This is a genomic window from Amycolatopsis ruanii, assembly GCF_003385175.1.
In the GTDB taxonomy this organism is placed as follows: domain Bacteria; phylum Actinomycetota; class Actinomycetes; order Mycobacteriales; family Pseudonocardiaceae; genus Amycolatopsis_E; species Amycolatopsis_E thermalba.
Genome location: NZ_PQHY01000007.1, coordinates 57672 through 115342, shown reverse-complemented (window position 1 = coordinate 115342; position 57671 = coordinate 57672). Strand labels below are relative to the sequence as shown.

The 57671-nt window shown below is 72.9% G+C and carries 44 protein-coding genes (1 of these 44 only partly in view); 24 read left to right on the top strand and 20 right to left on the bottom strand.

Going from position 1 to position 57671, the window contains the following annotated elements:
• Positions 1-71: 71 nt before the first annotated feature.
• Positions 72-1268, bottom strand: a complete 1197-nt coding sequence (locus D0D28_RS05990; RefSeq protein ID WP_116109996.1) for an ROK family transcriptional regulator — start codon at positions 1266-1268, stop codon at positions 72-74.
• Between the two features lie 187 nt (positions 1269-1455).
• Between D0D28_RS05990 and D0D28_RS05985 the strand changes: the two genes are divergently transcribed.
• From D0D28_RS05985 to D0D28_RS05975, 3 genes are all read left to right on the top strand, one after another.
• Positions 1456-2415 carry a sugar phosphate isomerase/epimerase family protein gene (locus D0D28_RS05985; protein WP_116109995.1) on the top strand — a complete coding sequence of 320 codons (960 nt, stop codon included), beginning with the start codon at positions 1456-1458 and terminating at the stop codon, positions 2413-2415.
• A 43-nt stretch (positions 2416-2458) separates the two neighbouring features.
• Positions 2459-5737, top strand: coding sequence for a PQQ-dependent sugar dehydrogenase (locus tag D0D28_RS05980; RefSeq protein ID WP_240323104.1), 3279 nt, complete (start codon positions 2459-2461; stop codon positions 5735-5737).
• A gap of 70 nt (positions 5738-5807) precedes the next feature.
• On the top strand, positions 5808-6920 hold the full coding sequence (locus D0D28_RS05975) for a CapA family protein (RefSeq protein WP_116109994.1): 1113 nt from the start codon (positions 5808-5810) through the stop codon (positions 6918-6920).
• Positions 6921-7024: 104 nt separating this feature from the next.
• Here D0D28_RS05975 and D0D28_RS05970 read toward each other — a convergent pair whose 3' ends face one another.
• Complete coding sequence (locus D0D28_RS05970; protein ID WP_116109993.1) at positions 7025-8089, bottom strand: DUF2235 domain-containing protein; 1065 nt, start codon at positions 8087-8089, stop codon at positions 7025-7027.
• A gap of 157 nt (positions 8090-8246) precedes the next feature.
• Between D0D28_RS05970 and D0D28_RS05965 the strand changes: the two genes are divergently transcribed.
• Entirely contained in the window at positions 8247-9407 is a 1161-nt protein-coding gene (locus tag D0D28_RS05965; protein ID WP_116109992.1) for a PucR family transcriptional regulator, read from the top strand.
• A 211-nt stretch (positions 9408-9618) separates the two neighbouring features.
• Positions 9619-10887 (top strand): PucR family transcriptional regulator, encoded by a 1269-nt coding sequence (locus tag D0D28_RS05960; protein ID WP_240323103.1) that lies wholly within the window; start codon positions 9619-9621, stop codon positions 10885-10887.
• 20 nt (positions 10888-10907) lie between these two features.
• Here D0D28_RS05960 and D0D28_RS05955 read toward each other — a convergent pair whose 3' ends face one another.
• Together D0D28_RS05955 and D0D28_RS05950 are read right to left on the bottom strand one after the other, a co-directional pair.
• Positions 10908-11801: an IS982 family transposase gene (locus D0D28_RS05955; protein ID WP_116109991.1), complete on the bottom strand. Its 894-nt coding sequence runs from the start codon at positions 11799-11801 to the stop codon at positions 10908-10910.
• Between the two features lie 69 nt (positions 11802-11870).
• Entirely contained in the window at positions 11871-13370 is a 1500-nt protein-coding gene (locus D0D28_RS05950) for an AMP-binding protein (protein WP_116109990.1), read from the bottom strand.
• A gap of 247 nt (positions 13371-13617) precedes the next feature.
• Between D0D28_RS05950 and D0D28_RS05945 the strand changes: the two genes are divergently transcribed.
• Positions 13618-14256 carry a DUF6801 domain-containing protein gene (locus tag D0D28_RS05945; protein WP_116109989.1) on the top strand — a complete coding sequence of 213 codons (639 nt, stop codon included), beginning with the start codon at positions 13618-13620 and terminating at the stop codon, positions 14254-14256.
• 79 nt (positions 14257-14335) lie between these two features.
• Positions 14336-14635 (top strand): hypothetical protein, encoded by a 300-nt coding sequence (locus D0D28_RS05940; RefSeq protein ID WP_094007148.1) that lies wholly within the window; start codon positions 14336-14338, stop codon positions 14633-14635.
• Between the two features lie 66 nt (positions 14636-14701).
• Here D0D28_RS05940 and D0D28_RS05935 read toward each other — a convergent pair whose 3' ends face one another.
• A complete protein-coding gene (locus D0D28_RS05935) occupies positions 14702-15958 on the bottom strand; it encodes an alpha-amylase family protein (RefSeq protein ID WP_116109988.1) in 1257 nt (418 codons plus the stop codon).
• A gap of 58 nt (positions 15959-16016) precedes the next feature.
• On the opposite strand from D0D28_RS05935, the gene malQ reads away from it, so the two are divergent.
• The 9 genes from malQ to glgB all read left to right on the top strand — a co-directional run bounded on the left by malQ (position 16017) and on the right by glgB (position 34918).
• Positions 16017-17957, top strand: a complete 1941-nt coding sequence (gene malQ / locus D0D28_RS05930) for a 4-alpha-glucanotransferase (protein ID WP_116109987.1) — start codon at positions 16017-16019, stop codon at positions 17955-17957.
• A gap of 61 nt (positions 17958-18018) precedes the next feature.
• Entirely contained in the window at positions 18019-20136 is a 2118-nt protein-coding gene (gene glgX / locus D0D28_RS05925) for a glycogen debranching protein GlgX (RefSeq protein WP_094006975.1), read from the top strand.
• Positions 20133-22403, top strand: coding sequence for a malto-oligosyltrehalose synthase (gene treY, locus D0D28_RS05920; RefSeq protein WP_116109986.1), 2271 nt, complete (start codon positions 20133-20135; stop codon positions 22401-22403). The genes glgX (D0D28_RS05925) and treY overlap by 4 nt, the downstream gene beginning before the upstream one ends.
• The gene (treZ, locus tag D0D28_RS05915; RefSeq protein ID WP_094006971.1) at positions 22400-24109 is read left to right on the top strand and encodes a malto-oligosyltrehalose trehalohydrolase; all 1710 of its coding nucleotides are present in this window, start codon (positions 22400-22402) and stop codon (positions 24107-24109) included. The genes treY and treZ overlap by 4 nt, the downstream gene beginning before the upstream one ends.
• Before the next feature lie 453 nt (positions 24110-24562).
• Entirely contained in the window at positions 24563-26698 is a 2136-nt protein-coding gene (gene glgX / locus D0D28_RS05910) for a glycogen debranching protein GlgX (RefSeq protein WP_094006963.1), read from the top strand.
• A 745-nt stretch (positions 26699-27443) separates the two neighbouring features.
• A complete protein-coding gene (locus D0D28_RS05905) occupies positions 27444-29429 on the top strand; it encodes a maltotransferase domain-containing protein (protein ID WP_094006962.1) in 1986 nt (661 codons plus the stop codon).
• Positions 29430-29530: 101 nt separating this feature from the next.
• Positions 29531-31342, top strand: coding sequence for a maltose alpha-D-glucosyltransferase (gene treS, locus D0D28_RS05900; RefSeq protein ID WP_094007146.1), 1812 nt, complete (start codon positions 29531-29533; stop codon positions 31340-31342).
• A 1-nt stretch (position 31343) separates the two neighbouring features.
• Entirely contained in the window at positions 31344-32735 is a 1392-nt protein-coding gene (locus D0D28_RS05895) for a maltokinase N-terminal cap-like domain-containing protein (protein ID WP_094006960.1), read from the top strand.
• Positions 32732-34918: a 1,4-alpha-glucan branching protein GlgB gene (gene glgB, locus D0D28_RS05890; RefSeq protein ID WP_094006958.1), complete on the top strand. Its 2187-nt coding sequence runs from the start codon at positions 32732-32734 to the stop codon at positions 34916-34918. The genes D0D28_RS05895 and glgB overlap by 4 nt, the downstream gene beginning before the upstream one ends.
• Before the next feature lie 282 nt (positions 34919-35200).
• Here the strand turns inward: glgB and D0D28_RS05885 are convergent, their stop codons facing one another.
• Complete coding sequence (locus D0D28_RS05885; protein WP_116109985.1) at positions 35201-35941, bottom strand: TetR family transcriptional regulator; 741 nt, start codon at positions 35939-35941, stop codon at positions 35201-35203.
• 123 nt (positions 35942-36064) lie between these two features.
• Between D0D28_RS05885 and D0D28_RS05880 the strand changes: the two genes are divergently transcribed.
• Positions 36065-36517 (top strand): hypothetical protein, encoded by a 453-nt coding sequence (locus tag D0D28_RS05880; protein WP_094006954.1) that lies wholly within the window; start codon positions 36065-36067, stop codon positions 36515-36517.
• Positions 36518-36708: 191 nt separating this feature from the next.
• Here D0D28_RS05880 and D0D28_RS05875 read toward each other — a convergent pair whose 3' ends face one another.
• On the bottom strand, positions 36709-38268 hold the full coding sequence (locus D0D28_RS05875; RefSeq protein WP_116109984.1) for a PucR family transcriptional regulator: 1560 nt from the start codon (positions 38266-38268) through the stop codon (positions 36709-36711).
• A gap of 96 nt (positions 38269-38364) precedes the next feature.
• On the opposite strand from D0D28_RS05875, the gene pruA reads away from it, so the two are divergent.
• On the top strand, positions 38365-39990 hold the full coding sequence (gene pruA / locus D0D28_RS05870; RefSeq protein ID WP_116109983.1) for an L-glutamate gamma-semialdehyde dehydrogenase: 1626 nt from the start codon (positions 38365-38367) through the stop codon (positions 39988-39990).
• Between the two features lie 11 nt (positions 39991-40001).
• Complete coding sequence (locus D0D28_RS05865; protein ID WP_116109982.1) at positions 40002-40910, top strand: proline dehydrogenase family protein; 909 nt, start codon at positions 40002-40004, stop codon at positions 40908-40910.
• Here D0D28_RS05865 and D0D28_RS05860 read toward each other — a convergent pair.
• From D0D28_RS05860 to D0D28_RS05840, 5 genes are read right to left on the bottom strand one after another with little or no spacing between them, the layout of a single operon-like run.
• The gene (locus D0D28_RS05860) at positions 40900-41877 is read right to left on the bottom strand and encodes a serine hydrolase domain-containing protein (protein WP_240323106.1); all 978 of its coding nucleotides are present in this window, start codon (positions 41875-41877) and stop codon (positions 40900-40902) included. The two genes, D0D28_RS05865 and D0D28_RS05860, sit on opposite strands and share 11 nt — an antisense overlap.
• 33 nt (positions 41878-41910) lie before the next feature.
• Positions 41911-43050, bottom strand: a complete 1140-nt coding sequence (locus tag D0D28_RS05855) for an LLM class flavin-dependent oxidoreductase (RefSeq protein ID WP_116109981.1) — start codon at positions 43048-43050, stop codon at positions 41911-41913.
• A gap of 1 nt (position 43051) precedes the next feature.
• Positions 43052-44062 (bottom strand): ABC transporter substrate-binding protein, encoded by a 1011-nt coding sequence (locus D0D28_RS05850; protein ID WP_116109980.1) that lies wholly within the window; start codon positions 44060-44062, stop codon positions 43052-43054.
• Positions 44049-44759 (bottom strand): ABC transporter ATP-binding protein, encoded by a 711-nt coding sequence (locus D0D28_RS05845; RefSeq protein ID WP_116109979.1) that lies wholly within the window; start codon positions 44757-44759, stop codon positions 44049-44051. Before D0D28_RS05845 ends, D0D28_RS05850 begins: the two co-directional genes overlap by 14 nt.
• Positions 44744-45568 (bottom strand): ABC transporter permease, encoded by an 825-nt coding sequence (locus D0D28_RS05840; protein WP_094006943.1) that lies wholly within the window; start codon positions 45566-45568, stop codon positions 44744-44746. Before D0D28_RS05840 ends, D0D28_RS05845 begins: the two co-directional genes overlap by 16 nt.
• Positions 45569-45738: 170 nt before the next feature.
• Between D0D28_RS05840 and D0D28_RS05835 the strand changes: the two genes are divergently transcribed.
• Complete coding sequence (locus D0D28_RS05835) at positions 45739-46077, top strand: cupin domain-containing protein (protein ID WP_094008646.1); 339 nt, start codon at positions 45739-45741, stop codon at positions 46075-46077.
• Positions 46078-46244: 167 nt separating this feature from the next.
• On the opposite strand, the gene D0D28_RS05830 is transcribed toward D0D28_RS05835, so the two are convergent.
• Positions 46245-46649 (bottom strand): winged helix-turn-helix domain-containing protein, encoded by a 405-nt coding sequence (locus D0D28_RS05830; RefSeq protein WP_094008647.1) that lies wholly within the window; start codon positions 46647-46649, stop codon positions 46245-46247.
• Positions 46650-46740: 91 nt separating this feature from the next.
• On the opposite strand from D0D28_RS05830, the gene D0D28_RS05825 reads away from it, so the two are divergent.
• The 3 genes from D0D28_RS05825 (at position 46741) to D0D28_RS05815 (ending at position 49718) form a co-directional block, all read left to right on the top strand.
• Positions 46741-47502, top strand: a complete 762-nt coding sequence (locus D0D28_RS05825) for an IclR family transcriptional regulator (protein WP_162830987.1) — start codon at positions 46741-46743, stop codon at positions 47500-47502.
• An 84-nt stretch (positions 47503-47586) separates the two neighbouring features.
• The gene (locus D0D28_RS05820; protein ID WP_094008649.1) at positions 47587-48516 is read left to right on the top strand and encodes a PDR/VanB family oxidoreductase; all 930 of its coding nucleotides are present in this window, start codon (positions 47587-47589) and stop codon (positions 48514-48516) included.
• A 14-nt stretch (positions 48517-48530) separates the two neighbouring features.
• Positions 48531-49718, top strand: coding sequence for a cytochrome P450 (locus tag D0D28_RS05815; protein WP_116109977.1), 1188 nt, complete (start codon positions 48531-48533; stop codon positions 49716-49718).
• Here D0D28_RS05815 and D0D28_RS05810 read toward each other — a convergent pair.
• From D0D28_RS05810 to D0D28_RS05800, 3 genes are all read right to left on the bottom strand, one after another.
• Positions 49699-51543, bottom strand: a complete 1845-nt coding sequence (locus D0D28_RS05810; protein ID WP_116109976.1) for an FtsX-like permease family protein — start codon at positions 51541-51543, stop codon at positions 49699-49701. The two genes, D0D28_RS05815 and D0D28_RS05810, sit on opposite strands and share 20 nt — an antisense overlap.
• Before the next feature lie 2 nt (positions 51544-51545).
• On the bottom strand, positions 51546-52316 hold the full coding sequence (locus tag D0D28_RS05805; RefSeq protein WP_116109975.1) for an ABC transporter ATP-binding protein: 771 nt from the start codon (positions 52314-52316) through the stop codon (positions 51546-51548).
• An 84-nt stretch (positions 52317-52400) separates the two neighbouring features.
• Positions 52401-53255 (bottom strand): universal stress protein, encoded by an 855-nt coding sequence (locus D0D28_RS05800; protein WP_116109974.1) that lies wholly within the window; start codon positions 53253-53255, stop codon positions 52401-52403.
• A 57-nt stretch (positions 53256-53312) separates the two neighbouring features.
• Here D0D28_RS05800 and D0D28_RS05795 point away from each other — a divergent pair, with 57 nt between their 5' ends.
• Positions 53313-54254: a zinc-binding dehydrogenase gene (locus D0D28_RS05795; protein WP_116109973.1), complete on the top strand. Its 942-nt coding sequence runs from the start codon at positions 53313-53315 to the stop codon at positions 54252-54254.
• Between the two features lie 30 nt (positions 54255-54284).
• On the opposite strand, the gene D0D28_RS05790 is transcribed toward D0D28_RS05795, so the two are convergent.
• The 4 genes in view from D0D28_RS05790 to D0D28_RS05775 are tightly spaced (at most 10 nt apart) and all read right to left on the bottom strand, a layout consistent with a single transcriptional unit that may run on beyond the window.
• Positions 54285-55319, bottom strand: coding sequence for a DNA polymerase IV (locus D0D28_RS05790; protein ID WP_094008655.1), 1035 nt, complete (start codon positions 55317-55319; stop codon positions 54285-54287).
• 10 nt (positions 55320-55329) lie between these two features.
• Entirely contained in the window at positions 55330-55638 is a 309-nt protein-coding gene (locus D0D28_RS05785) for an AtuA-related protein (protein ID WP_233157519.1), read from the bottom strand.
• The gene (locus D0D28_RS05780; protein WP_116109972.1) at positions 55638-56936 is read right to left on the bottom strand and encodes an acyclic terpene utilization AtuA family protein; all 1299 of its coding nucleotides are present in this window, start codon (positions 56934-56936) and stop codon (positions 55638-55640) included. Before D0D28_RS05780 ends, D0D28_RS05785 begins: the two co-directional genes overlap by 1 nt.
• Positions 56933-57671: the 3' portion of a CitMHS family transporter gene (locus D0D28_RS05775; protein ID WP_116109971.1), read on the bottom strand. Its footprint extends 554 nt past the window's final position; 739 of the gene's 1293 nt are visible here — the last part of the coding sequence; the start codon falls outside the window, past its right edge; its stop codon occupies positions 56933-56935. The genes D0D28_RS05780 and D0D28_RS05775 overlap by 4 nt, the downstream gene beginning before the upstream one ends.

Sequence of the window (57671 nt, the reverse complement as noted above, 5' to 3'; positions counted from 1 at the left end):
GTTACTTTTGAACCGGACTGCCGAAAGTGTGCTCAAGTTCGGACAAGCGACGCCCGGCGAGGCCGGATCGGTCAGGCCGGCACGCTGAACGCGTGATCGGTGGCCAGCCACGCGGCGCCGATCACGCCCGCCTGGTCACCCAGCTCCGACAACACGATCGGCAGGTTCCCGGTGGCCAGCGGCAGCGACCGCCGGTACACCGACGACCGCACCTCGGCCAGCAGGGTGTGCCCGAGCCGGGACACCCCGCCGCCGATCACGACCATCCCGGGGTTCAGGAAGCTCACCAGCGACGCGATCACCTGCCCCAGCCGCCGCCCGCCCTCGCGCACCAGCGTCACCGCCGCGAAGTCGCCGGCCTGCGCCGCCTCGGCCACCTCCCGCGCGGTCAGCGCCGGACGGCTTTCCAGCAACGCCGCCAGATACGGGGACCGCCCGCTGCGCGCCAGCGTCAGCGCGTCCCGGGCCAGCGCCGCCCCGCCGAAGTAGGCCTCCAGGCAGCCGACCTCGCCGCAGGCGCACGCCGGCCCGTAGTCGTCGAGCTTGATGTGCCCGATGTCGCCCGCGGTGCCGGCCACGCCGCGGTACACGCGGCCCGCGACGACGATCCCGCCGCCGATACCGGTCCCGACCTTCACGAAGATCAGGTCGTCCAGCGACCGGGCCACCCCGGCGTGCCGCTCCCCCAGCGCCATCACGTTCACGTCGTTGTCGACCGTCACCGCGCAACCCCAGTGCCCGGCCAGCCGGTCGCGCACCGGGAACCGGTCCCAGCCCGGCATGATCGGCGGCGCCACCGGCATCCCGTCCCGGAAGCTCACCGGCCCGGGCAGCCCCATCCCGGCCCCGGCGAGCCGCCCGGGGGCGTCCTGCAGCACCTTCGCCGCCAGCTGCTCCACCCGGTCCAGCACCGGCACCGGGCCCTGCCGCACGTCGCAGTCCTCGACCGCCCGCGCGAGCACCTCGCACCGCCCGTCGGTCACCGCCACGGCCACCGACGTCGCGCCGACGTCCACGCCGAGAAAGCGCACGTCGTCGGCCAGGCGCACCAGCGTCGACCGCCGCCCGCCGCGGCTGGCCGCCGGGCCGCCGGATTCGACGAGCCCGCCTTCGGCCAGCCGGGTGATCTCCGCCGCCAGCCGGGCCCGCGGCACCCCGAGCCGTTCACCCAGTTCGACCCGCGCCATCGGGCCCTCGTCCCGCAGCAGGGCGAGCAGCCCGGCCTGCTCGCGGGTCTCGGCCGACGGGGGAAAACCGCTGGTGGTCATGGGGGCACCAGCCTCCTCGCTGCTCGCGCGTGCCCCGACTGTAGACCCGTTCCCGCCTCTTTTGAGCAGACGCGGCCGAACTTTGTTCCGGAAAGTCCGAAACTCTGGACACTTTCAGCGGAAGTTGCCTACGTTACCGGCGCACGTGACAAGGGGGTCGGTTCACACTCGGCTGAAGGAGAAATCCGTGTCCCACTCGTCGTTCGACCGCCGCGGTTTCCTGCGCACCGCGGCGGGGGCGACCGTCGCGGTCAGCGCCGCGGCGCTCGCCGGATCGCTGCCCGCCGCCGCCAGCCAGGGCGGCGGCCGTCTCGTCCCGCAGAACCAGATCGGCATCCAGCTCTACAGCGTCCGCGACAAGGTCTCCCAGCTCGGCTTCCGCGCCGTGTTCGAGGAGCTGTCCCGCATCGGCTACCGCGAGATCGAGTTCGCCGGCTACACCCAGAGCACCTCGATCCTCGGGCGGCAGATCACCGTGCCCGAGATCGCCCAGCTGCTGAAGGACTTCGGGCTCAAGGCGGTCGGCAGTCACGTCGGCCTCAACAACTTCCGCACCAACCTGCAGGCCGAACTGGACAACGCCGAAATCCTCGGCCTGAAGCACATCGGCACCGCCAACGCCCCGACCAACATCAACACCGTGGCCGGCTACCAGGCCGCCGCCGAGGAGTTCAACCGCATCGGCGCCGCGGCCGCCGCGCGCGGCCTGAAGTTCTACCAGCACAACCACGCCGGCGAGTTCGCCTTCGCCACCGACCGTCCCGGCGTCCGGCTCTACGACGTCTTCTTCGACAACACCGATCCCCGGCTGGTCTACCTCGAGATGGACGTGTACTGGGCCTACGTCGGCAAGTACCGCTACCCCGGGTTCGAGCCCGCCGACTACATCACCCGCGCCCCGCACCGCTACCCGTTGCTGCACCTGAAGGACGGCGACGCGAACCCGGCCAACCCCAACGGCTACGACATCGTCGAGTTCGGCGCCGGCGACCTGCCCTACGACCGGTTCCTCAAGCGGGTCAACGGCCGCGGCCGCTACCACGGCATCTGGGAGCAGGACACCGCGCCCAGCACGCAGCCCAACCCGCCCGGCTCGTTCGGCGCGGCGCTGCGCAGCTACCAGGCGCTGGCCGAACTGCGCGGCTGACCCCCTCCCCTCCCCGTCGAAATCCCACCGGAGTGATCTCGCGATGCACCCTGCCCTGAGACGGCTGATCACCGCCGCCGCGGTGACGGCCCTGCCGGTGCTCGGCCTCGCCGTGCCCGCCGCGGCACAGGCCGCGGACCCGGCCCTGGACTGGCACAACTACGAGAAGATCACGCTCACCAAGAACGTGGGCGAACCCATCGACCTGGCCGTGCTGCCGGACAACCGCGTGCTGCACACCGCGCGCAGCGGTGAGGTGCGGCTGACCGACCCGAAGACCGGCGTCACCAAGGTCGTCAGCACGATCCCCGTCTACCAGAACTCGGAGATGGGCCTGCAGACGGTGACGCTCGACCCGGGCTTCGCCGAGAACAACTGGGTCTACCTCTTCTACTCGCCGAAGCTGAACACCCCGCCCGGCTCGGCCCCGAACACGCTGCCCGCCGGCGCGGACGACTCGTACTGGAAGCAGTGGGAGGGCTACGACGTCCTGTCCCGGTTCAAGTGGACCGGCGAGTCGCTGGACCTGAGCACCGAGCAGGAGATCATCCGCATCCCCACCAACCGCGGCCAGTGCTGCCACGTGGCCGGCGACGTCGACTTCGACGCGCAGGGCAACCTGTACCTGTCGACCGGTGGCAACACCCCCGCCTCCGGCCCGAACGTCAACGGCTACACCCCGATCAACGACGCGCCCGGCTACAACCCCGGCCTCGACGAGCGCCGCGGCGCCGGCAACACCAACGACCTGCGCGGCAAGATCCTGCGCATCCACGTCAACGACGACGGCTCCTACACGATCCCCGAGGGCAACCTGTTCGCCCCCGGCACGCCGCTGACGCGGCCGGAGATCTTCGTGATGGGCCTGCGCAACCCGTTCCGGATGACCGTGGACAAAGCGACCGGCGCGGTGATGTGGGGCGACTACGGCCCCGACGCCGGCACCGCCGACCCGAACCGCGGCCCGATGGGCTACGTCGAATGGCAGATCACGACGAAGCCGATGAACTCGGGCTGGCCGTTCTGCACGGCCGACAACTCCCAGCCCTACCGGGACTTCGACTTCGCCACCCTCACCCCGGGCCCGGCGTTCGACTGCGCCGCGCCGGTGAACGACTCGCGCTGGAACACCGGTCTGCGCACGCTGCCGCCGTCCACCCCGGCCACCCTGTGGTACGGCGACAAGGACAGCGACCAGCCGTGGCCCGAGCTGACCGCGTTCCGCTCCAGCGGCGGCCAGGCCCCGATGGGCGGCCCGGTCTACCACTACGACGCGAACAACCCGTCGCCGACGAAGTTCCCGGCCTACTGGGACGGCAAGGCCTTCTTCGGCGAGTTCTCGCAGGACTACGTCGCCGCGTTCACCCTGGCCGGCCCGGACGGCCCGGTGACGAAGCTGGAGAACTTCCTGCCGAACAAGGATCTGTCCACGCTGGGCCAGCCGATCTGGGACAACCCGATGGACCTGGAGTTCGGCCCGGACGGCTCGCTCTACGTCCTGGACTACGGGGACGGCTTCTTCCGGCAGAACCCGGACGCCGGGCTGTACCGGATCGACTTCGCGCAGGGCAACAAGACCCCGACCGCGCGGATGACGGCGACCCCGTCGTCCGGGCAGGCGCCGCTCACGGTGTCCTTCGACGGCAGCACCTCCAGCGACCCCGAGGGTGCGGCGCTGACCTACGAGTGGGACTTCGACGGCAACGGCACCTTCGACGCCACCGGGCCGCGGGCGACCCACACCTACACCGCGAACGGGCAGGTGGAGGCCCGGTTGCGGGTCACCGACCCGGCGGGCAGGCACGGCCTGACCTCCCGGCAGGTCACCATCGGCAACACCGCGCCCACGGTCGGGCTGACCGCCCCGGCGCACGGCGGGTTCTTCGACTGGGGCGACGCGATCCCCTACGCGGTGACCGTCAACGACCCGGAGGACGGCACGACCCCGGTGTGCAGCCGCGTGTCGTGGGCGTTCGGCCTGGGCCACAACCAGCACGGGCACCCGGTCAACAGCGGCACCGGCTGCACCGGCGCCGTGGCCACGCCGACCGACGCCGGGCACGGTGAGACGGAGAACGTCTTCGGCGTGCTCAACGTGACCTACACCGACAACGGCGCGAACGGTGTGCCGCCGGCGACCGGTGAGGCGCAGGCGATCCTGAACCCGAAGCTCATGCAGGGCGAGCACGCCGACGAGTCGAGCGGCGTGACGATCACCGACGACTCCACCGCGTCCGGGCTGCGCGCGATCACCGGTTTCGACGCCGGTGACTGGCTGGCCTACGACCCGGTGAACTTCAGCGGCATCACCGGCGTGCAGACCAAGGCACGCGGCGCCGGCCAGCTGCAGCTGCGGTGGAACGCCGCCGACGCGGCGCCGTTCGCGACGATCGACGTCCCGGCCGGTGCGGGCTGGCGGACGGTGACCACACCGCTGTCCGGGCTGCCCTCGGGCGCCGGCAAGCTGTTCGTCACCTCCAGCGGCGGGGTCGACGTCGACGCCTTCACGTTCCAGGGCGCCGGGGTCGCGGACAAGACGCCGCCCACGGTGTCGGCCGCGCTGACGCCGTCGGCGCCGACCGGGGCGAACGGCTGGTACACGGGCAACGTCACGCTGACCGTGTCCGCCACCGACAACGGCACGGTGGCCAGCAGGCAGTACTCGGTGAACAACGGCGCCACGTGGGCCAACGCGGCCAACCCGGTGACGCTGTCGGCCGAGGGCACCACGACGGTGCTGTACCGGGCGACGGACAACGGCGGCAACGTGTCCGCGCCGGGCACGCTCACGGTCAAGATCGACAAGACCGCGCCCGCGGTGACGATCGGCGGGGTGACCGAGGGGCAGGCCTTCGGTGACGCCGCGGCCCTGACGCCGGTGGTCACCGCGACCGACGCCGCGTCCGGCGTGGGCACGGTCCAGGCCACGGTGGACGGACGGCCGGTCACGCCGGGCACGCCGCTGGAGCTGTGGCGGCTGCCGCTCGGGGCGCACCAGCTGTCGGTGACCGTGACCGACCGGGCCGGGCTCACCACGACCAAGGCCGTGAACTTCACGACCGGGACGTCGTTCGGTGACGTGCGCGCCCTGATCGACCGGTTCCGCGACGCCGGCGGGGTCACCAGGACGGGGGCGATGCAGTTGCACAACGCCCTCGACACGGCCCAGAAGCACGCCGACGCCGGGCGGATCAACGCCGCCCGGGACGCGCTGCGGAACTTCGCAGCCATCACCCAGGACCGCACCAAGGTCCCGGACCGGCTCGCCGCGGAGACTCTCCGTCGCGACGCCACCGCCCTGTCGGGAGCACTGAAGCCCTGACCGGGTGAACGCCAGGGCCACTCTCGGTGCCGGAAGCACCGAGAGTGGCCCTCTGGCAGGATCGGGAGTCATGCGCATCCGTCTGGTTCTCGCGGGCTTCGCGGCGGGCGCGGTGCTCGCCGCCTGCTTCGCACCGGACGAAGACGCGCCCGTCGAGCCGGCCGCGCCGAGCGTGGCGGCCCCGCCGGCGGAGGCGGGGTTCACCGTCGCGGCGACCGGGGACGTGCTGATCCACCCGGCGCTGACCGAACAGGCCGTCGCCGACGGCGGCGGGAAGCGCGACTACCGGCCGCTGCTGGCCGGGATCCGCGACGACATCAGCTCGGCCGATCTGGCGGTGTGCCACCTGGAAACGCCGCTCGCGCCCGAGGAGGGCCCGTTCCAGGGCTACCCGGAGTTCAGCGCACCGCCGGAGATCGCCGACGCGCTGGCCGACACCGGGTACGACGACTGCTCGACCGCGTCGAACCACACGATCGACACCGGCACCGCGGGCGTGAACCGGACGCTGGACGAGCTGGACGAGGCCGGGATCCGGCACACCGGCTCGGCGCGGACGGAGCAGGAGGCGCGCACGCCGCTGGTGCTGGACGTGCGCGGGGCCAAGGTCGGGCACGTGTCCTACACGTTCGGGTTCAACGGCAAGAAGCTGCCCGGCGGCAAGCAGTGGGTGTCGAACACGCTCGACACCGACGCCGTGCTCGCCGAGGCCCGGGCGGCGCGGGCGGCCGGGGCGCAGATGGTGATCGCGAGCCTGCACTGGGGTACGGAGTACCAGCACGAGCCGACGGCCGCGCAGCGGCAGATCGCGCAGCGGGTGCTGTCGGACCCGGCGGTGGACCTGATCATCGGCCACCACACGCACGTGGTTCAGCCGATGGAGAAGATCGGCGGCAAGTGGGTGGCCTACGGGCTGGGCAACTCGATCGCCCGGCACTCCGAGCCCCGCGGGACGACCGAGGAGGGCCTGATCGGGCGGTTCCACTTCACCCGTTCCGGCGCGGGATGGACGGTGGACCGGGCCGAGTACGTGCCGACGGTGATCGACCTGGGCCCCCCGATCCGGTTGCGCACCGCCGACGACCCCGCGCTGGACCGGTCACGCGCCGCGGAGGCGCTGGCGCGCACCGACCAGGTGGTGCTCAGCCGCGGCGCCGCCGCACACGGCCTGACCCGCGGCTGACCGCACCCGTCACGCGAACGCAGAACTCCTCACGCCCGCGAGTCCCACGCTCAGGCGCGTGAGTTCTGCGTTCGGGCGCGTGAGTTCTGCGTTCGGGGACGCGGTCAGGCGGGCTCCGGTGCGGGGCTGGGCACCGGGAAGCGCTCTCCCTCGTCGCTGCCGACCGGCAGCACCGCGCCGCCCTCCGACAGGTACGTGTCGAGGTTCGGGGCGTACCCGGCGACCATCGCCTGCCGCTGGACCGCGCTGGACGCCGCGTACTCGTGCGCGGTCGTGCCCAGGGTCCGCACGTGCGGGCGCATCAGCTTGTAGAACCCGGCGCGCGACTCGTGCGCCTGCCCCAGCGGGTCCGGCTCCGCGGTCGCGAACGCCCCCGGCTCGAACGCGAGCCCGTGCGCGCGCGCCCGCTCGACCATCCACAACAGACTGATGTCGGCCAGCGCGCGGTCCGGGTAGCCGCCGCCGACGTCGGAGTGCACCCCGGCGAACCAGACCTGCTCGACGCGCGTCCGGCCGCTCGACCGCCACAGCGCGGGCCGGAACGGCGGGCGGCGCTCGTCGATCGCGAGCGCCTGGCAGGCCGCGTCGATGCTCGAACTCAGCTCGGTGTCGTGGAACTGCCGCCGCCGGTTCACCAGGTTGACCAGCCGCAGCCCGGACAGCGGGATGCCGAGCGCCCCGACGGTGTCCCACACGCCGAGGAACCGGATCCGGGTCTCGCGCGAGTACGACCGGCGGAACAGCTCCGCGGCCGCCGAGCGCGGATGCGTTTTCGACCCGCGGGCGCGGTAGAGCGCGTACGCCTCGCCGATCCGGTCGTCGTGCTCGGGGCGCAGGATGCCGCAGTTGCGCACCAGCCCGGCGAGGCTGCGCGCGGTGTAGGCGCCGCGGCTGAACCCGAACAGGAACAGCTCGTCCCCCGGCTCGAAGGTGCGGACCAGGAACCGGTAGGCCTCGCGCACGGTGCGGGACAACCCGAACCCGAACGCCCCGCCCCACAGGCGCTCGCCGGGCCGGGTGCCGACGCCGGAGTGGTAGAACATCCGCTGCTCGCGGCCTGCCCCGTCGGACGGCGCGACCGCCAGCGCGACCCGGCACACGTTGGTCGGCGCCGGCTGGTCCGGCGTGTTCCAGGTCCCGTCGCAGCAGATCACCAGCCGCTTGGTCATGTCCCGCTCCCCTCGACGCCCGGATTGTCGCCGATCGAGTGCCGAGGGTTACTGCCCGGTCTTGCTACCAGGCGGTAGCATCGTTCGTCCCATCGGCTGACCTGCACGAACGCGAGGCAGCTTCAGGTTTGGTCCCGGCGCGTCAAGGGGGTGGGAAGTGCCGGACTACCGCAGCGCGCAGGCCCTGGCGGCCGCGCCCCGACAACTCGCGGCCGCCCTGGAGCCGCACACCCGGCCGCTCGCGGAGACGATCGTGCGCGAGGTGCGGCGGGAGGTGCCGGAGTACGCCGGCCCGCCCGGCGGCCGGTTCGCCCGCGCGCTGACCGAGGGCATCGAGGTCGCGGTGCGGCACTGCTTCCGCTGCATCGGCAACCCGCGCCCGGACCACAGCGAGTGGGTGCGGCAGTTCCGGCAGCGCGGGCGGCGCGAGTTCGCCGAGGGCCGCACGCTCGACGCCCTGCAGGCCGCGGTGCGCATCGGCGGCCGGGTCGCCTGGCAGTACCTGACCCCGGTGCTGCGCGACCTCGGCGCCGGCCCGCAGACCCTCACCACCGCGGCGGAGGCGATCTTCGCCTTCGTCGACGAGCTGTCCGCGACCGCGCTCGAAGGTTTCCAGGCGGCGCAGCACCCGCCCGGCTCCGCCCGCGACGAACTGCGCCGCCGGCTGGCCGCCCTGGTCCTGGCCGAGCCGCAGCCCGATCTCACCGGACCCGCCGCGGACGCGGGGTGGCGGCTGCCCGGGGAGGTTTCCGTCATCGCGCTCGCGCACGCCGAGGGCCTGCCCGCCGGCCGCCTCGGCGACGACGTCCTCGCCGGTCCGGACGGCGACCGCCCGTGCCTGATCACCCCGAGCCCGGAGCGGGCACTCGAGATCCTGTCCGGCAATTGGGAAAAACCCGCGCGCGCCGCGGTGTCGCCCCCGGTTCCGCTCGCCCTGGTCGACGCCGCGCACCGGCTGGCCCGCCGCGGCCTGGCGCTGCCCGGGGACGTCGTGTGGTGCGCCGACCACCTCGGCACGCTCTGGTTGCGTTCCCAGGACTTCCTCGCCGAGCGGCTGTCCGCGAAGTACCTGGCGCCGCTGGACGCGGTCAGCGACCGGCAGCGCGCCCGGCTCGGCGAAACCCTGCTCGCCTGGCTGGAAACCCGTGGTGGCGCACCGGAGATCGCGCGCCGTCTGCACGTGCATCCGCAGACCGTGCGGGCGCGGCTGCACCAGTTGCGCGAGCTGTTCGGCGACCGGCTGGACGACGCGGACACGCGGTTCGGCCTGCACCTGGTGCTGCGCAGGCGACTCGGGACCGGGGAGCGGGCTTTGTGAGGCACGCGCGAACCCGGCCCCGGCCGGGTGTCACCCGCTTCGACACTCGTCACCCGAACGGGTGGCGGAGGAATTCGGAGTGTGTCAACGGTTCTTGCCAACGCGGGCCGGGTGATGCCATGTTGGCTCCGCGAGCGGGTCACGATCAGCGTGCCGCCGGCGAAAAACTCCATCCACCGCCAGCGCTGCGGGTTCCCGAGCAGGGGTTGACATGACGATCGATGCCGACGTCCGGCCCGGACGCACCGCGCCGCCGCGGGCGCCGCACCCGCGCCGCCCGCCCGGCGAGGCCCGGGTGCTCGGCCGGGCCAGCGCGCTGTGGGCGTCGCTGCCGCGCGAGCTGACCAAGGTGTTCCGCCCGCACGCCGACGCGCTCACCCGGGTCATCCTGGCCGAGATCCAGCGCGCGGTGCCCGAGTACGCCCGGCCGCTGGAGGGCCCGTTCGGCGAGGTCATCGTGCGCGGCGTGCGGGAGGCGGTCGGGCAGTGCCTGGACAACCTCGGCAACCCGGCGGTGAACCAGGAGAACTGGATCGGCGTGTTCCGGCACCTGGGCCGCATCGAGTACAGCGAGGGCCGCCCGCTGGACCAGATCCAGACGGCCTACCGGGTCGGCGGGCTGGCGGCGTGGCGCTACATCGCCAAGGTCGGCCAGGCGCGCGGCCTGCCGTCGGACCTGCTCTACGTCGGCGCCGAGGCCGTACTGGCCTATGTGGACGAGATTTCCGCGTTGTCGGTGCAGGGCTACCGCGCCGCGCAGGCCCGCGCGGCCGGCACCCGCGCGCGGCAGCGCAGGCAGCTGCTCGGCCTGGTGCTGTCCGAGCCCGCGCCCGCGCCGCAGGCCGTCGAGGGACTGGCCGGCGCCGCCGGGTGGCATGTGCCGGACAAGGTCGTCGCGATGGCCCTGGAGCCGCGCCACGACCAGCACCGGCTGCCGCCGCCCGCGCTGCCCGCCGAGGTCCTCGCGGACCTGGAGAGCCCGCAGCCGTGCCTGCTCGCGGCCGCGCCACCGGAGGATTTGGAGGGGGCGCTGCGCGGCTGGCGGGTCGCGGTCGGGCCGCGGGTGCCCCTGGCGGAGGCCGCCGTGTCGCTGCGCTGGGCGCGCCGCGCGATGGAGCTGAGCGTGCGCGGCATCCTCCCGCGGACCCCGGTGCTGCACGCCGACGACCACCTGGCGACGCTGTGGCTGCTGGCCGACGAGTTCCTGATCGGACAGTTGCGGGAGAGGTGCCTGGCCCCGCTGCACGGGCTGACCGACAAGCAGCGCACCCGGCTCGGGCAGACGCTGCTGGCGTGGCTGCAGTCCAGCGGGAGCGCGCCGGAGATGGCGGAGCGGCTGGGCGTGCACCCGCAGACCGTGCGCTACCGGATGCGCCGGATCGAGGAGCTGTTCGGGGACCGCCTGAACGATCCCGAGCACCGCCTGCGGCTGGAGATCGCGCTGCGGGCCGCGGAACTGCTGACGCCGGACAGGACCTAGACGAGTAATGCGTAACTTGGTCAGTGGTCGTAGGCGGTCAGGGATCGGGTGATGGGTTGGCTTGTGGCGTGGTTGTGCCAGATGGCGGCGGTGAGGGCGAGTAGTCGTTGTGCGATGCGGACACCGACGCCTTCGATGGTGCGTCCGCCGTGCTGTTCCAGGTTCAGTTGGCCTTTGAGGGTGTCGTTGACTGACTCGATGAGCTGGCGGATGGACTTGAGCAGCGGTTCGCCGGGGTGGGGCTGGCGGTTGCGGTAGGAGGGCCGGATCAGCCGGACCCCCCGTTCGGTGAGGTAGCGGTCGAGTTCGCGGGAGACGTAGCCCTTGTCGGCGATGATCAGCAGGCCGGGGCGTTCGGTAAGCAGGTGAGGTTCGTGGTCGCAGATCGCCATGAGTACCTGCCGCTCGTCGATCTTCGGGTCGGCCAGAGCCCAGACGACCGGGAGTCCGGCCGGGGTGCAAATCAGGTGCAGGCGCAGGCCCCAGAACCAGCGGGAGTGCGAGCGGCAGAAGCCGTACTTGGCCCAACCGGCCAGGTCCGAGCGCTTTACGGTGGGCAAGGAGCGGCCACACTCCACCGGGGTCGAGTCGACGATCCAGGTGGCGTCGGTCCACAGGTCGGTGTCCGCCGCCAACCAGCGCATCACCTGTTTGACCAGTGGCAACGCGGCACGCAGGCGACGGTTGTAGCCGGACTGGCCGGGCAAGTACCGGAACGCGCCGGGCATCCGGGCGGGCAGGAACCGCAACCACCGGGCCTCGGAGGTGAACCCCAGCAGTGCCTGGGCCACGGCCAGGGTGACCAACTCGGCGTCGGTCAGTTTCGGTGGCCGGCCCAGCCGACGCCGGCCCGCCAAGCGGTCGTCAATCTTGACGTAGAGTGCGGTGAGAAGGGTGTTCAGGTCTGTCGTCACAAACGGATCTTGAACACCCTTCGCCCGTCTCCAGACACCACCCAGACTTCCGCATTACTCGTCTAGCGGCTACGGAGCCGCCGGGATGCCCGCCAGGTAGGCGTCCCGGCAGGCGCCGCGCGCGGGCTTGCCCGCCACGGTGCGCGGCAGCCAGCCCGGTGAGCCCACGTGCACGTCACGCACCCGCAGCTCGAAGCCGTCCGCGACGGCCTGTTCGATCGCCACCGCGCCGGCGAACGGGCCGTCCGATTCGGCCAGCACCACGACCTCCCCCTCGGCGACCGGGAAGACGATCACCGAGCCCGGCAGCAGCTCGGGCACGACCCGTTCGACCGTCGCCTCCACGGTTTCCGCCTGGATCTCCGCGTCCCCGGCCCGGAACCGGTTCGCCAGGCGCCCGAGGACGGTCAGCTCGCCGCCGGAGAGGAACCCGGCGTCGCCGGTGCGCAGCCACCAGCCCGGCTCGCCCGCCTCGGCGTCGTCGCGCAGCAGGGCGCAGAACGTCTCCGCCGACGCGGCGGGCCGCCGCCAGTACCCGCGCGCGACCGTCGGCCCGGTCACCCAGATCTCCCCCACCACGCCCGCGGGCAGCGAGCGCCGCGTCCGCAGGTCGGCGATCACCACGGAGCGGCCGGGCCGCCCGCTGGACATCGGGCCGTCTCCGACCGACACCAGGCCGGTGGCCTCCAGCAGCCCGTACGCGGCGCGGTGCGCGTCCGGGCGCAGGCCCGACCCGGGCAGCACCGCGCGATACCGCGCCGGTTCGCCCACGTCGAGCAGCGCACGGACGCCGCTGAGGTCCAGCCCCTCGGGCACCGGGCAGCGCGCGAGGAACGAGTTCGCCGCCGCGGTCACCGCGCCTGGGTGGGCCTCGAGCGCGCGCAGCCAGATCTCCGGGCGCTCCCGAACCTCCTCGGGCGGCAGGTGCACCACCGGGCAGCCGGCGAACACCGGCGCGGCCACGGCGAGCGGAAGTCCCAGCTGGCACAGCGGAAGCCAGTTGACGACCACGGCGGCCCGGTCGCCGAGCCGGAGCGCCTCGGCGGTGCGCGCGGCGCTGTCGACGAGACCGGCGTGGGTGAGCACCACCCCGACCGAGTCGGAGGTGTAGCACAGGCAGGCGTCGCCGGCGGGGTCCGGCTCGGCCAGGCCCGACTCCTCGGCGGGCACGGAGTCGATCGCGACGATCCGCCACACCTCGACCCCGGCGGTGTCCAGGAGCGCGCGGACGTCGAGCAGTTTTTCCCCGGTGGTGAGCACGATTTCCGGAGCGGCGTCAGTGATCGTCGCGGTGAGCCAGGCGTCGTCGCGCCCGGGCGCGAAGGCGGGCACCGCGACCAGGCCGGCGCGCAGGGTGGCGAGGAAGCCCACGACCCAGTCGACGCCCTCGTCGGCCAGGATCGCGGCGCGGACGCCGTCGAAGCTGAAGCGCCGCAGCCACGCGGCCACCGCGGTCACGCGCCGGTCGAGTTCGGCCCAGGTGAGCGAGCGGGTGGCGTCGGACACCGCGACGGCGTCCGGTTCCCGGCGGGCCCAGGTCGCGAGAAACTGCGGCAGGGATTGGGTCACGACGGGACCTTAGTGATCTTGCGAATGGGTGTCAAAACTTGTCAGCGCGGTGCCAGCGGAACGAATCGAGACTTGTCATCCGGGTGAGTGCGAAGCGGAAATCCGCAGCTCCACCGGGAATGCCAACTTCCCCGGGAAAACCCCTGCACCCGGTGACAAGTTTTCCGCCGCGCCTTGCCCGGCCATTTTCCGGTCATTAGATTACTCGCCGGTAATCCTTTCCGGCGAACAATCAACGGAGATTTCGATGAATCGGAAGAGCGTTGCGGGCGGATTTCTCTCCGGGTCGGTTCTGGCGGTTTCGGCCGCGGCCGGGCTGCTCGCCGGGGCCGGCACCGGCGCCGCCGGCCCGGCCTCGCTGACCCTGACCTACACCTGCCCGTTCCCGCTGATCGGCAACCAGCAGATCAGCGTCGTGATCAACGCCGACATCCCCGCCACCGCGACCGTGGGCCAGCCGACGCCCGAGTTCGGCATCGAGGCCGTCGCCACCGTGCCGGCGACCGCGACGGCGGGGCTGAACCTGGTCGGCGCCAAGACGGTCGAGGGCACCGCCCAGGCGTCCGCGACGGTCGCCGCCCCGGAGGCGACGCTGCCGGTCACGGTCCCGACGACGATCGCCCCCACCGCGATCCCCGCCTCCGGCGCCTTCGAGGTGACCGCGACCGGCACGACGCCGTCGCTGACGTTCACCCAGGCCGGCCCGGCGACCGTCTCGGTCGGCGACCTGCTGCTGACGCTGCACCCGAAGAAGGCCGACGGCTCCGACACCGGCCTCGGCACGTTCGACTCGCAGTGCACGCAGAACCCCGGCCAGGACAACGTGCTCGCGACCGTGCAGATCACGGAGGCCACCCCGGCCGCGACCGAGCAGCGGACCCGCTGACGCGCGTGCTGTCGCCGGCCCCGCGCGCCCGCGGGGCCGGCGGGGTGTGAAGGAACCCGTGATCGGGTACGCCCGCGGTGTGACACCGCGCAACGACGAGCCACTGGACCTGGGCGCCACGGAGATGTCGCCCGCCGAGGAGAACCGCGTCCGCGCCGAGCACGACCTCGACCGGCCGCGGGTGTTCGACGAGCGCAACGCGGTGGACGACCGCGCGGAAACGCGGTCGACCCTGTTGCCCGAGGAGGAGCACGCCGGCAGCGCCGACCCGGAGGCCCAGGCACGTGAGGTGCTGCGGGACTCCGACCTGCGCACGGAGGTCCCGGAGTCGGCGCCGGACACGATGATCGAGCGGCGCCGCCCGGAGGACACCGCCTGAAGACTGGTTCAACGCCGGCCCGCAGCAGGTGCGCGGAGGGCGCGGCTCAATCCGGCCGCACCCCGGTCACCGGCCCAGCACCGCCCATCCGTGCGGCGGCACCGTCGGCCACGGGGCCTTCCCGTCCGGCGACGAGGAGTCCAGCACCCGCAACCCATAGATGCCCACCGGGAATCGATACGGGTCGTCACCCGTGTTGAGCAACGTCAGGATCTCCTCGTCACCGTCGCGGGAGCGGAACGCCATCGCCCGGTTGGTGAGGTGCTCGACCTCCGTGCGCGCCCGCACCAGCCACGGGTTCCGCCGCCGCAGGCCGATCAGCCTCTGGTGCAGCCGGTACACCGGCCAGCCGTACGGCGCGAGCTGCCCCGCGCCGGCCGGGAACTCGGGGCGGATCTCGTCGTCCCCGCCCTCCCGTTCCTCCTTGACGCCGCGGAAGGCCTGCTCGTCGCCGTAGTACACGCTCGGCACGCCACCCACCGTGAACAGCACGGCCAGCGCGTGCGCCACGTGCCGCTCGTCGGGCAGCCGGCTCGCCAGCCGCGTCACGTCGTGGTTGCCGGTGAAGGTCTGCGGCACGAACGACTCCATCAGCTCGTCGTGCCGCTTGAGCGCCCACGACAGCTCGAAGAAGTTCCCGTCGTGCAGCGAGCTCCAGATCGCCTTCCACAGCTCGTACTGCGTCACCGAGTCCAGGCCGCTGCGCGCGACGTACCCCGCGTAATCGCCGTGCAGCACCTCGCCCACGAACCACGCGTCCGGGAACCGCTGCCGCACCCCGGGCAGCACCGCGGCCCAGAACTCCGGCCGTACCGCGTACGCCGCGTCCAGCCGCCACCCGGACACGCCGCGCCCGAGCCAGTGGCTCATCACCCGGCCCACGTAGTCCGCGACCGCCGGCTGCGTGTGGTCCAGCGCCACCAGGTGCTGGTGCCCCTCGAACACCGCGTGGCCGGAACCCTCGCGCCGGAACCACTCGGGATGCCCGAACTCGCGCGAAACGTGGTTGAAGACACCGTCCAGCACGATCCGCAGGCCGACGCCGTGCGCGGCGGCGACGAACCGGTCGAAATCGGCGTCGTCGCCCAGCCGCGGATCGATCCGGAAGTGGTCGACCGTGTCGTAGCCGTGGGTCCGCGACGCGAACACCGGCCCCAGCAGCAGGCCGGAACAGCCCAGCTCGACGGCGTAGTCGAGCCACGGCTCCAGCCGCGCCAGCCGGTGCTCGGGCCCGCTGCCCTCGGGCAGCGCCGACGGTGGGGCGCCGGTGAAGCCGAGCGGGTACACGTGCCACCAGATCGCGTGATCGGCCCAGCGCGCCATGCGTTCTCCTCGTCTCGTTCGTGTGGCGGCACCCGCCCCGGACCGGGATCCTGAACGGGTGGAACCCGACCTGATCGCCCTCGCGCACGCCCACGGAGTGGCCACCCGGTACGAGAACGCCGAGCAACGCGAGGTCGAGGTCGAGCCGGACGTCGTCGTCGCCGTCCTCGCCCAGTTCGGGGTGGACGCGTCCGGGCCGGACGCGATCCGCCGCGAGCTGGCCGCGGTCCGCGAACGCCGGGCGGCCACCGTGCTGCCCCCGACGCTCGTGCTGCGAGAAGGTACCGAACACGACGCGGGCGGGCCCGCTGTCCTGCATTTGGAGGACGGCACCCGCCGGGAGATCGGCCGGATGATCCCCGCCGATCTGCCGCTGGGCTGGCACCGCGTGGAGACCGCCGGGCAGGAGATCACCCTCGCCGTCGTGCCGCACCGCCTGCCCGAGGTGCCGCCGGCCTGGGGCTGGATGCTGCAGCTGTACTCGCTGCGCTCGGACGCCTCGTGGGGCGCCGGGGACTTCGGCGACCTGGCCGAGTTCGCCCGGCGCTCGACCGCCGAGCTGGGCGCCGGGGTGCTGCTGGTCAACCCGGTGCAGGCGATCAGCCCGGTCCACCCGGTCGAACGCTCCCCGTACTCGCCGGCCAGCCGCCGCTACGCCAACCCGCTCTACCTGCGGGTCACCGGCACGCCCGAGTTCGCCCGCGCCGGCGAGGACCTGCGCGCGCGGGTGCTGGCCCTGCGGCCGGACAACGCGGACCTGATCGACTACGATGCCATCTGGAGCGCCAAGCTGGCCGCGCTCGAACTGCTGTGGCCGCTGCACGAGCCCACCGCGCTGGACGAGGCCGTGCGCGACTTCGCGACGTTCTGCGCGCTGGCCGAGCGGCACGGCCCGGACTGGCGCGAATGGCCGGAACCGCTGCGCGATCCGCGCGGCGATGCGGTCGCCGCCGCGCGCACCGAGCTGGCCGGCCGGATCGCCTTCCACGGCTGGCTGCAGCAGCTGTGCGAGGACCAGCTCGGCCGGGCCCGCGAGGCGGCCGGGGCGATGCCGGTGGGGATCGTGCACGACCTGCCGGTCGGCGTGCACCCCGGCGGCGCGGACACCTGGGCGCTGGGGGACGCGTTCGCGGCCGAGGTGACCGTCGGCGCGCCGCCGGACGCCTTCAGCCAGCAGGGCCAGGACTGGAACCTGCCGCCGTTCCGCCCGGACCGGCTGGCCGAGCTGGGCTACGCGCCCTTCCGCGACGTCATCCGCGGCGTCCTGCGGCACGCCGACGGCATCCGGATCGACCACGTCGCCGGGCTGTGGCGGCTGTGGTGGATCCCACCGGGCGAGCCGCCCTCCCGCGGCACCTACGTGCACTACGACGCCGAGGCGATGCTGGGCATCCTCGCGCTGGAGGCGCACCGCGCGGGCGCGGTGGTCGTCGGCGAGGACCTGGGCACGGTCGAGGCCGCGGTGACCAAGACCCTGCACGAGCGCGGGGTGCTCAGCTCCGCGGTGCTGTGGTTCCAGCGGGACTACGACTCCCCCGGTCACCCGTTCGTGCCGCCCGCCGAGTGGGACCGCGACGCGATGGCGAGCATCACCACCCACGACCTGCCGACCGTGGCCGGGTGGCTCGCGGGCGAGCACGTGCGGGTGCGGGCCGAGCTGGGGCTGCTCGACGGGCCGCCGGAGAAGGAGGCGGCGAGCGCCGCGGCCGAACGGTCCGACCTGCTCGCGTTCATCGCCGAGCAGGGCATCCCGGGCGACGACCCGGTGACGGCGTTGCACACCCTGCTCGCCTCCGCCGCGTCGCGCCTGCTGCTGACCGCGCCGGCCGACGTGATCGGCGAGCGGCGCCAGCCCAACCTGCCCGGCACCACGGACGAGTACCCGAACTGGCGGATTCCCTTGCCCGTCGCGGTGGAAGCGTTCTTCGCGGACGCACGAGTGCGCCATGTCGTGGAGTATTTGCGCGCCGCGCGCCCGTTGGCCGGGCGAAGCGCGTGAAGACCGCTAGATTGGGCACACGTCGGACATCACGGCTCGCTCAACGCTAGAAGGAGAACCTGTGCCGCCCTGGCCCGGAATGCCCTACCCGCTCGGCGCCACCTACGACGGTGTGGGCACCAACTTCGCCCTCTTCTCGGAGGTCGCGGAGTTCGTCGAGCTGTGCCTGATCGACGCCGACGGCACCGAGGAACGGCACCGCCTCACCGAGGTCGACGGGTTCGTCCACCACGGGTACCTGCTCGGTGTCGGTCCCGGTCAGCGCTACGGCTACCGCGTGCACGGTCCCTACGACCCGTCGCGCGGCCTGCGCTGCAACCCGAACAAGCTGCTGATCGACCCCTACGCCAAGGCGATCGCCGGTCACATCGACTGGGACGAGGCGCTGTTCGCCTACCCGTTCGGCAAACCGGACGAGCGCAACGACGCCGATTCGGCGGCGCACGTGCCGCACGCGGTGGTGGTCAACCCGTTCTTCGACTGGGGTGACGACCGGCCGCCGCGCACGCCCTACAACGAGACGGTGATCTACGAGGCGCACGTGCGCGGCCTCACCATGAACCACCCGGAGGTGCCGCCGCGGCTGCGCGGCACCTACGCCGGCCTGGCGCACCCGGCGGTCATCGAGCACCTGACGAAGCTCGGCGTCACGGCGATCGAGCTGATGCCGGTGCACCAGTTCATCACCGACCACGGCCTCGCCGAGAAGGGCCTGCGCAACTACTGGGGCTACAACACGATCGGGTTCTTCGCCCCGCACGAGGGCTACGCGGCGCTGCCCGAGCAGGCCGGCCAGGTGCAGGAGTTCAAAGGCATGGTCAAGGCCCTGCACGAGGCCGGCATCGAGGTCATCCTCGACGTGGTCTACAACCACACCGCCGAGGGCAACCACCTCGGCCCCACGCTGTCCATGCGCGGCATCGACAACCAGGCCTACTACCGGCTGGTCGAGGACGAGCCGCAGTACTACATGGACTACACCGGCACCGGCAACTCGCTGAACGTGCGCAACCCGCACACCCTGCAGCTCATCATGGACTCGTTGCGGTACTGGGTCACCGAGATGCACGTCGACGGGTTCCGGTTCGACCTCGCCGCCACCCTGGCCCGCGAGTTCTACGACGTCGACCGGCTGTCCACGTTCTTCGACCTGGTGCAGCAGGACCCGACGGTGAGCCGGGTCAAGCTGATCGCGGAGCCGTGGGACGTCGGGCCGGGCGGTTACCAGGTCGGCAACTTCCCTCCACTGTGGACGGAGTGGAACGGCCAGTTCCGGGACACCGTGCGGGACTTCTGGCGCGGCGAGCCGGCCACGCTCGGCGAGTTCGCCTCGCGGCTGACCGGATCATCCGACCTGTACCAGGACGACGGCCGCCGCCCGTACGCCTCGATCAACTTCGTCACCGCGCACGACGGCTTCACGCTGCAGGACCTGGTGTCCTACAACACCAAGCACAACGAGGCCAACGGCGAGGACGGCCGTGACGGCGCCGACGACAACCGCTCGTGGAACTGCGGTGTCGAGGGCGAGACCGACGACGAAGAGGTGCTCGCGCTGCGGGCGAAGCAGCGCCGCAACATGCTCGCCACCCTGCTGCTGTCGCAGGGCGTGCCGATGCTGCTGCACGGCGACGAAATGGGCCGCACCCAGCGGGGCAACAACAACGTCTACTGCCAGGACAACGAGATCTCCTGGATGGACTGGTCGCTGGCCAAGGCCAACGCCGACCAGGTCGAGTTCGCCGCCGCGCTGGCCGCCTTCCGCAAGAAGCACCCGGTGTTCCGGCGCCGCCGCTTCTTCGCGGGCAAGCCCATCGGCAAGGGTGAGGAGCTGCGCGACATCGCCTGGTTCACCCCGTCCGGCGAGGAGATGAAGGAGCAGAACTGGGACGACGGCTTCGGCAAGGCCATCGTCGCGTTCCTCAACGGCGAGGGCATCAACGACCTCGACCCGCGCGGCATGAAGGTCACCGACGACTCGTTCCTGCTGGCGTTCAACGCGCACTACGAGGACATCGAGCTGGTGCTGCCGGGCGCCGACTACGGCGCGGGCTGGGCGGTGGTGGTCGACACCGAGGCCGGCACGGTCGCCGAGGAGCCGGGTGAGCCGGTGCCCGCGGGCGGCACGCTGAACCTGCCCGCCCGCTCGCTCGTGGTGCTGCAGCGGGTGGACGCATGAGACCCTCCGCCACCTACCGGGTCCAGCTGCGCCCGGAGTTCACCTTCGCCGACGCCGCCGACCGCATCCCCTACCTGCGCGAGCTCGGCGTGGGCGCGCTCTACGCCTCGCCGGTGCTGGACGCCACGCCCGGTTCGACCCACGGCTACGACGTGGTCGACCCGACGCGGGCACGGCCGGAGCTGGGCGGCGAGGACGCGCGGCGGGCGCTGGCGAAGCGGCTGCGCGAGGCCGGGCTCGGGTTCGTCGTGGACATCGTGCCCAACCACATGGCGGTCGAGGTCGCCAAGGCGAACCCGTGGTGGTGGGACGTGCTGCGGCACGGCCCCGGCTCGGCCCACGCCGACTACTTCGACATCGACTGGCGGCGCGGCAAGGTGCTGCTGCCCGTCCTCGGGGACGACGCCGACGTGGCCGGGCTGCGGGTCGAGGGCGAGGAACTCGTCTACTACGAGCACCGGTTCCCGATCGCGCCCGGCACCGGGCAGGGCAGCCCCGAGGAGGTGCACGCGCGGCAGCACTACGAGCTGGTGGGCTGGCGGCGCGGCAACGCGGAGCTGAACTACCGCCGCTTCTTCGACATCACCACGCTCGCCGCGGTGCGGGTCGAGCTGCCCGACGTCTTCCAGGCCACGCACGGCGAGGTGCTGCGCTGGGTCGCCGAGGGCGAGGTCACCGGGCTGCGCGTGGACCACCCGGACGGCCTGGCCGATCCGGGCGGCTACATGCGGATGCTGCGCGCGGGCGCGCCGGAGGCGTGGCTGGTGGTGGAGAAGATCCTGCACCCGGGTGAGGACCTGCCGCAGAGCTGGCCGGTGGACGGCACCACCGGCTACGACGCGCTGCGGGAGATCACCGGGCTGCTGGTCGACCCGGCCGGGGAGGCGCCGCTGACCGAGCTGGCCCGGTGGCTGGGCCAGCCGGTGGACTACGCCGAGGTCGAGGACCGGGCGCGGCGCCTGGTGACCGACCGGATCCTGGTGGCCGAGGTGCGCCGGATCGCCGCGCTGGTGCGCGGCGTGGAACCCGAGGCGGCACAGGGCGCGGTGGCCGAGACGATGATCGCGTTCCCGGTGTACCGGTCCTACCTGCCCGAGGGCGCGGCGCACTGGGCGGCCGCGATCGCCGCCGCCCGCGCCGCGCGGCCCGATCTCGCCGAGGCGATCGACGCGCTGGACTTCCAGGTGCGCGAGGACCCGCGCGGCGAGCTGGCCACCCGCATCCAGCAGACGTCCGGCATGGTGGTCGCCAAGGGCACCGAGGACACCACCTTCTACCGTTACACGCGCTTCGCCGCGCTCAACGAGGTCGGCGGCTCCCCCCACGACTTCGGCTCCTCCGTGGACGCCTTCCACGCGATGGCCGCCGCGCGCGAGGCCGGCTGGCCGGCGGCGATGACCACGCTGACCACGCACGACACCAAGCGGTCCGAGGACGTGCGGGCCCGGCTGGCGGTGCTGTCGGAGGTGGCGGGCGCCTTCGCCGAGGCGGTGACCCGGTGGACCGCGCGGCGCGGGATCGACGAGCCGTCGCTGAACCTGCTGGCGTGGCAGACGCTGGTGGGCGCCTGGCCGATCACCCCGGACCGGCTGCGCGGCTACCTGGACAAGGCGGCCAAGGAGAGCAAGCTCCGCACCACCTGGACCGACCACGACGAGGAGTTCGAGCGGGCGGTCGCGGCCTGGCCGGACGAGGTCCTCGGCGACGCGGACCTGGCGGCCGAGGTCGAGGAGTTCGTCGAGCGGGTGCGCGGCCCGGGGTGGTCGAACTCCCTGGCGCAGAAGCTGATCCAGCTCACCGCGCCCGGCGTGCCGGACGTCTACCAGGGCACCGAGCTGTGGGACCTGTCGCTGGTCGACCCGGACAACCGGCGGCCGGTGGACTACGCGCTGCGCGCCAGGCTGCTGGAGGAGATCGCGGGCGGGTGGCTGCCGCCGGTCGACTCCTCCGGTGCGGCGAAGCTGCTCGTCGTGCACCGGGCGCTGACCCTGCGCCGGGACCGCCCGGAGCTGTTCACCGGCTACCGCCGCCTGCACGCCGAGGGCCCGGCCGCCGCGCACGCGGTCGCCTTCGAGCGCAGCGGGCTGATCACGGTGGCCACGCGGCTGCCGGTGGGGCTCGCCGAGGGCGGCGGCTGGCGGGACACGGTCGTGCCGCTGCCCGCCGGTGCGTGGACCGACGCGATCACCGGGGCGGCGGTCACCGGTGAGCTGTCCGCAATGCTGGCGCGGTACCCGGTCGCCCTGCTGGTGCGAGGAGAGTCATGACGTTCCGCGTGTGGGCCCCCGCGGCTTCCCGGGTCCGCGTGCGCACCGGGGGCGCCGACCACGAGATGACCGCCGGGGGCGGCGGCTGGTGGTTCTCCGACGTGCCCGCGCCGCCGGGCGCCGACTACGCGTTCGTGCTCGACGACGATGAGAAAGCGCTTCCCGATCCGCGCTCGGCCTGGCAGCCGCAGGGTGTGCACGGGCCGTCGCGGATCTACGACCACTCCGCGTTCGCCTGGACCGACGCCTCGTGGACCGGACGCGCCCTGCCCGGCGGGGTGATCTACGAGCTGCACATCGGCACGTTCACGCCCGAGGGCACGTTCGACGCGGCGATCGAGCGGCTGGACCACCTGGCCGGCCTCGGGGTCACGTTCGTCGAGGTGCTGCCGGTCAACTCCTTCGACGGCACCGACGGCTGGGGGTACGACGGCGTGCTGTGGGGCGCGGCGCACGAGCCCTACGGCGGGCCGGACGGGTTCAAGCGGTTCGTCGACGCCTGCCACGCGCGGGGCCTGGCCGTGGTGCTCGACGTGGTCTACAACCACCTCGGGCCGTCCGGGGCGTACCTGGACCGGTTCGGGCCGTACTTCGCCGGGCGGAACGACTGGGGTCCCGGGCTGAACCTCGACGGGGAGGGCTCCGACGAGGTCCGCCGGTACGTGCTGGACAACGCGCTGGGCTGGCTGCGCGACTTCCACGTCGACGCGCTGCGGCTGGACGCGGTGCACGCGCTGAACGACCGGCGGGCCACGCACCTGCTGGAGGAGCTGGCCGTGGAGGTGGAGGCGCTGTCCGCGGCGGTGCGGCGGCCGCTGACGCTGATCGCCGAGTCGGACCTCAACGACCCGCGGCTGGTCACCGCGCGCGAGGGCGGCGGGTACGGGCTGCACGCCCAGTGGTGCGACGACCTGCACCACGCGCTGCACGTGACGCTGTCCGGGGAGACCAGCGGGTACTACGCCGACTTCGGCGCGCCCGGGGCGCTGGAGCGGACGCTGCGGCAGGCGTTCTTCCACGCCGGCACGTGGTCGTCGTTCCGGGAGCGGACGCACGGCCGCCCGGTGGACACGCGGACCGTTCCCGGCCACCGGTTCCTGATCTACCTGCAGAACCACGACCAGATCGGCAACCGGGCGACCGGCGACCGGTTGTCCGCCTCGGTGTCCCCCGGCCGGCTGGCCTGCGGCGCGGCGATCGTGTTCTGCTCGCCGTACACGCCGATGGTGTTCATGGGCGAGGAGTGGGCGGCGAGCACGCCGTGGCAGTTCTTCGCCTCGTTCCCCGACCCGGAGCTGGCGGAGGCGGTCCGGACGGGCCGCCGGCGCGAGTTCGCGCGCCACGGCTGGGGCGAGGCCGAGGTGCCGGACCCGATGGACCGGGCGACGGTGGAGCGGTCGCGGCTGGACTGGTCGGAGCCGGGCAAGGAGGGGCACCGCAAGATGCTCGAGCTGTACCGGTCGCTGATCGCGCTGCGCCGGTCCCGGCCCGAGCTGGCGGACCCGTGGCTGGACCGGTTCGCGGTGCACGCCGACGACGCGCTGCTGGTACTGGACCGCGGCGCGCTGCGCTTGGTGTGCAACTTCGGCCCCGAGCCGGCCGACCTGGGCGAACCCGCGGGCGAGGTCCTCGCGTCGTGGGGCGCCGCCACCGCCACCCACCTGCCCCCGGACACGTTCGTCCTGATCGACACCGCCCGGCGGTGACCGACCCTCATCACCCCACCGGGGCGAACGACCCGGCAAGGTGCCGCTTCCCCGGGGAGCGGCCACCGCCGCGCACCCGCCCCCGGACACCTTCGTCCTGACCGACACCACCCGCCGGTGACCGACCCGCCACCACCCCACGCAGCCGGCCCGTGCCCACCCGCACCTGGGCGAACAACCCCGCGAGGTGCCGCTATCCCGGGGTGCGGCCACCCACCATCCACCCGCCCCCGGATGATCGACACCGCCCGGCGGTGACCAAACCCTCACCACCCCGTAGCGGGCCTGGCCAGCCCGCCACCCCTCCCCGCAGAAGGCGCCACCGACCTGCGCGAACATCCCCGCGCACCCCAGCCGCGGCCACGCCCCGTCACCACCCGGCCGGCCACCCGCGCCTGATCAACACCGTTCGGCGGTGACGGAATTGTCGGGGGGTCCTGGGACAATCGGGACATGGCCATCCGACCCGCCCCCGGCAACCTCGTCCTCGCCGGGCGTCCCTTCCCCCTGGGCGCCCACCCCGAGGGCGGGGGCGTCCGGTTCGCCGTCACCTCCACCGTCGCCGACGCCGTGGAGGTGTGCCTGATCAGCGAGGACGGTTCCGAACGCCGCGTCGAGCTGACCGAGCGCACCTTCGGCGTGTGGCACGGCCTGGTGCCGGGCGTGACGTCCGGCCAGAAGTACGGCTACCGGGTCCACGGCCCCTACGACCCGTCGCGCGGCCTGCGCTGCAACCCGGACAAGATCCTCGTCGACCCGTACGCCACCCGCATCACCGGCGGCCTCACCGACCTGACCGCGGCCCTGGGCTACGCGGGCGACCCGATGCACCCCCGGCGTTCCAAGGTCGACTCGCTGGGCAGCGTGCCGCTGTCGGTGGTCACCTCGCACGGCGGGCCGGACACCGGCGTGAAGCCGGAGGTGCCGTTCGAGGAGTCGGTCATCTACGAGATGCACGTCAAGGGTTTCACGCAGCGCCACCCGGAGATCCCGCCGAACCTGCGCGGCACCTACCTGGGCCTGGCCCACCCGGCGGCGATCGAGCACCTGGTGCGGCTCGGGGTCACCGCCGTGGAGCTGCTGCCGGTGCACTGGTTCACCGAGGAGCCGTACCTGGTGCGCACCGGGCGCAAGAACTACTGGGGCTACTCGCCTCTGGGCTACTTCGCGCCGCACGCCGGCTACGCCAGCGAACCGGGCCGCGAGGTCGCCGAGTTCCGCACCATGGTCGCCGCCCTGCACGCGGCCAACATCGAGGTCATCCTCGACGTGGTCTTCAACCACACCTGCGAGGGCGGCCTGGACGGGCCGACGCTGTCCTTCCGCGGCCTGGACGCCCCCGCCTACTACCTGCACGCCGGCCGCGGCAACGTCATCGACCTGACCGGCTGCGGCAACACGCTGGAGCCGCGCTCGCCGACGGTGATCCGCCTGGTCACCGACTCGCTGCGGTACTGGGCGACCGAGATGGGGGTCGACGGGTTCCGGTTCGACCTCGCCAGCACCCTCGGCCGCCCCGGCGGCGGCGTGTTCGACCGCGACTCGGCGCTGCTGACCGCGATCACCACCGACCCGGTGCTGTCCCGGTGCAAGCTGATCGCCGAGCCGTGGGACGTGACCGGGCACGGCTACCGCGTCGGCGACTTCGGCGCGCAGTGGGCGGAGTGGAACGGCCGCTACCGCGACACGGTGCGCGACTTCTGGCGCGGCGCGGTCGGCGTGGACGACCTGGCGTTCCGGCTGTCCGGGTCCTCGGACCTGTACGACCACAACCTGCGCCGCCCGTGGCAGTCGATCAACTTCATCACCGCCCACGACGGCTTCACGCTGCGCGACCTGGTGTCCTACAACGACAAGCACAACGAGGCCAACGGCGAGGACAACCGAGACGGCACCAACGACAACCGCTCGTGGAACCACGGCGCCGAGGGCGAGACCGCCGACCCGGAGATCCGCGCGCTGCGGGCCCGGCAGGCGCGCAACCTGCTCGCCACGCTGCTCCTGTCGACGGGCACACCGATGCTCGTCGCGGGTGACGAGCTGTGGCGCACGCAGGGCGGCAACAACAACGCCTACTGCCTGGACGACGAGACGTCGTGGCTGGACTGGTCCGGCGACCCCGACGCGACCGCGATGCTGGCCTTCACGCGCCGGCTGGTGCACCTGCGCGCGGCGAGCCCCGCGCTGAGGCAGCCGGAGTTCTTCGAGGGCCGCACCACGCCCACCGGGCGCCCCGACCTGATCTGGTTCCGCCCCGACGGCGAGGAGATGACGGAGGAGGACTGGTTCGACGGCGGCCGCCGCACGCTGATGATGTGGATCGACGGGTCGAACAGCCAGTCCCGCACCCGGGAGGGCGAGCTGATCGCCGACCACTCCTGGCTGCTGATCCTCCACTCCGGCGACGAGCCGGCGAAGGTGACGCTGCCGGGCCCCGAATTCGGCGAGACCCTGAAGCCGACGCTGGACACCACCACGCCCGACGGCAGCCCCGCCACCCCGGGGGCGCTGACGGCGGGCAGCAGGCTGACGATGCCCGCGCGGGCGCTGTTGCTGCTCCGCGCGCCGCGGGACATCACGCCGCAGTAGGCCGGGAGGAGCAGCGGGCGCGACAGCGCCAGCGCAGCGGGCGCGGCGCTTCCCGGCCTCAGCCGCGGCACTGGGGCGCGATCGGGCGCGCCCCTCGCGGGCCTCAGCCACGGCGGCCGCCCCGGACGAGCGCCCAGGAGAAGCGCCCGGATGCGGCGGGGTGCGGCACAGCGACCCGGCCGGGTCGCTGTGCCAGGTGCCCGGGTGAGAAAGCGTCCAGCACGCCGGCACTGCGCCGCAGGCGCGCAGCCCCACAGCCGCTCAGCCCAGTAGCCGCGCAGCACCGCAGCCACGAGCCGCGTAGCCGCGTAGCTTCGCGGCGCCCTCACCGCCGAGAAGATCCCTCCCCGCGACCGCCCCTCCCATCGCGGAGCGTGATCGGCGCCCTCCCTCACCCCGGCACGACCACCGGAACAGACCAGCGTCCCCGCGGTTACCCGCGAGTACCCCGGGGCACCCCGATCCCAGACGCAGCAAGTCCTTTCGAGCTGACGCCCGTTGGGGTTATCCGACTTGCCTGAACACCGTTGAAGGGTCGAAAGTGCGCGAGGAACGCACCCCAGCGAACCAGGCCGTGACGCCTGGGTTACCAGTCGATGACCACACTGGACACACGTGGCCCGCCGACGGAGAGTGACACCCAAGGCGGTAGTTTGCGCACGTTCGCAGCGGGGTACTCCCTTCCGAAGACCTGTACGTCCCCGGACGCTGCACATTCGACAACACTGTGAGAGGGGCGCTGCCGATGACCGGCCGGCTCGGCATCGACGACGTGACCCCAGCGGTCAGCTGTGGCCACCACCCGTCGAAAGCCGTGGTGGGGGAACACGTTCCGATCTCGGCGACGGTCTGGCGGGAGGGTCATGACGCGGTCGCCGCCACCGTGTCCTGGCGCGGCCCGCACGACCGCATCTCCCGCCGCACCCGGATGACCGAGCAGGGCACTGGTCTGGACCGCTTCGGCGCGGTCATCGTCCCGGACGCCGAAGGGCTGTGGACCTTCCGCGTCGACGCGTGGAGCGACCCCTGGTCGACCTGGAAGCACGCCGTCAAGGTCAAGGTGGCCGCGGGTCAGGACGCCACCGAGCTGGCCAACGACCTGGAAACCGGCGCCCGCCTGCTGGACCGCGTCTCCCGCCGCCCGGACCGCCGCCGCGAGCGGGCCCTGCTCGCCAGCGCCGCGCACGCCCTGCGCGACGCCGACCGCTACCTCTCCGAACGCGTCGGCCCCGCGCTGTCCGCCGACATCGACCGGATCATGCACGAGTACCCGGTGCGCGAGCTGGTCACCAAGGGCAAGCCGATGCGCATCTGGGTCGACCGGGAACGCGCCGCCTTCGGGTCCTGGTACGAGTTCTTCCCCCGCTCCACCGGCGGCTGGAACGCCCAGGGCCGCCCGGTGCACGGCACCTTCCAGACCGCGGCGAAGGCCCTGGACCGCATCGCGCGGATGGGTTTCGACGTCGTCTACCTGCCCCCGATCCACCCGATCGGCCGCGTCAACCGCAAGGGGCGCAACAACACCCTCACCCCGGACGAGACCGACGTCGGCTCGCCGTGGGCCATCGGCTCCGACGAGGGCGGCCACGACGCCGTCCACCCGCAGCTGGGCACCATCGACGACTTCGACGACTTCGTCGCCCGCGCCAACGAGCTCGGCCTCGAAGTGGCGCTCGACCTGGCGCTGCAGGCCGCCCCCGACCACCCGTGGGTGCTGAAGAACCCGGAGTTCTTCACCACCCGCCCGGACGGCACCATCGCCTACGCGGAGAACCCGCCGAAGAAGTACCAGGACATCTACCCGATCAACTTCGACAACGACCCCGAGGGCATCTACGCCGAGGTCCTGCGGGTCGTGCTGCACTGGGTCTCGCACGGGGTCCGCATCTTCCGGGTGGACAACCCGCACACCAAGCCGCCGGACTTCTGGGCCTGGCTGATCAAGACCGTGAAGGACGCGCACCCGGACGTGCTGTTCCTGTCCGAGGCGTTCACCCGCCCGGCCCGGCTGTGGGGGCTGGCCAAGCTCGGCTTCACCCAGTCCTACACCTACTTCACCTGGCGCACGACGAAGGAGGAGCTCACCGAGTTCGGCGTCGACCTGGTCGAGCACTGGGACGTCGGCAGGCCCAACCTGTTCGTCAACACCCCGGACATCCTCCACGAGTCGCTGCAGAAGGGCGGCCCGGGCATGTTCGCGCTGCGCGCCGCGCTCGCCGCGACGCTGTCGCCGACCTGGGGCGTCTACTCCGGCTACGAGCTGTACGAGCACGAGCCGGTGCGGGAGGGCAGCGAGGAGTACCTGCACTCGGAGAAGTACGAGCTGCGCCCGCGCGACTTCGACCAGGCCCTGGCCGAGGGCCGCTCGCTGGAACCGTGGCTGACGAAGCTGAACGCGGTGCGCCGCGCCCACCCGGCCCTGCAGCAGATGCGCACCCTGCGGTTCCACCACGTGGACAACCCGGCGCTGATCGCGTATTCCAAGCAGGATCCGGCGACGGGCGACACCGTCGTCGTGGTGGTCACCCTGGACCCGCGCGAGGCGCAGGAGGGGACCCTCTGGCTCGACCTGCCCGCGCTCGGTTTCGACTGGCACGAGCGGCTGATCGCGCACGACGAGGTCACCGCCGAGACCTGGGACTGGGGCCAGGCCAACTACGTGCGCCTCGAACCGTGGCGGTCGGTCGCGCACATCGTCGGCGTCCAGCGCCGCCTGGCCGGCCGGGACTGATCCGCGCCGGCCCGACAACAGAGTTTCCCGCAGCACCCCGCGCACCGACCGGCGCCGGGGTAGTCGAACGCACCCGGATGAGGTGGGGAGAGGTGGAGTTCATGGACGAAGACGCCCGGCCGGACGCGGCGCTCGGTCTGGAGGGCATCCCGCACACCGGTGAGGCGATGACCGCGGACGGGATGCTCGTCGAGCCGCAGGCCGACGACTTCAAATCCGCGAAGCAGGCGCCGGCCAACCCGCACTGGTACAAGGGCGCGGTGTTCTACGAGGTGCTGGTGCGTGCGTTCACCGACTCCAACGGCGACGGCACCGGCGACCTGCGCGGCCTGGCGAGCCGTCTCGACTACATCGAGTGGCTCGGCGTGGACTGCCTCTGGCTGCCCCCCTTCTACGCCTCGCCGCTGCGCGACGGCGGCTACGACATCAGCGACTTCCGCGCCGTGCTGCCGGAGTTCGGCACCGTCGAGGACTTCGTCTACCTCCTCGACGAGGCCCACCGGCGCGGCATCCGGGTGATCACCGACCTCGTCCTCAACCACACCTCCGACTCCCACCCGTGGTTCCAGCAGTCCCGGTCCGACCCCGACGGGCCCTACGGCGACTACTACGTCTGGAGCGACGACGACTCGCGCTACGCCGACGCGCGCATCATCTTCGTCGACACCGAGACCTCGAACTGGACCTACGACCCGGTGCGCGGCCAGTTCTACTGGCACCGCTTCTTCGCCCACCAGCCCGACCTCAACTACGAGAACCCGGACGTGCAGGAGGCGATGCTCGACGTCCTGCGGTTCTGGCTGGACCTGGGCATCGACGGGTTCCGCCTGGACGCGGTCCCCTACCTGTTCGAACAGGAGGGCACCAACTGCGAGAACCTGCCGCGCACGCACGAGTTCCTCAAGCGCTGCCGCAAGGTCGTCGACGACGAGTACCCGGGCCGGGTCCTGCTGGCCGAGGCCAACCAGTGGCCCTCCGACGTGGTGGAGTACTTCGGCGACCCGGCCACCGGCGGCGACGAGTGCCACATGGCGTTCCACTTCCCGCTGATGCCACGCATCTTCATGGCCGTGCGCCGGGAGTCCCGCTTCCCGATCTCGGAGATCCTCGCGCAGACGCCGAAGATCCCGGACGGCTGCCAGTGGGGCATCTTCCTGCGCAACCACGACGAGCTGACCCTGGAGATGGTCAGCGACGAAGAGCGCGACTACATGTACGCGGAGTACGCCAAGGACCCGCGGATGAAGGCCAACATCGGCATCCGCCGCCGCCTGGCGCCGCTGCTGGAGAACGACCGCAACCAGCTCGAATTGTTCACGGCTTTGCTGCTGTCCCTGCCCGGCTCACCCGTTCTGTACTACGGTGACGAGATCGGAATGGGCGACAACATCTGGCTGGGTGACCGCGACGCGGTGCGTACACCCATGCAGTGGACGCCCGATCGCAACGCCGGTTTCTCGGGTTGCGACCCGGGCCGGATCTACCTGCCGGTGATCATGGACCCGGTCTACGGGTACCAGGCGATCAACGTCGAGGCCCAGCGGGACAGCGCGTCGTCGCTGCTCAACTGGACGCGGCGGATGATCGAGGTCCGCAAGCAGCACCACGCGTTCGCCGAGGGCGACTTCGTCGAGCTCGGCGGGTCCAACCCGAGCGTGCTGGCCTACAAGCGCACCTGGATCCGGCCGGACGGGCGGCTCGACATCGTCCTGTGTGTGAACAATCTGTCGCGATTCCCGCAGCCGGTCGAGCTGGACCTGTCGGAGCATCACGGCTACACGCCCCTGGAGCTCACCGGCGGTGTTCAGTTCCCCGACATCGGGGAACTGCCTTACCTGCTGACGTTGCCGGGGCACGGCTTCTACTGGTTCCAGCTGCTGGACGCGGACGCGAAGGCGAGGCGAGGTGAGTGATTTGACCGATCCCCGTGAGCTGGTCGGCGCGCTGGTGACCGAACTGCCGGAGTGGCTGCCCACGCAGCGGTGGTTCGCCGGGAAGGACCGCCCGATCACTGCGGTGCGCCCGCTGAGCACGACGGTCCTGATGCCGGGCGACCCGCTCCTGCTCCACCTCGTCGTGGAGGTGGAGCAGGACGACCGGCGCGAGCCGTACCAGCTCCTCATCGGGAGCCAGGCCCACCTGCCGGAGTACCTCGGGTCGAGCTGGATCGGCACCGAGAAGGGGCTGCCCTGCTACGAGGCCACCGGTGACGCCGACCTGACCAGCAAGCTGCTCGACCTCGTCGCCGAACAGGCGCGGATCGGCTCGCTGCGGTTCGCGCGCGAACCCGGCACGGAGCTGCGCGGCGGCCTGCGGGCCCGGCCGGTGGGCGCGGAGCAGAGCAACACCTCGCTCGTGTTCGGTCACCACTACATCCTCAAGCTGTTCCGCAAGCTCACCCCCGGCGAGAACCCGGACCTGCGGCTGCACCGGGCGCTGCACGAGGTGGGCTGCAAGCACATCGCCGAACTGCTCGGCTCGATCACCGGCGACCTCGGCGGTGAGCCGGTCACGATCGGCATGCTGCAGAAGTTCGTGCCCGACGCGGTGGACGGCTGGGCCATGGCCACCACCAGCGTCCGTGACCTCATGGCCGATCCCGAGCTGCCCCCCGACGAGGTGGGCGGCGATTTCGCCGGGGAGGCGCAGCGGCTCGGCCAGGCTGTCGCCTCCGTGCACAGCGACCTGCGGCGGGCCCTCGGCGACGAGATCGCCGACGAGGGCGAGTTCGACCGCACGGTCAAGGCGATGCGGGATCGATTGGACACCGTCAGCCGTGCGGTGCCCCAGCTGGCCGAATACACCCCCGCGCTGCGCGCCGCGTTCGAGAAGGTGCGCGAGACGCGCGGGCCGGTGTCCATGCAGTTCATCCACGGTGACCTGCACCTGGGGCAGGTGCTGCGCACCGTCACCGGGTGGCTGCTGATCGACTTCGAGGGCGAGCCGGCCGCGCCGGCGGCCGAGCGGGTGGCGCTGCGCTCACCACTGCGGGACGTCGCCGGGATGCTGCGCTCGTTCGACTACGCGGCGCACCAGATGCTGATCGGCCACGACGAGGACGACCCGCGGCTGACCGAGCGGGCGCTGGAGTGGGCGCGGCGCAACCGGTCGGCGTTCTGCGACGGCTACGCCAAGGCCGCGCCGGAGACGGTCGGCGACCCGCGCGCGCACAGCGACCTGCTGCGCGCCTTCGAGCTCGACAAGGCCGTCTACGAGGTGGCCTACGAACACGCCAACCGGCCGGAATGGCTGACCGTGCCGCTGGCGTCCATCGCCCGGATCACCGCAGGAGGCGAACAACCGTGAACGCGGTCCCAGCCGAGCTGCCCGAAGCGGCCCCGCCGCCCGGCGACATCGACCGGCTGCTGGCCGGCTCGCACCACGACCCGCACTCGGTCCTCGGTGTGCACACCGCGGGCGAGTCGGTGGTGGTGCGAGCGCTGCGGCCGGGCGCGCGCCGGGTGAGCGTGATCGCCGCTGACCACAAGTCCGACCTGGAACGCGTCGTGGACGGGTTGTGGGCCGGAACGGTGCCCGAGCACCCCGGCGACTACCGGCTGGAGGTCGACTACGACGGGCACGTGTGCGTGATCGACGACCCGTACCGGTGGCTGCCCACGGTCGGCGAGCTGGACCGGCACCTGATCGGCGAGGGCAGGCACGAGCGGCTGTGGGACGTGCTCGGCGCGCACCCGCGCTCCTACGACACGCCCGGCGGGGTCGTCACCGGCACGTCGTTCGCGGTGTGGGCGCCCACCGCGCGCGGGGTGCGGGTGATCGGCGACTTCAACGGGTGGGACGGCCGGTCGCACCCGATGCGGTCGCTGGGCTCGTCCGGGGTGTGGGAGCTGTTCATCCCGGGCGTGGAGATCGGGACGCACTACAAGTTCCGCATCCTCGGCGCCGACGGCCAGTGGCACGAGAAGGCCGACCCGATGGCGTTCGCGACGGAGAAACCGCCCGCGACCGCGTCCGTGGTCACCGCGTCGGCCTACGAGTGGTCCGACGACGAGTGGCTGGCCCGGCGCAACGCGACGAACTGGGCCAACGCGCCGATGAGCGTGTACGAGGTGCACCTCGGGTCGTGGCGGCCCGGGCTGGGCTACCGCGAGCTGGCCGAGGAACTGGCCGACTACGTGCAGGACATGGGGTTCACGCACGTCGAGCTGCTGCCGATCGCCGAGCATCCGTTCGGCGGGTCGTGGGGTTACCAGGTCACCTCCTACTACGCGCCGACCGCGCGGTTCGGGCACCCGGACGACTTCCGGTTCTTCGTGGACCGGCTGCACCAGCGCGGCATCGGCGTGATCGTGGACTGGGTGCCGGCCCACTTCCCGAAGGACAACTGGGCGCTGGCGCGGTTCGACGGCACCCCGCTGTACGAGCACGCCGACCCGCGCCGCGGCGAGCAGCCGGACTGGGGCACCTACGTGTTCGACTTCGGCCGCAACGAGGTGCGCAACTTCCTGGTCGCCAACGCGCTGTTCTGGCTGGAGGAGTACCACCTGGACGGTCTGCGCGTGGACGCGGTCGCCTCGATGCTGTACCTGGACTACTCGCGGCCGGAGGGCCAGTGGGTGCCCAACCAGTACGGCGGCCGGGAGAACCTGGACGCGGTGCGGTTCCTGCAGGAGCTGAACGCGACCGTCTACAAGCGACACCCGGGCGTGGTGATGATCGCCGAGGAGTCGACGGCGTGGCCGGGTGTCACGCGGCCGACGCACCTGGGCGGGCTCGGGTTCGGGTTCAAGTGGAACATGGGCTGGATGCACGACACGCTGCACTACCTGGCGCACGATCCGGTGCACCGGTCCTACCACCACAACGAGATGACGTTCTCGCTGGTGTACGCGTGGAGCGAGAACTTCGTGCTGCCGCTGTCGCACGACGAGGTGGTGCACGGCAAGGGCTCGCTGTGGGGGCGGATGCCCGGCGACGACTGGAACAAGGCGGCCGGGGTGCGGTCGCTGCTGGCGTTCATGTGGGCGCACCCGGGCAAGCAGCTGCTGTTCATGGGCGGCGAGTTCGGGCAGCAGCAGGAGTGGTCGGAGGAGCGGTCGCTGGACTGGCACCTGCTGGAGCAGCCGCTGCACGGCGGGATCCAGAAGCTGATGCGCGACCTGAACTCGGTGTACGCGTCGCTGCCCGCGTTGTTCAGCGCGGACACCACGCCGGAGGGCTTCGCGTGGATCGACGCGAACGACTCGGCCGGCAACGTGCTGAGCTTCCTGCGCCTCGGCGAGGACGGCTCGCGGCTGGCGTGCGTGGCGAACTTCGCCGGGATGCCGCACCACGACTACCGGGTCGGGCTGCCGGTGGCGGGCCGGTGGCGCGAGGTGGTCAACACCGACGCGGAGGTCTACGGCGGGTCCGGGGTGGGCAACCTCGGGGCCGTGGAGGCCGAGCCGGAGCCGTGGCACGGCCAGCCGGCGTCGGCGGTGCTGCAGCTCCCGCCGAACGGGGTGCTCTGGCTCGCTCCCGAGGAGTGAGCCGCCGAGCGCGGAACTCGCGCGCCGGAAGGTGGAACTCGCCGGCGGGAACGTGGAACTCGCGGGCGGGAACGTGGGACTCGCGGCGTGCGCGAGTTCCGCGCTCAGGTGCGCGAGTTCCGCGCTCAGGGGCGCGAGTTACACGCTCGTGCGCGAGTTCCGCGCTCGTGCGCGAGTTCCGCGCTCGTGCGTGAGTTCCGCGCTCGTGCGTGAGTTTCGTGCTTGTGAAGTTGCTAGTGGCACGGGGTGCCACTTCCCCGCGGAGTGGCACCCCGTGCCATCTCAGCCGTCGCGCCGGAGGGCCTGGCTGATCTGGCGGACCACTTCGGACAGCGGGGCGGAGGCCTTGAGGACCGCGATCACCGACTCGTCGTCGCCGGCGAGCAGCGCCGCGGCCGCGTCGGCGAAGGCGTCGATCACCAGCGCGAACGCCTCCTTGGCGTGGGCGTGCGCGTCCTCCGTGCCGCCGCTGCGCAGCCACCGGCGCAGGACGTGGTTGTGCGCGGCCGCGACCGCCGCCTCGGCGACCGAGCCGCGCAGGTCCCACAGCGGGTCCCCGGCGGCCTGGAACCGCGCGCGCAGGTAGGTCGCGAGCACGCGCTGGTAGCGGTCGACGCTGGCGACCTCCTTGTCCCGCAACGAGGGCACCGTGCGGGTGAGCGCGAACCGCTTGACCGAGACGTCCGGGTCGGCGAGGTAGGAGTCCAGCACCAGCCCGACGCCGGCGCACGCCACCTCGAGGGGGTTCTGCCGGTCGTCAGCGGTGGCGAAGAGCTGCTCGATCCGGCCGAGGACCTCCTCGTGGTTCGGGAAGATCGCGTCCTCCTTCGACCGGAAGTACCGGAAGAAGGTGCGCCGCCCCACGCCCGCGGCCGAGGCGATCTCGTCGACCGTGGTGGCGTCGTACCCCTGCTCGGAGAACTTCTCGATCGCCGCCACGGTGAGGGCGTGGCGCAGCCGCCTGCGCCCCGCGGTGGTCCTGCCCACCCGCGGTCGCGGCGCGGACCGGGACTCGTCGGACATGAGGCCGAACCTAACAGGCCGGGCTTGCTAAGGGCACGCAGTGCCATTAGCATCACAGTCATCCACCACCGATCTCGGGCACTGTGGCTCTGGTGCCCCGCCTCACCGGGAAGGGGGCTCGTGATGAGCGTCGATCACGACCTGGGCACCAAGCGTCCGGCCAGCACGCCCATGGACTACCGCCGCACGTTCGGCTGGCCGGTCCACTGGCAGAACGGCACCCTGAACTTCGTGATCGGGGCCGGCATCGGCGCGGTCGCCGTGCCGCGGGCCCGGGCCGAGCAGGTGCTGGAGAACCTGGCGCGCCAGGGCTGCCGCGGGCCCGCGCTGAGCGTGCCCACCAAGCACGGTTCGGTGGTCATCTTCCTGGTCGAGGCCGACATCCTGGGCAGCGACGCCGAGTTCCTCCCCAGCGACGTGCGGGTGCTGACGGCGGGCACGTCGATCCCGCTGCCCGGCACCCACGGCCCCGCCGACCTCGCGCGGTGGATCGTGGCGCCGGACCCGCACCAGCGCTGGCTGCCGAGCCTGACGGCCGTGCTGGCGGCCATCCGCTCGGCGGGCCGCTACCGCTGAGGAGGAAAGCGCTTCCCGGCGCGGAGGCAGTGCCGCGTTGCGATTGCGATCTTGACGACTGTCTCGCCGCTGAGGTGATCGCTGAGACGAAGTTCGTGCCCGGCAAGGCCGGGCTCGTGCTCGTGCCGTCGGATCTCCAGGATCGGGAGCGGACGATCAGCCGGAGCTTCACGGCGGCGCGGTATAGGTCGTTATACGCCCGGCGGCAGCCGCAACTGCAGCGCCGCGAACAGCCGCACCAGTGGATCGCCCAGGTCGAGTCCCGCCACCTCGCCCGCTCGCCGCACGCGGTAGCGCAGCGTGTTCGGGTGCACGTGCAGCTTCGCGGCTGCCGAGCGGACGTCGCCCAGCGCGTCCAGGTACGCCAGCAGTGACGACGCCAGGTCCGGGTGCCGCGAGCGCAACTCCGTCAGCCGCGGGTCGCGCAGGCGCGGCTGCTCGGCCAGCACCGCGAGCGTCTCGCTGACCAGGACCTGCGACCGGACGTCCGCCAGCGTCGCCACCTCCAGGTCCAGCCCGCGGGCCATCGCGTCCAGCACCCGGTCCGCCTCCTGCCGCGACACCCCCACGTCCTCCACCCCCGGCACCACCCGGCCGATCGCCGCCCGCACCGGCGTCCCCGCCGAGGCCACCATCTCGCGCGTCAGGTCCAGCAACGACACCCCGGCGGGCAGATCGGGCAGGAACACGTACGTCCGGCCGCCGAGCTGGGTCACCAGCGCGCTGCGCCGGTAGGCCGCCGCGTGCACCGAGATCACCGACGCCAGCGCGGACCGCCGCAGCTCCAGCTCCGTGCGGTCCACCGGCTCGGCCCCGCGCGGCGCGAAGGCCACCACCGCGGCCGGCTTCGCCGGATCGGCCCCGATCTGCCGCGCCACCGAGACCGGGTCGCTGCGCCCCTCCAGCATCCCGGCCAGCAGGTTCTCCCGGAACCGGGCGCCCGCCGCGCTGCGCCGCCGGACCAGGTGCAGCGCCGCCACCCGGGCCGCGCCCACCAGTGCCTGCTCCGCGCGCGAAGCCAGCGGCGCCGCACCCTCCTGCACCCAGATCGACCCGAGCGGCCGCCCGCCCGCGTGCACCCCGATCGCCAGGCGCGTGCGGATGCCCAGGTCCGGCCGCTCCTCGATGCGCACGACCTCCTCGGTGGCCCGCAACCGCTGGTAGACGCCCCACTCGTGCAGCATCTTCAGGTACGGCGCCGGCCCCTGACGGCCCAGGATCGACAACCGGCGCAGCTCGTCCACCTCGTCGTCGGACCTCGAGTACGCCAGCACGCGGCTCGCGGTGTCCTCGATGCTCACGATCCCGCCGGTCAGCGCGGCGATCGTCTGGGCCAGCGAGAACAGGTCCCCCAGCGTCTCCCCCGCGTCCTCGTCCGCCGCGCCCCGGGCGGTTTCCAGCACCCCGCGCACCAGCGCGGCCAGCTGCTCCCACCGCACGTCGGCGGCGAAGGCCAGCAGCGCGGTCCCGGCGTCGGTCGCCGCGTTCCGCAGCAGCGGCAACGCCGAATCGGACTCCACCTTGACCGCCACCGCCGCCGCGCCCTGCCGCCCGGCGGCCCGGATCAGCGGCACCGCCGCCCGCCCGCGCGCGCCGATCACCAGCGCCAGGTCGCCGGGTCGCAGCTCCGGCGTGTCGTCCGGTTCGAGCACCACGACGTCGGAGACCTCGCCCGCCAGGCCGTCCGGAGCGACCTCCACCTCGACCAGCGGATCACCGAGCGCGATCAGGACCTGCCGCAGTTGTGCCACGGGACGAACACTAGTCCCAGGATTGGCCGAACCGACAAAAACCGGCGCCCGCGATCTTCCTAGCGTTGAGACATCCGACGACGAGGAGGAGCAGCCGTGGACGCCGTGACCACCGTTCCCACCCCGGCCAACGAGCCGGTTCTGCAGTACGCGCCGGGCAGCCCGGAACGCGCCGAGGTGCAGGCCGCGCTCGCCGAACTGGGGAAGGAACCGATCGAGCTGACCGCGACCATCGGCGGCGAGCAGCGGATGGGTGGCGGGCCGCGGATCGACGTCGTCCAGCCGCACAACCACCGCGTCGTGCTGGGCACCCTCGGCTCCGCGACCCAGCAGGACACCCGCGACGCGCTGGCCGCCGCCCGCGAGGCCGCCCCGGCCTGGCGGAAGCTGTCCTTCGACGACCGCGCCGGGATCGTGCTGCCCGGCTCCGACCTGCTCAGCGGCCCGTGGCGGGCCAAGCTCAACGCCGCCACCATGCTCGGCCAGTCCAAGACCGTGTACCAGGCCGAGATCGACTCCGCGTGCGAGCTGGCCGACTTCTGGCGGTTCAACGTCGCCTTCGCCCGCCGCCTGCTGGCCGAGCAGCCCGCCAGCTCGCCGGGCGTGTGGAACCGCACCGACCACCGGCCGCTGGAGGGGTTCGTCTACGCGATCACCCCGTTCAACTTCACCGCGATCGCCGGCAACCTGCCGACCGCGCCCGCGCTGATGGGCAACGTCGTGCTGTGGAAACCGTCTCCCACGCAGAGCTTCGCCGCGCACCTGACCATGCGGCTGCTGGAGGAGGCCGGGCTGCCGCCCGGCGTGATCAACCTGCTGCCCGGGGACGGCCTGGCGGTCTCCGAGGTCGCCCTCGCCGCGCCGGACCTCGCCGGCATCCACTTCACCGGGTCCACCCGCACGTTCCAGCACCTGTGGTCGCAGGTCGGGGCGAACATCGCGAACTACCGCACCTACCCCCGGATCGTCGGCGAGACCGGCGGCAAGGACTTCGTGCTCGCCCACCCGTCGGCCGACCTCGACGTGCTGCGCACCGCGCTGGTCCGCGGCGCGTTCGAGTACCAGGGCCAGAAGTGTTCGGCCGCCTCGCGCGCCTACGTGCCGCGGTCGGTCTGGGCGCGGCTGAAGGACGACTTCCTCGCCGAGGTCGAGTCGCTGTCCATGGGTGACGTCACCGACCTGAGCAACTTCCTCGGCGCCGTCATCGACCGCCGCTCGTTCGACCGGCTGTCCGGTGTCCTGGACCGCGCCCGCGCCGACGACCGGCTGGAGATCCTCGCCGGCGGCACCGCCGACGACAGCGAGGGCTTCTTCGTGCGGCCGACCGTGATCGCCTCGGACGACCCCGGGCACGAGGTGTTCACCACCGAGTACTTCGGGCCGGTGCTCGCGGTGCACGTCTACGACGACGCCGCCTACGACACCGTGCTGCGCCAGATGGAGAGCGTCGCGCCGTACGGGCTGACCGGTTCGATCATCGCGACCGACCGGGCCGCCATCGCGCACGCCACCGAGGAGCTGCGGTTCGCGGCGGGCAACTTCTACGTCAACGACAAGCCGACCGGTGCGGTGGTCGGGCAGCAGCCCTTCGGCGGCGGCCGCGGGTCGGGCACCAACGACAAGGCCGGGTCGATCCACAACCTGCTCCGCTGGGTCAGCCCGCGCTCCATCAAGGAGACGTTCGTGCCGCCCACCACCGTCGGCTACCCGCACCAGGGCTGAGGAGGATCACCGTGCTGCGCACCGCACTGCTCGCCGCGGCCGGGTCACCGGCCTGCCGGTCGCTCGTCGAGCGGTCCCCGATGACCCGCCCCGTGGTCCGCCGCTTCGTCGCCGGTGCCGGGGTGGACGACGCGCTGGCCGTGACCGCCGGCCTGATCGGCGGCGGCCGGGCCGTCACGCTCGACCACCTCGGCGAGGACACCACCGACGCGGCCATGGCCGCCGCCACGGTGAAGGCCTACGTCGAACTGCTGGCGCTGCTGGCCGACTCCGGGCACGCCGCGGGCGCTGAGGTGTCGGTCAAGCTGTCCGCCGTCGGGCAGCGCCTGCCCGACGGCGACCGCGTCGCGCTGGACAACGCCCGCCGCATCTGCGGGGCCGCGGCCGCCGCGGGCACCACGGTCACGCTGGACATGGAGGACCACACCACGACCGACGCCACGCTGGGTGTGCTGCGTGAGCTGCGCGCGGACTTCCCGTGGGTCGGCGCGGTGCTGCAGGCCTACCTCCGGCGCACCGAGCAGGACTGCCGGGACCTGGCGTACGCCGGTTCGCGGGTCCGGCTGTGCAAGGGCGCCTACGCCGAGCCCGCTTCGGTCGCCTACCCGGACAAGTCCGATGTGGACAAGTCCTACGTGCGGTGCCTGCGGGTCCTGATGGACGGCGAGGGGTACCCGATGGTCGCCACCCACGATCCGCGGATGATCGCGATCGCCGCGGAACTCGGGAAGGACCGCCCGGACTGGGAGTTCCAGATGCTGTACGGCATCCGGGACGCCGAGCAGCGGCGGCTGGCGCGGCAGCACACGATGCGCGTGTACGTGCCCTACGGCGACGAGTGGTACGGCTACTTCATGCGCCGCCTGGCCGAGCGCCCGGCGAACCTGGCGTTCTTCCTGCGGGCGCTGGTCACGCGGTGAGTTCGGTGATCCGGCGGGCGACCGGCCAGGCGCCCTCCGACGTGTTGGACAGCACCGTCCAGGTCGTCGCACCACTGTGGACGGTCCGGAAGGACACGCCGGCGTCGTGGCCCTCCAGCTGGACCGCGTCCCCGGTGAGCCAGAACCCCAGGCCGTAGCGCATGTTCTCCGCCTGGACGTGGCTGCGGGGCGCGGTCAGGTCCCGCACCCGGGACAGCGGGACGATCCGCCCGGCGAACAAGGCTGTCCAGAAGGCGTGGACGTCGGCGGCGGTCGAGTGGATCCCGCCGTCGCCACTGCCGAGCACGGGCAGGTGGAACACGTTGGTCCGCCGCTCGCCGACGTAGCCGAGCGCGACCCCGGCGGCGGGCTCGTCGGAGCGGAGGAAGGCCGTGTCCGTCATGCCCGCGGGCACGCACACCAGGTCGTGCACCAGCTCGCCGAACGGGCGGCCGGCGGCCCGTTCGGCGAGGAGGGCGAGCACCACGTAACCGCTGTTGCAGTAGGAGAACCGCTGCCCGGGCGGGAACTTCGGCGGATGCCCGTCCAGGACGCGCAGGTAGTCCTCGGTGGTGGCCAGCTCGTGCACCGGCACGGGCAGGATGTGATCGGTGATGGGCCGGTCGGCGTCCTCGTCGCAGTAGTCGCCGATGCCGGAGCGGTGCGCGAGGAGGTGTTCGACGGTGACCTCGTCGCCGATCAGCGGCAGGTCGTCGCCGAGCAGCGACCGGGCCGTGGTGTCCAGGCCGAGCACCCCGCGCTCGGCCAGCGCGGCGATCGTCAGCGCGGTGAGGCCCTTGGTGCCGCTGGCCAGGGCGAAGCTGGTGCCGACGGTGTTGGGCACCCGCAGCCCGCGGTGGGCGAAGCCGTAGGCTCGGGCGAACGTGCGGCCACCGGAGTCCACCCGGACGACACCGGAGAACCCGGTCTCGGCCGCCACCGCGTCGATCCCCGCCACCCGGGCCATTCTGCCGGGTGGCGGGGATCGTCTCACCTGGTTTTACCGTGCGGCGGCGGTGACGCGCTGGTCGCGTGTGCCGCGCAGCAGGCCGCGGTGCGCCAGCTCCGGCAGCGCGCCCTCGGCGAACCAGTACGCCTCCTCCAGGTGCGGGTACCCGGACAGCACGAACTCCTCGATGCCGAGCGAGTGGTACTCCTCGATCAGGTCGGCGACCTCGCTGTGGCTGCCCACCAGCGCCGTTCCGGCGCCGCCGCGGACCAGGCCGATGCCCGCCCACAGGTTCGGGTGGATCTCCAGCCCGCGCACGCCGCGGTCCAGGCCGCCGCCGTGCAGGGCGACCATCCGCCGCTGCCCTTCCGACTCGCTGGCGGCCAGCTGCGCCTGCGCCTTCGCCACCTGCTCCGGGCTCAGCGCGTCCAGCAGCTTGCCCGCCTCCGCCCACGCCTCGGCCGAGGTGTCCCGGGACAGGGTGTGCAGCCGGATGCCGAACCGGATCCGCCGCCCCTGCGCCTGCGCCAGCTCCCGCACGCGCCGGATCTTGTCCGCCACCTGCTCCGGCGGCTCGCCCCAGGTCAGGTACACATCGGCGTGCTTCGCCGCGACCGGCAGCGCCGCCGGGGACGAGCCGCCGAAGTACAGCGGCGGCACCGGGTCCGGCGGGGCGAGCACGGTCGCGCCCTCGACCGACAGGTGCTCGCCGGTGAAGTCGAACGGCTGCCCGCTCCACACGCCGCGCGCGATGGTGAGGAACTCGTCGGTGCGGGCGTAACGCTGGTCGTGGTCGTGGAAGTCGCCGAAGCGCTTCTGCTCGATCGAATCGCCGCCGGTGACGACGTTGAGCAGCAGCCGGCCGCCGGAGATCCGCTGGTAGGTGGCGGCCATCTGGGCGGCCAGGGTCGGCGAGAGGACGCCGGGGCGGAACGCGACGAGGTACTTGAGCCGCTTGGTCTCGCGGAGCAGCGCCGCGGTGGTCAGCCAGGCGTCCTCGCACCAGGTGCCGGTCGGGGTGAGCACGCCCGCGAACCCGAGCTGCTCGGCGGCGCGGGCGATCTGCGCCAGGTAGTCGATGGTGGGTTCGCGCTGGGCGACCGGGCCGAGCGAGCGGTTGGCGTGGAACCGTTCGACGATCGTGCGGCCGTCGCCGGTGGTGGGCAGGAACCAGTGCGGTGTGATGGTCATGTCATCCCCTCGCTGCGGCCAGGTCGGCGGCGAACCGGGTGTCGGTGAACCCGGCGAAGTCCACACGTCCCGGCAGAACCTTGTCTTCGGTGAAGGCGTCGGCCAGCTGCTGTTCGGAGGCGATCACCGTGCCGTCGAGCGGCACCGGCAGATCGGGTCCGTTCTGCACGGACGCGAGCGTGACCTCCGGCTTCAGCCCGGACTCGGCGGACCAGGCCTGCGCCCACTGCTCGCGGTGCGTGCCGGCCCACTGCTGGGCCTTCGCGATCCGCACCACGTAGTCGCGGATGGCGGCGTTCTGGCCGGCGTCGGACAGCGCGTTGTGCCCGGCCACCTGGAAGGTGTAGCCGTTGGCGGTGCCGGTCCCGTCGGCGAGCACCCGGGCGCCGGTCTCCAGCTTCGCCTGGGAGGTGTAGGGATCCCACACCGCCCACGCGTCGATCTGGCGCTGGGTGAACGCGCCGTAGGCGTCGGCGGGCTGCAGGAAGGACAGCTTGACGTCCTTCGTGGACAGTCCGTTCTTGGCCAGGGTCAGCAGGATCTGGCCGTGTGCCGAGCTGCCCTTGGCCACGCCGATGGTCTTGCCCTGCAGGTCCGCGACGGTTCGCAGGGGCGAGTCGGCGGGCACGAGCAGGGCGTCGCCGGCGACGTTGCCCTGCGCGGAGCTGACGATCGAGATCCGCGCCTTCGCGGCCGCGGCGAAGATCGGCGGCGTGTTGCCGACCCCGCCGATGTCGATCGCGCCGGCCGAGGCGGCCTCCAGCAGCGGCGGGCCGGAGGTGAAGGTGGACCACTCGATCCGGTACGGCAGGTCGGTCAGCAGCCCGGCGGCCTTGAGCAGGGCCTGCGAACCACCCTTCTGGTCACCCACCGTCAACGTCACCTTCGCCAGGTCGGCCGCGCTCACCGGCGGCGGCACCGACGGGCTGGACGACGGCTCGCTCCCGCCACCGCACGCGGTGAGGCTCAGCGCGAGCGCCGTGACGGCGGCGAGGATTCTAGGCAATCGCATGGTCGGTCACTCCCAGATCGGCCAGCACCCTGGCGCGAACGTCGAGGTGGTCGGACACGGCACGCGGCCGCGGGTGGTGCAGGACGTGCTCGGCGATGATCCGCCCCTCCCCCAGGACCAGGACGCGGTCGGCCAGCAGCAGCGCCTCGTCCACGTCGTGGGTCACCAGCAGCACGCCGGGCCGGTGCTCGGTCCACAGGTCCTCGACCAGCCGGTGCATCGCCAGCCGGGTCAGGGCGTCCAGCGCGCCGAACGGCTCGTCGAGCAGCAGCAGGTCCGGTTCCCGCACCAGCGCGCGGGCCAGCGAGACCCGTTGCGCCTCACCGCCGGACAGGGTGCGTGGCCAGGCGTCGGCGTGATCGGCCAGCCGCACCTCGGCCAGGGCGCGCTCGGCGAGCGCGCGGTCCCGGCCGCGGTCGCGCAGGCCGAGGACGACGTTGCGCCACACGCGCCGCCAGGGCAGCAGCCGGGGTTGCTGGAACGCCACGGACACCGCGCCGTGGACGCCGGCCTCGCCGTCGACGGCGGTGTCCAGCCCGGCGAGGATCCGCAGCAGGGTCGACTTGCCCGAGCCGCTGCGGCCGAGCAGGGCGACGAACTCGCCCCGCCCGATTTCGAGGTCCACATCGGACAGCACGGTGCGGTCGCCGAAGCTTTTGGTCAGGCCGTGCACCCGGGCGATCAGTTCCCGCGCCATCGCAGCGCCCTCCGTTCGATCAGGCGGACCAGCGCGTCGGTGACCAGACCGAGCACGGCGTAGACGATCAGGCCGACCACGATCACGTCGGTGCGCAGGAACTCGCGCGCGTTGTTGATGAGGTAGCCCAGGCCGGCGTCGGCGTTGACGGTCTCGCCGACGATCAGCGCGAGCCACGCGACGCCGAGCGCCTGCCGCAGCCCCACCAGGGTCTGCGGCACGGCGGAGGGCAGCACGACGTGGACCAGCCGTTCCCAGCGCGTGTAGCCGAGCGCCGTGGTGGCCTCGACGAGGTGGTCGTCGACGCCCCGGATACCGGAGTGGATGTTGAGGTAGAGCGGGAACGCCACGCCGAGTGCGACCAGGACGATCTTCGGTTCCTCGCCGATGCCGAACCACAGGATGAACAGCGGGATCAGGCCCAGGAACGGCAGGGTGCGCAGCATCTGCACCGGCGGGTCGATGAGCACCCCGCCCCAGCGCGACAGGCCCGCGACCACGCCCAGCACCAGCGCGACACCGGCGCCGAACGCTAAGCCGAGCCCGACGCGGACGATCGACACGGCGAACGCCTCGCCCAGCTCGCCGGAGCGCGCGGTCTCGATCCCGGCCTGCAGGACCGTCCACGGTGAACTGAGCTTGTCCGGCGAGAGCACACCGGTCGAGGAGGCCAGCTGCCACAGGGCGAGCAGCGCGAGCGGACTGATCCAGCGGCGCAGGTCGGGCAGGCGGCGTCTCCGGGCCGGACGCGGCCGCGTCCCGGATGCCTCCTCCGGGCGCGCGAGAACGTCCGTTGCGGACAGCGACACGGATTTTCTCCCATTTTTTGCGGGGGTTTCCCGGAAAATGCTTCCTCCCACGATCGGGTGGGTCAACGTCCTCCCGGATCGCGGAACCGGCGTCGCTGAGCAGGCCGGAGTTTCGTTCACCGCTTGGGGAAACGTTGACAGGGCGGCGGATCGGCGGTCAGGCTGCCCGGGTGACCGACTTCCAGCCGCTGACTTCCGTCGAAGGCCTCCCGCTTCTCGGCGGCTCCGGCCGTTTCCGCGTCCTGCAGAACTCCGAGCGGGGGCTGTTGCTCGAACTGGAGTACCCGGCGGGGGTGGCCTCGCCGGAGCACTTCCACGACCACGACAGCTTCGTCTACGTGCTCTCGGGTGAGGTGACCGGCACGCTGGACGGGCAACCGGTGCGGCTGGGCCCCGGCGGCACGGTGGTGCACCCACGCGGCGTGCGGCACACGATCAGCGCGGTGACGGACAGCCGGTGGCTGGAGTTCAAGGCGCCGCCACCGGAGGTGGGGCGCGTGCTCAGGTGATGTCGGCGCCGACACCGGAGCAGTGCGCGCGCTCATCGCACCCACTCGGCTCCCTCCGGCAGGGAAATGCGGATGTCACCGCCGTCGTGGGCACGGGCCAACCACACCGCGCCCGCCCCACGGCGCCGGCCATCACCCAGCCTGTCTTTTCGACCGCGGGCGCGTGCTCAGGTGATGTCGGCGCGGCCGTCGAACCGGTAGCCGATCCCGCGGACCGTCGTGATCGAGAAGCGGTCGATCTTGCTGCGCAGCTTGCGGACGTGCACGTCGATCGTGCGGCCGCGGCTCGGTCCGGGCAGGCGCCACACGTGCTCGGTCAGCGCCTCGCGGTCGAAGACCCGGCCGGGGTGGCTCGCCAGGAACAGCAGCAGCTCGTACTCCAGGCGGGTCAGCTCCACCTCGGCGCCGTGCGAGCGGACCCGCCGCGACGTGGTGTCGATGCACAGCGCGGCATCCAGGGCGTCCAGCGCTTCGCCGATCACCGCGCCGATGCGGTCCGGATCGCCGTGGACGACGATGTGCAGCTCGACCGCGCCGTCCGGCCGGTCGACCCGGGTGAGGGACTGCGTCATGGACCCATGCAAGCCACGGGGCCACCGGGGGGTCAATCGCGTCCCGGTGCGTGGGCGCGGGTTGCCGCGCGCCGCGTGGCAGACTCGGGCCGTGGCAAGGCAGCCGACCGGTGAGTCCGTTCTCTCCCGCGCCGTGCGGATCTTCGAGGCCTTCACGCCGGACGAACCGGTCCTGCAGGTCTCCGAGATCGCGCGGCGGACGGGTCTGCACCTGGCCACCGCGTCCCGCCTGGTGGCCGAGCTGACCAGCCACGGCCTGCTCACCCGCGACGACGACCGCCGGGTGCGGATCGGCGTGCGGATGTGGGAGCTGGCCCTGCGCGCCTCCCCCACGGCCACGCTCCGCGACGCCGCGATGCCGTTCATGGAGGACGTCCACGCCGTCGTCGGGCACCACGTGCAGCTCGGTGTCCGCGACGGCGACGAGGTGATCTTCCTCGAACGCCTCTCCGCCCCGAAGGCGGTGATCAACTACACCCGGGTCGCCGGCCGGCTGCCGCTGCACGCGTCCTCCTCCGGGCTCGTCCTGCTCGCCCACGGGCCCGCCGACCTGCGCGAACGCGTGCTCGCCAGGCCGCTGCGGGCCTACACCGCCAACACCATCACCACACCGGACCGCCTGCGGGCCACGCTGGCCGACATCCGCAAACAGGGTTTCGCCTGGTGCCCGGGTCACATCCACGAGGAGGCGCTCGGGGTCGCCGTCCCCGTGAAGGACGCGCGCGGCATCGTCGTCGCGGCCCTGTCGGTCATCGTGCCCAACACCGCCGAGAGCAGGGCGGTCACCGGAATCCTGATGGCCGCCGCCCGCGGCATCACCCGCTCGCTCCCGGCCTCGCCTCTCATTCAGTGAGAACCCGGTCGCCACCCGGCGCCGCGGAAACGCATCCTTCGTGCCAGCAACCCAGCCGCAAGGAGGCGTCCGGTGAGCCAAGTCGTGACCCTGCAGGTCACCGCACGAGAACAACGCGCCGAGGGGGTGCTGGCGCTGACCCTGTCCCGCCCGGACGGCGGCCGGCTGCCGGACTGGACCCCCGGCGCGCACATCGACCTCGTGCTCCCCAACGGGGAAACCCGCCAGTACTCGCTGTGCGGCGACCGGTGGGACGCCCACCGCTACCGCATCGGCGTGCTGCGGGAACCCGCCGGACGCGGCGGTTCGGCGTACGTGCACGACCACCTGCGCGTCGGCGACCGCGTCGGCGTCGGCGGGCCGCGCAACAACTTCCCGCTCGTGCCCAGCGACCGCTACCTGTTCGTCGCGGGCGGCATCGGCATCACCCCGCTGCTGCCGATGATCCACCAGGCCGACCTGCTCGGCGCGGACTGGACACTGCTCTACGGCGGCCGCCGCCGCGCATCGATGGCCTTCACCGACGAGCTGGCCGGGTACGGCGACCGCGTCCACCTGGTGCCGGAGGACGAGCACGGCCTGCTCGACCTCGCGTCCTGGCTGGGCACCCCGCGCCCGGGCACCAGGGTCTACTGCTGCGGGCCCGCTCCCCTGCTGGCCGCCGTGGAAACCGCTTGCCAGAGCTGGCCGCCGCACTCGCTGCACGTCGAACGCTTCACCGCGCGTGAGCAGGCCCCGGTGCGGGACGAGCCGTTCGAGGTCGAGCTGCGGCGGACCGGCGCGACCGTCACCGTCACCCCGGAGGTCTCGGTGCTGGACGCGGTGCGCGGCGCGGGCGTGGACGTGCTGTCCTCGTGCCGGCAGGGCACCTGCGGCACGTGCGAAACCGGTGTGCTGGCGGGGATTCCGGACCACCGCGACTCGATCCTCGCCGACCACGAGCGCGCGGACGGCGATTGCATGTTCGTGTGCGTGTCCCGTTCCCGCACCGACCGCCTGGTCCTCGACCTGTGACCCGGAGGCCCCCAATGATCACCGACGACACCGACCCGTTCGCGCCCGAGGTCCTGGCCGAACCGGAACCCCTGCACGCGAAGCTGCGTGACGCCGGCCCGGTCGTGTACCTGAGCCGCTACGACGTCTACGCCCTCGCCCGCTACGAACACGTGCACGCCGCGCTGGTGAACTGGCAGGACTTCTCCTCCGCCGCGGGCGTCGGACTGGCCAACTTCCGCGTGGAGAAGCCGTGGCGCCCGCCGAGCCTGCTGCTCGAGGCCGACCCGCCGCACCACGACGCCCCGCGTCGTGTGCTGTCCGGGATCCTCGGCCCGCGCGCGCTGCGGAAGCTGCGTCAGGACTGGTTCGCCGCGGCCGACGACCTGGTCGACAGCGTGCTGGACACCGAACTGGACGTCGTCCCCGCGCTCGCCGAGGCGTTCCCGCTGCGCGTCTTCCCGGACGCGGTCGGCATCGGCCGCGAGGGACGCGAGAACCTGTTGCCCTACGGCAACTTCGCCTTCAACGCGTTCGGCCCGCGCAACGAGCTGGTCACCGCACTGGCCGCCGACATGCCGAAGTGGTCGGCGTGGGTGAACGAGCAGTGCGCCCGCGACCGGCTCACCGGCGACGGGTTCGGCGCGGCGATCTGGGCCGCCGCCGACCGCGGCGAGATCACCCACGAGCAGGCTCCGCTGGTGGTCCGGTCGCTGCTCACGGCCGGGGTGGACACGACGGTGCACGGGCTGGCCGCCGCGCTCTACGCCTTCGCCACGCACCCCGGCCAGTGGGACCGGCTGCGCGCGCAGCCCCAGCTGGCCCGGGCCGCCTTCGACGAGGCGGTGCGGTGGCAGTCGCCGGTGCAGACGTTCTTCCGCACCGCCACGCGGGACATGCCCATCGCGGACGTGACCGTCCCGGCCGGGCACAAGGTCCTGATGTTCCTCGGCGCCGCCAACCGGGATCCGCGCCGCTGGGCCGATCCGGACGTGTTGGACCTCGGCCGCGACCCGTCCGGCCACGTCGGGTTCGGGATGGGCCTGCACCAGTGCGTCGGCCAGCACGTCGCCCGGCTGGAGGCCGAGGCGCTGCTGACCGCGCTGGCGAAGCGGGTGCGCCGGTTCGAACTGCTCGGCCCGGGCACCCGCCACCTGAACAACACGCTGCGCGCGTGGCGGTCGCTGCCGATGCGGCTGCACCTCAGTCCGCCGCGGCGGTGAGCGACACCGGGGTGGGCCGGGTCGCGGACAGCGCCGTCCACGCGCTGGTCACCCCGACCACCGCGAACGCGCCCAGCACCAGGACGGCGACCAGCGGCCACGGCACCACCAGGACGGACTGCCCGGTGATGCGGCCGGCCGCCGACGAGATGCCGATCAGCGTCGCCGACGCGGCCAGGCCGCCCAGCACCAGGCCGATGCCGGTGACCGCGCCGGACTCGAGCACCGCGGCCCGCACCACCTGAGCGCGGGTCAGGCCGGTCACCCGCGCCACGGCGAACTCGCGGCGGCGGTCGGCGGCGGCGATCACCACGGCGTTGATCACCGCGATCAGCGCGTACAGCCCGGCCAGGCCCATGATCACGGTCATGATGCCGGTGCTGACGTCCTGCTGCTCCGAGCTGGCGGCGGCGATCCAGTCGTCCACTGTGGTCAGTTCGCCGCGGCCGGCCAGTGCGCTCGCGTCGGCGCCGGGTTCCAGTCGCACGATGGACTCGGTGGGTGCGCCTGCCAGCAGCGCGGCGGGCACGATCTCGCGCGGCACCAGGAACTCGGCGCCGCCGCCGAGGGATTCCGGCAGCTCGGCCACGACCCGCAGGTCCAGTTCGGACTCGCCGATCCGGGCGGTGACGGTGCTGCCGACCGGGGCGAAGCCGTCGGCGACGGCGATGGCGGGTCCGGTCAGGTCGGCGAGCGAGCCGCTCGCCGGGCCGCGGGTGTGGGTCGCGGCGTAGGCGGCGGGGTCGACCACGGTCGCGACGCCCTGTTCGGTGTCGGTGTCGTCGTCGGAGTAGGTGACGACCGAGACCGGCACCCGGGCCTGCGGGGACACCACGGCCACCCCGGGAACGTCCAGATCGGACGGTCCGGTGGTGGTGACGACGAGGTCGCCGCGGATGTCGGCGCGCTGCTCGATCTCGGCGCCCTTCCCGATGGTGGCGAGCGTGCCCGCCTGGGCAACCAGCAGCGCGACCAGCACGATCAGCGGGGCGGCGGTGGAGGCGCTGCGGCGGACCCCGTCGCGCAGGTTCGCCTCGGCGAGCCGTCCCAGCGGGCCGCGCAGCACCAGCCCGGCCACGCGTCCGGCCAGGGGCACGACCAGCGGGCTGAACGCGGTCAGCGCGACCGCAGCGGCGATGGCGGTGTTGATCGACAGCGCGATGGCGCCGTCGGGTGGGGCGAAGGCGGACACGATGGCCATGGCGACCGCCCCGGCCAGGAACAGCACCCCGAAGAACCAGCGGGCGCCGGTCATCACGCGGGCCGCGGCGCCGGTTTCGCGCAGGGCTTCCAGCGGGCGGACCTTCGCGGCCCGGCGGGAGGCGGCGAGCACCCCGGCGACCGAGACGCCGAGCCCGATGCCCGCGGAGACACCGAGGATCCAGTCCTGCCAGCGCGGGGTGAACGTGGGCGGGACGAACCCGAGATCGCGCAGCAGCCAGGTCTGGATCCGCATCACCAGCAGGCCGAGCGGCGCGCCGACGGCGGTGCCGAGCACCCCGAGCAGCAGGGCCTCGGACAGCAGCAGGCGGCGGACCTGGCCGCGGCCGCCGCCGACGAGCCGCAGCAGCGCCAGGTCGCGGCGGCGCTGGGCGACGGTGAAGGCGAAGGTCGAGCTGACGATGAACACCGCGAGGAACGCCGAGATGCCCAGGGTCAGCGCGAGCAGGGTGATCGCTTCGACGACCGTGCCGCCGGCGGTCGCCGCGGAAACCAGGATCAGCAGGGACGACTGGACGAGCGCGACCCCGAGGCACACGGTGAGGATCGCGCCGAGGAACAGCGTCCAGCGGTCGGTGAAGGTGTTCCAGGACAGGCGCAGCATCGTCAGGCCTCCAGGCGGGCGAGGCGGTCGGCGACCTCGCGGGCGGTCGGGGCGGCGGCGTGGCCGACGATGCGGCCGTCGCGCAGGAACACCACGGAGTCGGCGGCGGCCGCGGCGGCCGGGTCGTGGGTGACCATGACGATGCTCTGGCCCGCGGTGACGAGTTCGCGCAGCAGGCCGAGGACCTTGCGGGCCGCGGCCGAGTCGAGGGCGCCGGTGGGTTCGTCGGCGAACAGGACGCGGGGCCGGGTGACCATGGCCCGGGCGATCGCGACGCGCTGCTGCTGGCCGCCGGACAGCTCACGCGGCCGGTGCCGGCGGCGGTCGTCGAGCCCGACGGCGGCGAGCACCGCGCGGACGTCCTTCGTGGACGGTCGTGCCCCGGCGAGCTTGAGCGGGAGCGCGACGTTCTGCTCGGCGGTGAGGGAGCCGATGAGGTTGAAGCTCTGGAAGACGAAGCCGATCTCGCGGCGGCGCAGCGCGGTGAGGTCGGCGTCCCCGGCGGTGGTGATGTCCTGGCCGCCGAGCAGGACCTGCCCGCTGGTGACGCGTTCCAGGCCGGCGGCGCAGTGCAGCAAGGTGGACTTGCCGGAGCCGGAGGGCCCCATCACGGCGGTCCAGGACCCGGCCGGGAAGGCGACGCTCACGCCGTCCAGGGCGCGAACCTGCTGCGGCCCCGCGGCGTAGGTGCGGGTGACGGCGCGGAGTTCGACGGCGGGCAGCCCGTGCTGGTGATCCGCGGCGGTCAGCACGGATTCCCGAGGTGTTGTCATGGATCAAATCCCATCGCGGAACGCCTCGGCGGTCAGCGGTGCCGACCACCGGATCCGCGGTGGGGCTGGCCCTACCCCCGGCCGTCAGGCGGATCGCGGGCGCACCACCAGCACGGGACAGCCGGCGTGGTGGATCAGCGCCTGGCTCGTCGACCCCAGCACCAGCCCGCGGAACCCGCCGCGGCCGCGGCTGCCGACCACCACCAGCTGCGCGTTCCGGCTGCGGGCCAGCAACTCGTCCCGTGGGCGGTCCCGCACCACGACCCGCTCCACCCGCACGTCCGGGTACCGCTCGTGCCAGCCGGCCAGCCGCTCGGCCAGCAGGCGCTGTTGCTCGCTCTCCACCTCGGCCCAGTCGAGGTCCGGGGCGGGCAGCGGGACGCCGTAGTCGGCGTCGCTCCAGGCGTGGACCGCCACCAGCGGCACCTCCCGCCACGCGGCCTCGTCGAACGCGACCGCCAGCGCCTGCTCGCTGGTCGGGCTGCCGTCGACGCCCGCGACCACCGGGCCGCTGGCGTCCGGGCGCCGGCGCACCACCGCGACCGGGCACGACGCGTGCGCGCTCACCGACACGGCCGTCGACCCGGCGAGCATCCCGGTGAACCCGCCCCGCCCGGACGAGCCGAGCACGATCATCCGGGCCGCGCGCGAGCACTCCAGCAGCAGCGACACCGCCGGTTCCAGCGGCATCTCGGTGGACACCGGCACCTCGCCCGCCACCGCCGCCGCCTCGGCGAGCAGCTGCTGCCCGGCGCGCTGCAGCTCGTCGAAGAAGCTCTGCGGCACCGGCAGGCCGCCGTCGAACCGGCCGCCGGTGACGTCGGCCGCGTAGACCAGCCGCAGCGGCAGCTTGCGCAGTGCCGCCTCGCCCGCCGCCCACCGGACGGCGTCCAGCGCCGCCGGCGAACCGTCCACTCCGACCACGATCTCCTCCGCCATGCCTGCCACGCTACTCACGCTTGACCTCCAGCGCGGTGGAGGTTGCAGCCTGGGTCCATGCGAGTGATCGAGGTGGAGCGGTTCGGCGGTCCCGAGGTGCTGCGGGTGAAGACGGTGCCCGACCCGCACCCGGGGCCAGGGCAGGTCGTGATCGAGGTGAAGGTGGCGGGCGTGTTGTCGATCGACACGGTGATCCGCCGGGGTGAGGCCGGGCACCTGTTCCCGGTGACACCGCCGTACGTGCCCGGGGTGGGGGCGGCCGGTCAGGTCACCGAGATCGGCGAGGGGGTCGACCCGTCGTGGTGCGGGGAGTGGGTGCTGGCCGACGTCGACGGCGGCGGGTACGCCGAACAGGTGGTGGCGACGCCGGATCAGCTGATCCGCATCCCCGCCGGGGTGGGGCTGCGGGAGGCGATGGCGCTGCTGCACGACGGGTCGACGGCGCTGGCGGTGTTCGAACGGGTGGCCGTCCAGCGCGGTGAGCGGGTGCTGGTGCAGCCGGCCGGGGGTGGGCTGGGCAGCCTGCTGGTGCAGCTCGCGCACGCGGCGGGCGCATGGGTGATCGGCGCGGCGCGGGGCGCGGAGAAGCTGGAGACGGTGCGGGCGCTGGGCGCGGACGCGGTGGTGGACTACAGCGAGCCGGGGTGGGCTTCGCGGGTCGGTCCGGTGGACGTGGCGTTCGACGGCGTGGGCGGCGACCTGGGCCGGGCGGCCGCGGAGCTGGTCGTGCGCGGTGGCCGGTACTCCAGCTACGGGTGGGCCGGGGGCGCGCCCGTCGCGGTGGACGAGGTGAAGCCGGACGTGACGGCCTACGGGCTGGAGCAGCTGCACGACTACGCCCCCGGCCGCCACGACCGGGCGGAACGGATGCTGCGCCTGGCCGCCCGGGGCGCCGTGCGGACGGTCATCGGGCAGACCTTCCCGCTCACCCACGCCGCCGACGCGCACCGGGCGCTGGAAGACCGCGCCGCGAAGGGGAAGACGCTGCTGCTGATCTAGCCACGGCGGTGACGCCTGCACCGGCCGGGCTCACTCGTCGCGGTGGAACTCCGCTCGCACGCCCAGCAGCCGCACCGGGCGGGTCCACTCGAAACGGTCCAACAGGGACAGTGCGGCGCGCTCGATCTCGGCGTGGTCGCTCGTCGGCGCGGGCAGGGTGACGCTGCGGGTGTAGGTGAGGAACGGCTTGAACCGCACCTTGACCCCGATCCGCACCGCCGGGCGGCCCTCGGCCAGGACGTCCTCGGCGACCCGCGCCGCCAGCACCGACACCTGCGCCTCCACCGACGCGCGGTCCTCCAGATCCGTCTGGAAGGTCGTCTCCCGGCTGCGTGAGCGCGCCAGGTACGGCGTCGCCGTCACCTCGGTGTCGCCGGCGCCCTGGGCGAGCAGCCGGTACCACGGCCCCATCGTCGGCCCGAAGCGCGCCGCCAGCTCGTCCGGGTCGGCGGTGCCCAGGTGCCGCACGGTGGTCAGCCCCGCCGCCGCGAGCTTCTTCGCCGTCTTGCGCCCGATCCCCCACAGCGCGTCGGTCGGCCGGTCGGCCATCACCTCGACCCAGTTCGCGCGCGTCAGCCGGTAGATCCCGCCCGGCTTGGCGAACCCGGTCGCGATCTTGGCCCGCACCTTGTTGTCGCCGATCCCGACGGCGCAGGACATCCCGGTCCGCTCGGCCACCCGCTGCTTGACCTCCGCCGCCAGCGCCTCCGGATCGCCGGTCCGGGCCCCCAGGAACGCCTCGTCCCACCCGATCACCTCGACGACCACCGGGAAGGTCCGCAGCGTCGCCATCACGCGCTCCGAGACCTCTTCGTAGGCCTCCTTGTCGACCGGCAGGAACACCGCGTCCGGGCACCGCCGGGCCGCCAGCCGCAGCGGCATGCCCGACTGGATGCCGAACTCGCGGGCCTCGTACGAGGCGGTGGCCACCACGGCCCGCTCGGCCGGGTCGCCGGATCCGCCGACCACCACCGGCTTGCCGCGCAGCTCGGGGTGCCGGGCGACCTCGACCGCCGCGATGAACTGGTCCAGGTCCACGTGCAGGACCCAGTTGTCCGGGCACACGCGGTCCAGGCTAGCCGGACAGCTCGATCTCCAGCGACAGCAACCGCGAGCTCAGCCCCTTGCCGTGGGTGTCCAGCGCGAGCGACGTGGTGACCCCGCCGCCGAGCGCCTGCCGGCACCGGAACTGCAGCGCGCACAGCTTCGGCAGCGCGTACCGGACGACCTCGCCGCGCACCTGGCCGGCCAGGTGCTCCCGGACCCGCTCCGCGGTCACCTCGCGCGCCAGGTCCGCGAAGTGCCGGTCGTCGTAGGGGAACAGCGACAGGATCGACGTGTCGCCCTTGTCGCCCGCCCGGCAGTGCGCGATCTCGTGCAGCATCACCCGCACGGCGGACCTCCGAACACGGTCACCGCGGGCTCCACCCGGTCCCGGTCGATCAACGTGGACACGATCCCGATCACCTCCGTCACCGCCGTCCGGACGCCCCCGCCGCCGGCCGGCCCGTTCGTGTAGAGCGCCTCCACCTCGTGGCAGACGACCTCGGCCCCGGCCCGGTCCGCGGCCGACGCGGCGACCCGCAACCGGCACTCCGGCGACCCCTCCGCGCCGAGCACGTCGGCCCGGACCCGCACCGGCGCGCCCGCGAGCCGCCGCGCGACCACCTCCCCGGCCAGCTCGGCGCGGGCCCGGGCGCCCGGACCCTGGTAGGAGATCCCGGCCTCGGCCCGCCACCCGGCGCGGTAGCCGACGCTGACCTTCAACCGCTCGGGCCGCGCCCGGCCGGCCGCGCCGCGCACCGCCGAGCCGTCCGGCCCGGTCTCGGTGACCGTCACCTCGCGCAGGTCGAGCGTGACGTCCGGGGTCAGGTAGGCGGTGGGGTCGGTGACCTCGTAGAGCAGCTGTTCCCGCACCGTCGCCCGCGACACCAGGCCGCCGGTGCCTGCCGGCTTGGACACCTCGACACCGCCGTCGGCACGCACGTCGGCGAACGGGAAACCCAGCTCGGCCAGGCCGGGCACGTCCTTGCGGCCGGGGTCGGCGAAGTAGCCGCCGGTGAGCTGGCCGGCGCACTCCAGCAGGTGCCCGGCCACGGTCCCGGCCGCCATCGCCGCCGGATCGCGCAGGTCCCAGCCGAGCCGCTGGGCCAGGGGCGCGGTGAACAGCGACGGATCGGCGACCCGGCCGGTGAGCACCACCTGGGCGCCGGTGTCCAGCGCGGGCAGGATCTGCTCGGCGCCGAGGTAGGCGTTGGCGGAGACGAGCTCACCGTGCGCGGCGAGCGGACGGCCGGTCTCCAGGGCGGGGGCGGCCGGGTCGATCCGGTCGAGCACGTCGTCCCCGGTCAGCACCGCGACACCCAGCCCGAGCCCGAGGCGGTCGGCCAGATCCGCGGTCACCCGGCCGGCGGCGAGGGGGTTCGCCGCGCCCATGTTGGTGATCACCCGCACGCCGCGGGCGGCGGTGATCGGCAGCAGCCGTTCGAACCGGGCCACCAGCCGCGGATCGTAACCGGCTGACGGGTCGGCCAGCCGGCGCTGCTGGCCGAGCGCGATCGTCCGTTCCGCCAGGCACTCCAGCACGAGGTCGGCCAGGTCCCCGTCGCGGGCGAGCGCCTCCGCGGGCTCGAACCGGTCCCCGGCGAACCCCGCTCCCCCACCGATCCGCACGCAGTTCATGCACTCCCCTGGATCGCGCCCGTGACAAGGGCGACGGCGGTCATGACGACAGTCGTGCCGAACGCCCACTTGAAGACGAACCGCTGGTGCTCGCCCAGATCCACGCCCGCCAAGCCGAGCAGGATGAACGTGGACGCGGTCAGCGGGCTGAGCGGGAACCCGGTGGTCATCTGCCCGAGCAGCGCGGCGCGGGCGATCTCCGCCGGATCACCGCCGAGCGCCGCGCTCGTCTCGGCGAGCACCGGCATCACCCCGAAGTAGTAGGCGTCCGGGGTGAACACCAGGCTCAGCGGCATCCCGGTCACCGCCGTGAGCACGGGCAGCGCGCCACCGGCCCAGTCCGGCACGACGCCCACCAGCGCACGCGCCATCGCCTCGATCATCCCGGTGCCGGACAGGACGCCGGTGAACACCCCGGCGGCGAAGATCATCGTGGTCACCAGCACCACGTTGTGCCCGTGCCGCTCGAACAGCTCCTGCTGCCGGCTCCACTTCGGACGGTTGACCAGCAGGGCGAGCACGAACGCGCCGACGAACAGCACCTCCAGCTTCGCCACCTGGGCCAGCAGGGCGGCGACCAGGGCGAGGGTCAGCACGACGTTGGCCCAGTACCGCACGCGATCGGCGCGGGTGCGCTCCACCGAAGCGGCCGGGATCTCACCGTCGAGGTCGAGCACGCCGATCCGCCTGCGCTCGGCGCGGCCGATCAGCCACGCGGCGAGGAGCACCCAGGCG

Bases quoted from the DNA above. Each gene is read 5' to 3' on its own strand.
- D0D28_RS05990 (WP_116109996.1), bottom strand. From the start codon at position 1,268: ATGACCACCAGCGGTTTTCCCCCGTCGGCCGAGACCCGCGAGCAGGCC.
- D0D28_RS05980 (WP_240323104.1), top strand. From the start codon at position 2,459: ATGCACCCTGCCCTGAGACGGCTGATCACCGCCGCCGCGGTGACGGCC.
- D0D28_RS05975 (WP_116109994.1), top strand. From the start codon at position 5,808: ATGCGCATCCGTCTGGTTCTCGCGGGCTTCGCGGCGGGCGCGGTGCTC.
- D0D28_RS05970 (WP_116109993.1), bottom strand. From the start codon at position 8,089: ATGACCAAGCGGCTGGTGATCTGCTGCGACGGGACCTGGAACACGCCG.
- D0D28_RS05960 (WP_240323103.1), top strand. From the start codon at position 9,619: ATGACGATCGATGCCGACGTCCGGCCCGGACGCACCGCGCCGCCGCGG.
- D0D28_RS05945 (WP_116109989.1), top strand. From the start codon at position 13,618: ATGAATCGGAAGAGCGTTGCGGGCGGATTTCTCTCCGGGTCGGTTCTG.
- D0D28_RS05935 (WP_116109988.1), bottom strand. From the start codon at position 15,958: ATGGCGCGCTGGGCCGATCACGCGATCTGGTGGCACGTGTACCCGCTC.
- treY (WP_116109986.1), top strand. From the start codon at position 20,133: ATGAGACCCTCCGCCACCTACCGGGTCCAGCTGCGCCCGGAGTTCACC.
- treZ (WP_094006971.1), top strand. From the start codon at position 22,400: ATGACGTTCCGCGTGTGGGCCCCCGCGGCTTCCCGGGTCCGCGTGCGC.
- glgX (WP_094006963.1), top strand. From the start codon at position 24,563: ATGGCCATCCGACCCGCCCCCGGCAACCTCGTCCTCGCCGGGCGTCCC.
- D0D28_RS05905 (WP_094006962.1), top strand. From the start codon at position 27,444: ATGACCGGCCGGCTCGGCATCGACGACGTGACCCCAGCGGTCAGCTGT.
- treS (WP_094007146.1), top strand. From the start codon at position 29,531: ATGGACGAAGACGCCCGGCCGGACGCGGCGCTCGGTCTGGAGGGCATC.
- D0D28_RS05885 (WP_116109985.1), bottom strand. From the start codon at position 35,941: ATGTCCGACGAGTCCCGGTCCGCGCCGCGACCGCGGGTGGGCAGGACC.
- D0D28_RS05880 (WP_094006954.1), top strand. From the start codon at position 36,065: ATGAGCGTCGATCACGACCTGGGCACCAAGCGTCCGGCCAGCACGCCC.
- D0D28_RS05860 (WP_240323106.1), bottom strand. From the start codon at position 41,877: ATGGCCCGGGTGGCGGGGATCGACGCGGTGGCGGCCGAGACCGGGTTC.
- D0D28_RS05855 (WP_116109981.1), bottom strand. From the start codon at position 43,050: ATGACCATCACACCGCACTGGTTCCTGCCCACCACCGGCGACGGCCGC.
- D0D28_RS05850 (WP_116109980.1), bottom strand. From the start codon at position 44,062: ATGCGATTGCCTAGAATCCTCGCCGCCGTCACGGCGCTCGCGCTGAGC.
- D0D28_RS05845 (WP_116109979.1), bottom strand. From the start codon at position 44,759: ATGGCGCGGGAACTGATCGCCCGGGTGCACGGCCTGACCAAAAGCTTC.
- D0D28_RS05830 (WP_094008647.1), bottom strand. From the start codon at position 46,649: ATGACGCAGTCCCTCACCCGGGTCGACCGGCCGGACGGCGCGGTCGAG.
- D0D28_RS05815 (WP_116109977.1), top strand. From the start codon at position 48,531: ATGATCACCGACGACACCGACCCGTTCGCGCCCGAGGTCCTGGCCGAA.
- D0D28_RS05810 (WP_116109976.1), bottom strand. From the start codon at position 51,543: ATGCTGCGCCTGTCCTGGAACACCTTCACCGACCGCTGGACGCTGTTC.
- D0D28_RS05805 (WP_116109975.1), bottom strand. From the start codon at position 52,316: ATGACAACACCTCGGGAATCCGTGCTGACCGCCGCGGATCACCAGCAC.
- D0D28_RS05800 (WP_116109974.1), bottom strand. From the start codon at position 53,255: ATGGCGGAGGAGATCGTGGTCGGAGTGGACGGTTCGCCGGCGGCGCTG.
- D0D28_RS05795 (WP_116109973.1), top strand. From the start codon at position 53,313: ATGCGAGTGATCGAGGTGGAGCGGTTCGGCGGTCCCGAGGTGCTGCGG.
- D0D28_RS05785 (WP_233157519.1), bottom strand. From the start codon at position 55,638: ATGCTGCACGAGATCGCGCACTGCCGGGCGGGCGACAAGGGCGACACG.
- D0D28_RS05780 (WP_116109972.1), bottom strand. From the start codon at position 56,936: ATGAACTGCGTGCGGATCGGTGGGGGAGCGGGGTTCGCCGGGGACCGG.